General features: G+C 38.9%; 61 protein-coding genes, 1 tRNA gene and 1 rRNA gene. 49 read left to right on the forward strand and 14 right to left on the reverse strand.

What is annotated here, in order from left to right; genetic code table 11:
* Positions 1–120 precede the first annotated feature (120 nt).
* The 13 genes from rrf (at position 121) to QI30_RS03020 (ending at position 12164) form a co-directional block, all read left to right on the forward strand.
* Positions 121–236, forward strand: a 5S ribosomal RNA gene (gene rrf, locus QI30_RS02960).
* Positions 237–309, forward strand: a tRNA-Lys gene (locus QI30_RS02965).
* Between the two features lie 352 nt (positions 310–661).
* Entirely contained in the window at positions 662–1909 is a 1248-nt protein-coding gene (locus QI30_RS02970) for a dihydrolipoamide acetyltransferase family protein (RefSeq protein WP_126989465.1), read from the forward strand.
* Positions 1910–1921: 12 nt separating this feature from the next.
* Complete coding sequence (pdhA, locus tag QI30_RS02975; protein ID WP_126989466.1) at positions 1922–2950, forward strand: pyruvate dehydrogenase (acetyl-transferring) E1 component subunit alpha; 1029 nt, start codon at positions 1922–1924, stop codon at positions 2948–2950.
* Positions 2950–3927 carry an alpha-ketoacid dehydrogenase subunit beta gene (locus tag QI30_RS02980; protein ID WP_126989467.1) on the forward strand — a complete coding sequence of 326 codons (978 nt, stop codon included), beginning with the start codon at positions 2950–2952 and terminating at the stop codon, positions 3925–3927. Before pdhA ends, QI30_RS02980 begins: the two co-directional genes overlap by 1 nt.
* Before the next feature lie 572 nt (positions 3928–4499).
* The gene (gene speD, locus QI30_RS02985) at positions 4500–5255 is read left to right on the forward strand and encodes an adenosylmethionine decarboxylase (protein ID WP_126989468.1); all 756 of its coding nucleotides are present in this window, start codon (positions 4500–4502) and stop codon (positions 5253–5255) included.
* A 6-nt stretch (positions 5256–5261) separates the two neighbouring features.
* Entirely contained in the window at positions 5262–6725 is a 1464-nt protein-coding gene (locus QI30_RS02990; RefSeq protein ID WP_126989469.1) for an aminotransferase class I/II-fold pyridoxal phosphate-dependent enzyme, read from the forward strand.
* A complete protein-coding gene (speE, locus tag QI30_RS02995; RefSeq protein ID WP_126989470.1) occupies positions 6726–7580 on the forward strand; it encodes a polyamine aminopropyltransferase in 855 nt (284 codons plus the stop codon).
* A complete protein-coding gene (gene speB / locus QI30_RS03000) occupies positions 7567–8424 on the forward strand; it encodes an agmatinase (protein ID WP_126989471.1) in 858 nt (285 codons plus the stop codon). Before speE ends, speB begins: the two co-directional genes overlap by 14 nt.
* Positions 8425–8442: 18 nt before the next feature.
* On the forward strand, positions 8443–9642 hold the full coding sequence (locus QI30_RS03005) for a saccharopine dehydrogenase family protein (protein WP_126989472.1): 1200 nt from the start codon (positions 8443–8445) through the stop codon (positions 9640–9642).
* 1 nt (position 9643) lies between these two features.
* Entirely contained in the window at positions 9644–10771 is a 1128-nt protein-coding gene (gene nspC / locus QI30_RS03010; protein WP_126989473.1) for a carboxynorspermidine decarboxylase, read from the forward strand.
* Positions 10772–10917: 146 nt separating this feature from the next.
* Complete coding sequence (locus QI30_RS03015; RefSeq protein ID WP_126989474.1) at positions 10918–11613, forward strand: YjjG family noncanonical pyrimidine nucleotidase; 696 nt, start codon at positions 10918–10920, stop codon at positions 11611–11613.
* A gap of 119 nt (positions 11614–11732) precedes the next feature.
* Complete coding sequence (locus QI30_RS03020) at positions 11733–12164, forward strand: hypothetical protein (RefSeq protein WP_126989475.1); 432 nt, start codon at positions 11733–11735, stop codon at positions 12162–12164.
* 60 nt (positions 12165–12224) lie between these two features.
* Here QI30_RS03020 and QI30_RS03025 read toward each other — a convergent pair whose 3' ends face one another.
* Positions 12225–13385, reverse strand: coding sequence for a cation:proton antiporter (locus tag QI30_RS03025; RefSeq protein WP_126989476.1), 1161 nt, complete (start codon positions 13383–13385; stop codon positions 12225–12227).
* Positions 13386–13965: 580 nt separating this feature from the next.
* Here QI30_RS03025 and QI30_RS03030 point away from each other — a divergent pair.
* A complete protein-coding gene (locus QI30_RS03030) occupies positions 13966–14361 on the forward strand; it encodes a hypothetical protein (protein WP_126989477.1) in 396 nt (131 codons plus the stop codon).
* Between the two features lie 113 nt (positions 14362–14474).
* On the opposite strand, the gene QI30_RS03035 is transcribed toward QI30_RS03030, so the two are convergent.
* Positions 14475–14798, reverse strand: a complete 324-nt coding sequence (locus QI30_RS03035) for an AzlD domain-containing protein (protein WP_126989478.1) — start codon at positions 14796–14798, stop codon at positions 14475–14477.
* Positions 14795–15517: an AzlC family ABC transporter permease gene (locus QI30_RS03040; RefSeq protein ID WP_126989479.1), complete on the reverse strand. Its 723-nt coding sequence runs from the start codon at positions 15515–15517 to the stop codon at positions 14795–14797. The genes QI30_RS03035 and QI30_RS03040 overlap by 4 nt, the downstream gene beginning before the upstream one ends.
* A 158-nt stretch (positions 15518–15675) precedes the next feature.
* Between QI30_RS03040 and QI30_RS03045 the strand changes: the two genes are divergently transcribed.
* On the forward strand, positions 15676–16890 hold the full coding sequence (locus QI30_RS03045; protein ID WP_126989480.1) for a PPC domain-containing protein: 1215 nt from the start codon (positions 15676–15678) through the stop codon (positions 16888–16890).
* Positions 16891–16948: 58 nt separating this feature from the next.
* Entirely contained in the window at positions 16949–17224 is a 276-nt protein-coding gene (locus QI30_RS03050; RefSeq protein WP_126989481.1) for a hypothetical protein, read from the forward strand.
* A gap of 50 nt (positions 17225–17274) precedes the next feature.
* Here the strand turns inward: QI30_RS03050 and QI30_RS03055 are convergent, their stop codons facing one another.
* Together QI30_RS03055 and proC are read right to left on the reverse strand one after the other, a co-directional pair.
* The gene (locus QI30_RS03055) at positions 17275–17493 is read right to left on the reverse strand and encodes a KTSC domain-containing protein (RefSeq protein ID WP_126989482.1); all 219 of its coding nucleotides are present in this window, start codon (positions 17491–17493) and stop codon (positions 17275–17277) included.
* Between the two features lie 167 nt (positions 17494–17660).
* A complete protein-coding gene (gene proC / locus QI30_RS03060; RefSeq protein ID WP_126989483.1) occupies positions 17661–18449 on the reverse strand; it encodes a pyrroline-5-carboxylate reductase in 789 nt (262 codons plus the stop codon).
* Positions 18450–18671: 222 nt separating this feature from the next.
* Between proC and cyoE the strand changes: the two genes are divergently transcribed.
* Positions 18672–19622: a heme o synthase gene (gene cyoE / locus QI30_RS03065; protein WP_126989484.1), complete on the forward strand. Its 951-nt coding sequence runs from the start codon at positions 18672–18674 to the stop codon at positions 19620–19622.
* A gap of 40 nt (positions 19623–19662) precedes the next feature.
* Here cyoE and QI30_RS03070 read toward each other — a convergent pair whose 3' ends face one another.
* Positions 19663–20277, reverse strand: coding sequence for a DUF4352 domain-containing protein (locus QI30_RS03070; protein WP_233600505.1), 615 nt, complete (start codon positions 20275–20277; stop codon positions 19663–19665).
* Between the two features lie 12 nt (positions 20278–20289).
* Positions 20290–21672 carry an alkaline phosphatase gene (locus tag QI30_RS03075; RefSeq protein ID WP_126989485.1) on the reverse strand — a complete coding sequence of 461 codons (1383 nt, stop codon included), beginning with the start codon at positions 21670–21672 and terminating at the stop codon, positions 20290–20292.
* 187 nt (positions 21673–21859) lie between these two features.
* Between QI30_RS03075 and QI30_RS03080 the strand changes: the two genes are divergently transcribed.
* Entirely contained in the window at positions 21860–22204 is a 345-nt protein-coding gene (locus tag QI30_RS03080; protein ID WP_126989486.1) for a zinc ribbon domain-containing protein YjdM, read from the forward strand.
* Between the two features lie 147 nt (positions 22205–22351).
* Here QI30_RS03080 and QI30_RS03085 read toward each other — a convergent pair whose 3' ends face one another.
* Complete coding sequence (locus QI30_RS03085) at positions 22352–23233, reverse strand: cation transporter (RefSeq protein WP_126989487.1); 882 nt, start codon at positions 23231–23233, stop codon at positions 22352–22354.
* A gap of 82 nt (positions 23234–23315) precedes the next feature.
* On the opposite strand from QI30_RS03085, the gene QI30_RS03090 reads away from it, so the two are divergent.
* Positions 23316–24008 (forward strand): TIGR02206 family membrane protein, encoded by a 693-nt coding sequence (locus tag QI30_RS03090; protein WP_126989488.1) that lies wholly within the window; start codon positions 23316–23318, stop codon positions 24006–24008.
* Positions 24009–24117: 109 nt separating this feature from the next.
* On the opposite strand, the gene QI30_RS03095 is transcribed toward QI30_RS03090, so the two are convergent.
* Positions 24118–25281, reverse strand: coding sequence for an iron-containing alcohol dehydrogenase (locus tag QI30_RS03095; protein ID WP_126989489.1), 1164 nt, complete (start codon positions 25279–25281; stop codon positions 24118–24120).
* A gap of 90 nt (positions 25282–25371) precedes the next feature.
* Here QI30_RS03095 and QI30_RS03100 point away from each other — a divergent pair, with 90 nt between their 5' ends.
* Positions 25372–25842 (forward strand): GNAT family N-acetyltransferase, encoded by a 471-nt coding sequence (locus QI30_RS03100; RefSeq protein ID WP_126989490.1) that lies wholly within the window; start codon positions 25372–25374, stop codon positions 25840–25842.
* A 36-nt stretch (positions 25843–25878) separates the two neighbouring features.
* A complete protein-coding gene (locus tag QI30_RS20290) occupies positions 25879–26052 on the forward strand; it encodes a hypothetical protein (RefSeq protein WP_158620944.1) in 174 nt (57 codons plus the stop codon).
* 156 nt (positions 26053–26208) lie between these two features.
* Here QI30_RS20290 and QI30_RS03105 read toward each other — a convergent pair whose 3' ends face one another.
* Both QI30_RS03105 and QI30_RS20295 read right to left on the reverse strand, forming a co-directional pair.
* Positions 26209–27591 (reverse strand): FAD-binding oxidoreductase, encoded by a 1383-nt coding sequence (locus tag QI30_RS03105; protein WP_126989491.1) that lies wholly within the window; start codon positions 27589–27591, stop codon positions 26209–26211.
* A gap of 123 nt (positions 27592–27714) precedes the next feature.
* A complete protein-coding gene (locus QI30_RS20295; RefSeq protein ID WP_158620945.1) occupies positions 27715–27885 on the reverse strand; it encodes a hypothetical protein in 171 nt (56 codons plus the stop codon).
* A 201-nt stretch (positions 27886–28086) separates the two neighbouring features.
* On the opposite strand from QI30_RS20295, the gene QI30_RS03110 reads away from it, so the two are divergent.
* The gene (locus tag QI30_RS03110; protein ID WP_126989492.1) at positions 28087–29247 is read left to right on the forward strand and encodes a M20 peptidase aminoacylase family protein; all 1161 of its coding nucleotides are present in this window, start codon (positions 28087–28089) and stop codon (positions 29245–29247) included.
* 143 nt (positions 29248–29390) lie between these two features.
* Here QI30_RS03110 and QI30_RS03115 read toward each other — a convergent pair whose 3' ends face one another.
* Together QI30_RS03115 and QI30_RS03120 are read right to left on the reverse strand one after the other, a co-directional pair.
* Entirely contained in the window at positions 29391–30293 is a 903-nt protein-coding gene (locus tag QI30_RS03115; RefSeq protein ID WP_126989493.1) for an ADP-ribosylglycohydrolase family protein, read from the reverse strand.
* A 65-nt stretch (positions 30294–30358) separates the two neighbouring features.
* Positions 30359–31660, reverse strand: coding sequence for an aminotransferase class I/II-fold pyridoxal phosphate-dependent enzyme (locus QI30_RS03120; protein ID WP_126989494.1), 1302 nt, complete (start codon positions 31658–31660; stop codon positions 30359–30361).
* Positions 31661–31987: 327 nt separating this feature from the next.
* Here QI30_RS03120 and QI30_RS03125 point away from each other — a divergent pair, with 327 nt between their 5' ends.
* From QI30_RS03125 to QI30_RS03175, 11 genes are all read left to right on the forward strand, one after another.
* Complete coding sequence (locus QI30_RS03125) at positions 31988–32995, forward strand: tetratricopeptide repeat protein (RefSeq protein ID WP_126989495.1); 1008 nt, start codon at positions 31988–31990, stop codon at positions 32993–32995.
* Positions 32996–33148: 153 nt separating this feature from the next.
* Complete coding sequence (locus QI30_RS03130; RefSeq protein WP_126989496.1) at positions 33149–33469, forward strand: ArsR/SmtB family transcription factor; 321 nt, start codon at positions 33149–33151, stop codon at positions 33467–33469.
* Positions 33470–33479: 10 nt separating this feature from the next.
* On the forward strand, positions 33480–34451 hold the full coding sequence (locus QI30_RS03135) for a cation diffusion facilitator family transporter (RefSeq protein WP_126989497.1): 972 nt from the start codon (positions 33480–33482) through the stop codon (positions 34449–34451).
* Positions 34452–34608: 157 nt separating this feature from the next.
* Complete coding sequence (locus tag QI30_RS03140) at positions 34609–36087, forward strand: multicopper oxidase family protein (protein WP_126989498.1); 1479 nt, start codon at positions 34609–34611, stop codon at positions 36085–36087.
* Positions 36088–36220: 133 nt separating this feature from the next.
* The gene (locus tag QI30_RS03145) at positions 36221–37525 is read left to right on the forward strand and encodes a Na+/H+ antiporter NhaC family protein (RefSeq protein ID WP_126989499.1); all 1305 of its coding nucleotides are present in this window, start codon (positions 36221–36223) and stop codon (positions 37523–37525) included.
* A 77-nt stretch (positions 37526–37602) separates the two neighbouring features.
* Positions 37603–38724, forward strand: a complete 1122-nt coding sequence (locus QI30_RS03150; RefSeq protein ID WP_126989500.1) for a M20 family metallopeptidase — start codon at positions 37603–37605, stop codon at positions 38722–38724.
* A gap of 144 nt (positions 38725–38868) precedes the next feature.
* A complete protein-coding gene (locus QI30_RS03155; RefSeq protein ID WP_126989501.1) occupies positions 38869–39330 on the forward strand; it encodes a hypothetical protein in 462 nt (153 codons plus the stop codon).
* Between the two features lie 187 nt (positions 39331–39517).
* Complete coding sequence (locus QI30_RS03160; protein WP_126989502.1) at positions 39518–40558, forward strand: YeeE/YedE family protein; 1041 nt, start codon at positions 39518–39520, stop codon at positions 40556–40558.
* Positions 40559–40576: 18 nt separating this feature from the next.
* On the forward strand, positions 40577–40801 hold the full coding sequence (locus QI30_RS03165; RefSeq protein WP_126989503.1) for a sulfurtransferase TusA family protein: 225 nt from the start codon (positions 40577–40579) through the stop codon (positions 40799–40801).
* A gap of 140 nt (positions 40802–40941) precedes the next feature.
* On the forward strand, positions 40942–42411 hold the full coding sequence (locus QI30_RS03170) for a GGDEF domain-containing protein (RefSeq protein ID WP_126989504.1): 1470 nt from the start codon (positions 40942–40944) through the stop codon (positions 42409–42411).
* A 64-nt stretch (positions 42412–42475) separates the two neighbouring features.
* Positions 42476–42769, forward strand: coding sequence for a hypothetical protein (locus QI30_RS03175; protein WP_126989505.1), 294 nt, complete (start codon positions 42476–42478; stop codon positions 42767–42769).
* Between the two features lie 51 nt (positions 42770–42820).
* Here the strand turns inward: QI30_RS03175 and QI30_RS03180 are convergent, their stop codons facing one another.
* Positions 42821–43072, reverse strand: a complete 252-nt coding sequence (locus QI30_RS03180; RefSeq protein ID WP_126989506.1) for a hypothetical protein — start codon at positions 43070–43072, stop codon at positions 42821–42823.
* A gap of 148 nt (positions 43073–43220) precedes the next feature.
* Here QI30_RS03180 and QI30_RS03185 point away from each other — a divergent pair, with 148 nt between their 5' ends.
* The 16 genes from QI30_RS03185 (at position 43221) to QI30_RS03255 (ending at position 57428) form a co-directional block, all read left to right on the forward strand.
* The gene (locus tag QI30_RS03185; RefSeq protein WP_126989507.1) at positions 43221–44057 is read left to right on the forward strand and encodes a hypothetical protein; all 837 of its coding nucleotides are present in this window, start codon (positions 43221–43223) and stop codon (positions 44055–44057) included.
* A gap of 234 nt (positions 44058–44291) precedes the next feature.
* Entirely contained in the window at positions 44292–45077 is a 786-nt protein-coding gene (locus QI30_RS03190) for an amino acid ABC transporter substrate-binding protein (RefSeq protein ID WP_126989508.1), read from the forward strand.
* 91 nt (positions 45078–45168) lie between these two features.
* Positions 45169–45825 carry an amino acid ABC transporter permease gene (locus tag QI30_RS03195; protein WP_126989509.1) on the forward strand — a complete coding sequence of 219 codons (657 nt, stop codon included), beginning with the start codon at positions 45169–45171 and terminating at the stop codon, positions 45823–45825.
* A gap of 12 nt (positions 45826–45837) precedes the next feature.
* Positions 45838–46578, forward strand: coding sequence for an amino acid ABC transporter ATP-binding protein (locus tag QI30_RS03200; RefSeq protein ID WP_126989510.1), 741 nt, complete (start codon positions 45838–45840; stop codon positions 46576–46578).
* A 200-nt stretch (positions 46579–46778) separates the two neighbouring features.
* On the forward strand, positions 46779–47753 hold the full coding sequence (locus QI30_RS03205) for a DUF1835 domain-containing protein (protein ID WP_126989511.1): 975 nt from the start codon (positions 46779–46781) through the stop codon (positions 47751–47753).
* Positions 47731–48243, forward strand: a complete 513-nt coding sequence (locus QI30_RS03210) for an HPP family protein (RefSeq protein WP_126989537.1) — start codon at positions 47731–47733, stop codon at positions 48241–48243. The genes QI30_RS03205 and QI30_RS03210 overlap by 23 nt, the downstream gene beginning before the upstream one ends.
* A 99-nt stretch (positions 48244–48342) precedes the next feature.
* Positions 48343–49002, forward strand: a complete 660-nt coding sequence (locus QI30_RS03215) for a hypothetical protein (protein WP_126989512.1) — start codon at positions 48343–48345, stop codon at positions 49000–49002.
* Positions 49003–49217: 215 nt separating this feature from the next.
* Positions 49218–50006, forward strand: a complete 789-nt coding sequence (locus tag QI30_RS03220; protein ID WP_158620946.1) for a protein kinase domain-containing protein — start codon at positions 49218–49220, stop codon at positions 50004–50006.
* Positions 50007–50112: 106 nt separating this feature from the next.
* A complete protein-coding gene (locus QI30_RS03225; protein ID WP_126989514.1) occupies positions 50113–50733 on the forward strand; it encodes an RraA family protein in 621 nt (206 codons plus the stop codon).
* Positions 50734–50757: 24 nt separating this feature from the next.
* Positions 50758–50991 carry a hypothetical protein gene (locus tag QI30_RS03230; RefSeq protein WP_126989515.1) on the forward strand — a complete coding sequence of 78 codons (234 nt, stop codon included), beginning with the start codon at positions 50758–50760 and terminating at the stop codon, positions 50989–50991.
* Positions 50992–51119: 128 nt separating this feature from the next.
* Complete coding sequence (locus QI30_RS03235) at positions 51120–52409, forward strand: SPFH domain-containing protein (RefSeq protein WP_126989516.1); 1290 nt, start codon at positions 51120–51122, stop codon at positions 52407–52409.
* 12 nt (positions 52410–52421) lie between these two features.
* Positions 52422–53522 (forward strand): hypothetical protein, encoded by a 1101-nt coding sequence (locus tag QI30_RS03240; RefSeq protein ID WP_126989517.1) that lies wholly within the window; start codon positions 52422–52424, stop codon positions 53520–53522.
* Between the two features lie 52 nt (positions 53523–53574).
* Complete coding sequence (locus tag QI30_RS20300) at positions 53575–53751, forward strand: hypothetical protein (protein ID WP_158620947.1); 177 nt, start codon at positions 53575–53577, stop codon at positions 53749–53751.
* 160 nt (positions 53752–53911) lie between these two features.
* Positions 53912–55429 carry a class I adenylate-forming enzyme family protein gene (locus QI30_RS03245; protein ID WP_158620948.1) on the forward strand — a complete coding sequence of 506 codons (1518 nt, stop codon included), beginning with the start codon at positions 53912–53914 and terminating at the stop codon, positions 55427–55429.
* A 121-nt stretch (positions 55430–55550) separates the two neighbouring features.
* Complete coding sequence (locus QI30_RS03250; RefSeq protein ID WP_126989519.1) at positions 55551–56552, forward strand: CAP domain-containing protein; 1002 nt, start codon at positions 55551–55553, stop codon at positions 56550–56552.
* 198 nt (positions 56553–56750) lie between these two features.
* Positions 56751–57428: a hypothetical protein gene (locus QI30_RS03255; protein ID WP_126989520.1), complete on the forward strand. Its 678-nt coding sequence runs from the start codon at positions 56751–56753 to the stop codon at positions 57426–57428.
* Positions 57429–57671 lie beyond the last annotated feature (243 nt).

Here is a 57671-nt window from a genome sequence, read left to right on the forward strand (position 1 = left end):
CCAAATATACTTTCATGTCACAGTTTATCCAGTTTTGAAAGAACAATCTTTCAATGAACTTACGCTAAGTTCACAACATCCGTGTTGTAACGCGTAAGTACGTACATCCTTGTACGAAAGTCTAGTAATGATGGCAAAGAGGTCACACCTGTTCCCATGCCGAACACAGAAGTTAAGCTCTTTAGCGCCGATGGTAGTTGGGGGTTTCCCCCTGCGAGAGTAGGACGTTGCTAGGCGAGTCATTAGCTCAGTTGGTAGAGCATCTGACTTTTAATCAGAGGGTCGCTGGTTCGAATCCTGCATGACTCATATTAAAAAAACACGTCATATAGATGGAAAAATCTATCTATATGACGTGTTTTTTTCTGTCCTTTTTTATTGAAATTTATTTTTTATACTTAGTATTAGTACCAGGTGACAAATATCACTATTAATAACTTATACAAGCGTTTATACTCAAAAATGTCATCATTGCTAAATTATTATATTTAGAAAGAAATATATAATATATTACTATTTCTAATAGCTGTGAAATAAGTAATTATCAGAAAATTACGAATATACTTATATATTGTAAAATAATTCATAATCGAATATGATAATAGTATGAACGATAAAATGACTTTAAACAGCTAAAAATAACATAAACGAGGTGATTTCTGTGGAAAAAGTGTTGTTTACAGATGTTGGTGAAGGGCTACATGAAGCTGAAATTTTGCAGTGGTTTGTTGACGTTGGCGATACCGTAGAACGTGATGAAGCACTTGTAGAATTACAAACAGATAAGGTGGCAATCGAGGTAACAGCTCCAAAAAAAGGAATCATTATGCAACGCATTGGGGATATTGGCCAACGCATTATTGTTGGTGATACACTCGTAGAAGTAGATACTGGGGAGGCTTCTAGCACGGTAGTTGAGGAATCACAACAAGTAGCAGCACCTGAACAAGCTATCGAATCTGTTGCGACAACCGAAAAGAAAGCTACTCTAGATGAGAAAGGGCCAAAACGTATTAAGGCAGCGCCGAGCGTACGTAAATTGGCACGTGAACTAGGGATAGATATTCAAACGGTACAGGCCTCTGCAGCACATGGGCGTATAACGAAAGAGGACATTCGAAATGCTACTTCAGGAAGTTCAGCAGAAGTATCACAAGCTGATCCAACAAAAGAAGCTGCAAAAGTATCGGTACATCGTGTAGCACCTATTATGGGTGAAAAACGTCGTGAAAAAATTTCTGGTGTACGTAAGCAAATGTATCAAAACATTGCGTATTCACTAGCGAATATCCCACATACGACAGCGATGTACGACATGCAAGTTGATGAACTGAATCGTGTGCGTAAAGACTTGAAAGCGTTTACAGAACAGCCATTAACCTACTTACCATTCTTTATTAAAATTATTACGTATGTGCTACAAGAAAATCCGATTTTTAATGCGAGTATTGATGAAGAAAAAGAAGAAATTATTTATCATGAAAATGTAAATATTGGGATTGCGATGGCAACAAAGCAAGGTCTTGTCGTACCAGTTATTCATAATGTAGAAACATTATCGCTAGAAGAAATTGCCACACAGCTTCAAGATTTAACAGAGCGTGGGCGTAATAATAAATTATCACTACATGAATTAAAAGGTGCTACATTCACTATCTCAAGTACGGGTATGCGCGGAGGTGTTTATGCAACACCTGTTATGACAGCACCTCAAGTAGCAATTTTAGGGCTACATGCAATGGTGGAAAAACCAGTTATTTTACCAGACCGCACAATTGGTATCGGTACGGTAATGGGGTCAAGTCTATCATTTGATCATCGTATTATTGATGGGGAAGCAGTCGGCTACTTTATGGAAGCATTTAAGAACTATGTAGAAAATCCAAAACGCTTGTTATTAAAAGCATAGGAGGTGCCTTAAATGGAAATGACAAAATGGTTAGATGAGCAAGGGAACTTAATTGGCGATGTAGCGGTGCCATCAGATGATGTATTAAAGACGATGTACGCAGAAATGAAACGTGGCCGTATGATTGATACAAAAATGTTTAAAATGCAGCGTCAAGGGCGTATGGCACTTGTGGCGCCAGTGAGTGGTCAAGAAGCGATTCAGGTAGCGAGTGCGCTTGTATTAAATAAAGAGGACTGGATAGCGCCAAGTTACCGTGATTCGGTTGCGACGATGCTTCATGGTATGCCGCTTGAAAATATTATTCGTTATTTCAAAGGGTATAGTGACGGCGGTGGTGCTCCTGAAGGTGTCAATGTCTTGCCGGTACAAATCATTATTGCAGCACAAATGCTTCATGCGACAGGTGTGGCGTTTGCATCGAAAATTAAAGGCGAGCAGGCACGTACGGTGACGTTTTTCGGCGATGGTGCAACGAGTCAGGGAGATTTCCACGAGGCGCTAAACTTCGCAGCCGTTTATAAGCTACCTGTGATTTTTGTATGTCAAAACAACCAATATGCGATCAGTACGCCAGTTAGTAAACAAATGAACACAGAAACAATTGTGGAGCGTGCAAAGGCATATAATATGGCCTATGAATATGTAGATGGCAATGATATATTAGCTTGCTATGATGTAATGAAACGTGCCTATGACAAAGCACAGGATGGGCCTGTATTTGTCGAGGCTGTGACGTATCGTTTAGGACCACATACAACGTCAGATGACCCGAAAAAATACCGTGAACAGACGGAAGAACAGCAGTGGCAACAAAAGGACCCACTTGTACGTATGCGTGCTTTTTTAGAAGCGAGAGGTCTATGGGACGCGGCATTTGAACGTGCTATAGAAGACCGTGCATCGGAGGAAATCGAGGAAGCTGTGGCGAAAATTGAAGAAACCCCGCCACCGACATTAGCGGATATGCTAGAGAAAGTTTACGAAACACCTCCAACGCTTATTCAAGAGCAAATCGATGGTTTAAGGGGGAATGAATAATGAGCGAAAAAACGATTGTACAGGCGATTAATGAGGCATTATTTCATGCGATGGAGCATGAGGATGTTGTGTTATTAGGCGAAGATGTAGCAACAAACGGCGGTGTATTCCGTGTGACGGATGGGCTGAAGGAAAAGTTTGGCCCGATGCGTGTCATTGATACACCACTTGCAGAGTCTGGCATTATCGGTACAGCGGTCGGTATGAGTGTTAACGGTTTACGTCCAATCGCAGAAATTCAATTTTTCGGCTTTATTTATGAAGCAATGGATCAAATGGTTAGCCAGGCTACGCGTATGCGTTACCGCTCAAATGGCCGCTTCCATTCACCGATTGTCGTACGTAGTCCGTATGGTGCAGGCGTTAATACACCGGAGCTTCATGCAGACAGTATTGAAGCGATTTTTAGTCATTCTCCAGGTATGAAAATTGTGATGCCATCGAGTCCATATGACGCAAAAGGCTTACTTCTTGCAGCAATTGAGGACCCCGATCCGGTACTGTTTTTAGAGCCGATGAGCATTTATCGTTCGGTACGTGAAGAGGTACCAGATGAAGCGTATACGGTACCGATTGGTGAGGCAAAAATCGTCCAAGAAGGAACGGATGCAACGATTGTGACATGGGGACCGCCTGTTGTATGGCTACAGCAAGTTGTAGAAGACTATGCAAAACAAGGGGTATCGATCGAGCTAATTGACCTGCGTACAGTGGCGCCGCTAGATATTCATACAATTGTAGCCTCAGTTGAAAAAACCGAACGATTATGTATTGTACATGAAGCAGTTAAAACAAATGGTATCGGTGCAGAAATTGCTGCGCTTGTTTCAGAACGCGCTATTTTCTCGCTTGTTGGGCCGATTAAACGTGTGACAGGGTTTGATTCACCTTACCCGGCAGGCACCATTGAACGAGACTGGATGCCAAATCCAAGCCGTGTAAAAATCGCCATTGATGAATTACTAACATACGAATAAAAATTAAAAAGTCGCATAAAATGTTCGATAAATGCGACTTTTTTTCTGTTGTCTAATTTACAGTATTTATGCGTTTTCTTTAGTTGTAAAATAAAAAAATTCTTGAAAATTTTCTAAAAATTTATTGACATTAAAACACGGTGTTGTTACGATAAATGCGTTGTTCAACAGGGAAGTCGTTTTCGAGTGAGTCTTTCCGAGCAATGATTATTTGACCACTCCTTTAAGGAGTTAAGGCCATACGGACAGCCGGGTCGACTGCCGCTTGGTGGAGCCATTCCACCTATTGATTGAGTTAAAAGCTCAAGTTTTATAAGTTGGTTACTTTACAACCAGTGTTTAAATGCACATCAACTTGTGAAATTGGTCAATATGAGTAGTAAAAGTAATTATTTGCTATATAGACTCTAAAAAGCCATGATAGGATTAACTTCGAAACCGATACGGGAATTTAGGCGATTTTTTCTGTTTTTCTGAACTTGTCTATTTTTTTACGAATTCGTATGTATATATCCAAGAGCAAGTGATGCCAAAGTGCATTGCTTGCTCTTTTTTTGTTGGAGGTGTGGAAAATGAAACGATTAAAGCTGTATGGATTTAATAATTTAACAAAGGCACTGAGCTTCAATATTTATGATGTGTGTTATGCGGAGACGTCTGCAGAGCAACAAGCCTATATAGACTATATTGATGAGCAATACAATGCAGACCGCCTAACGGATATTTTATTGCATGTGACGGAAATGATTGGTGCGCACGTGTTAAATGTCTCAAAGCAAGATTATGATCCGCAAGGCGCGAGCGTGACGTGTTTAATTGCTGAGCAACAACTAGCGCGCTATGGTAGTGATACACTCGTTGCTCATTTAGATAAAAGTCATGTGACGGTGCATACATATCCGGAATTTCACCCAGAAAACCATTTAGCGACGTTCCGTGTAGACATTGATGTCGCAACTTGTGGTGAGATTACACCGCTATCGACACTCGACTATTTAATTTCATCATTCGATTCAGATGTCATCACAATGGATTACCGCGTACGAGGATTCACGCGTGATATTCATGGCAATAAAGTGTATCTTGACCATCCAGTTCACTCGATTCAAGACTATATTGCGTCTCCTACACTTGCTAAATACGACGTTGACGATATGAATGTCCCACATGCCAATCTGTTTCACACGCGAATGCGTTTAAAAGATTTACCACTCGAAAATTATGTATTTGATATGGATTTAACTGACGTGTCGTCGCTTAAAAAAGAGCAGATGCTTGCGGCGCTTCACGTCGAAATGGAAGAAATTTTTCACGGAACGGGAGTGTAACGATTCATGCAGCAACTTGCAACAACGCAGCAAAAGGCACCGCTTTATGAAGCACTGATGCACTTTAAAAAACAACGCATCGTACCGTTTGATGTACCAGGTCACAAGCGAGGTCGTGGTAATCCAGAACTTGCTGCTTTTCTAGGCGAAGATGCATTGGCCGTCGATGTTAACTCGATGAAACCACTCGATAATTTATGCCATCCTGTATCGGTCATTAAGGAAGCAGAAGAAGTCGCTGCACAAGCTTTTGGTGCAAACGAAGCCTTTTTTATGGTCGGTGGAACGACATCGGCTGTACAGGCAATGGTCTTTAGCACGACGAAGCAGGGCGATGAAATTATTCTACCGCGCAATGTCCATCGTAGCGTACTCAATGCGCTCGTGTTAAATGGCGCGATTCCGGTATATGTCAATCCAGAGGCGAATGATGAACTTGGGATTGCACTCGGCATGTCGATTACCCAAGTACAGCGTGCCATTGAAGAGCATCCAAATGCGAAGGCCGTATTTGTGAATAACCCAACGTATTACGGGATTTGCTCAGATTTAAAAGGTATCGTTGATGTGGCACATAAAGCAGGTATGAAAGTACTTGCGGATGAGGCACATGGTACGCATTTTTATTTTGGTAAAGATATGCCGATTTCGGCAATGGCAGCTGGAGCTGATATGGCTGCAGTGAGCATGCATAAATCAGGCGGCAGCCTAACACAAAGCTCCTTTTTATTAATGGGGCCTGGCATGAACGCCGATTATGTACGTCAAGTAGTGAATTTAACGCAGACGACAAGTGCATCGTATTTATTAATGGCGAGTCTGGATTTATCACGTCGCAATTTAGCGTTAAATGGTCATGACATTTTCCAACAAGTCGTCGATTATACGAATTATGTGCGCGACGAATTGCATGCCATTGGGGGTTATTATGTGTTCGGTAACGATTTGATTAACGGCGATAGTGTCTATGATTTAGACCCAACTAAACTTTCTATTCATACTTTAAACGTAGGTTTAGCGGGAATTGAAGTGTACGATATTTTACGGGATGATTACGATATTCAAATTGAATTTGGAGATCTTGGAAATATTTTGGCATACATTTCCGTTGGCGACCGCGAGCGTGATATTGAGCGCTTAGTCGGAGCATTAGCCGATATTAAACGTCGCTTTGAACGTTCGAAAAAAGGCATGCTGACGCAGGAATATCTTGAGCCAGTGGTTGCCATTTCACCGCAACAAGCCTTTTATGCACAAAAAGAGCTGTTGCCACTTCATGAGGCAATTGGCCGTATATGTGGTGAATTTGTTATGTGCTATCCACCGGGTATTCCGATTTTAGGACCAGGGGAAGTCGTGACTGAGGCCGTTGTGACGTATATTGCCTATGCGAAGGAAAAGGGCTGTCAGTTAACCGGCACAGAGGATTTACAAGTAGAAAAATTAAATGTCGTCAAGGAAGGTGTTTAGATGGAGCTATGGTATAGCGAGCCACATACGAAAGATGTCAAATTTTCGATTAAAGTGAATAAACAACTCTATAGCGCACAAAGTGAATTTCAGCGCATTGACGTATTTGAATCAGCGGAGTTTGGCCGTTTTTTAACGCTTGATGGCTATATGATGCTGACGGAAAAAGATGAATTTATTTACCATGAAATGCTTGTACATGTACCAATGTCTGTGCATCCAAAAGCAGAAAATATTTTAGTTATTGGTGCAGGAGATGGCGGTATTTTACGCGAGCTAGCACAGTATCCATCGGTTCAAACGATTGATCTTGTAGAAATTGATGAGCAGGTTATTGACGTGTGTAAAAAGTATTTACCACAAACAGCATGTGGCTTTGACGACCCACGTGTAACGGTGCATATTGCAGATGGCTTAAAATATGTACGCCATGCAGAAAATCAATATGATGTCATTATCGTCGATTCAACAGATCCCTTTGGACCAGGTGAAGGGCTCTTTACGAAAGAATTTTACGGCAACTGCTACAACGCGCTGAAATCAGATGGTATTATGGTCAACCAGCATGAAAGTCCATTTTACGAAGAGGACCGTTTAGCGATGCAGCGTGCACATAAGCGCATCGTGGAAAGCTTTCCGATTAGTCGCGTTTATCAGGCGCATATTCCGACGTACCCATCAGGTCATTGGCTTTTTGGTTTTGCGTCAAAACAGTATCACCCAATTGAGCACCAGCAGGCGGAGCGCTTTAAAAAATTGAATATTCCGACGAAATATTATAATCATCAGTTACATATCGGAGCGTTTTGCCTACCAAACTATGTAGAGGAGCTATTAGCAGATGTTGAAGACTAATATTCAAACATTTATCGGCTGTGAAGCGGATTACCGCGACGCAACGCATGTATTATACGGCGTGCCATTTGATGGGACGACGAGCTATCGTCCGGGGACACGTTTTGGTCCATCGGCCGTACGCGCAGAATCATTTGGTTTAGAAACGTATAGCCCGTACCAAGATAAGGATTTAACGGATTATGCAGTGTTTGATAGTGGCGATTTAGAGCTACCATTTGGTAACCCAGTGCGTGTGTTAGAGGCAATTGAAGCACGTGCAACAACCATTTTAGACGATGGGAAATTTCCATTTATGGTTGGCGGTGAGCATTTAGTGACCCTTGGAGCCGTACGTGCAGCGTTTAAAAAACATCCAGATTTACATATGATTCATTTCGATGCGCATACGGATTTACGGGATGATTATTTAGGCGAAAAATTATCACATGCGACCGTATTACGTCGCTGCCATGATTTACTAGGCGACCAAAAAATTTATCATTTTGGTATTCGCTCAGGCGACCGTCCAGAATTTAAATGGGCAGACGAGGGCCATACAACGCTTCAAAAATTTAATTTCGATGGTTTAGCACAAGCACTACAAGCCATTGGTAATAAGCCAGTCTATTTCACGATTGATTTAGATGTCCTCGACCCGTCAGAGTTTCCGGGAACGGGGACACCAGAAGCGGGTGGTGTAACATTTACAGCACTTATTGACGCATTGATTGCTGTTAGTAAACAGGCCAATGTTGTCGCTTGTGATGTCAATGAGCTCGCACCAATTTATGATCCATCCGGCCGTTCAACGGCACTTGCAGGAAAAGTTATTCGCGAGTTTTTAATCGCACTTCAAAAATAGAAAAGGGGTTATGTAAAAATGGGTAAAGCATTAATTATTGGCTGTGGCGGTGTCGCATCAGTCGCAATTCATAAATGTGTACAAAATAGCGAGGTATTTGAGGAGATTTGTATCGCAAGTCGTACAAAATCAAAATGTGATGCCTTAAAGGAAAAATTAGATGGCCAAGGAACGATTATTACAACGGCACAAGTAGACGCAGATAATGTAGAAGAATTAATCGCTTTAATTAATGAAGTGAAGCCAGATATCGTCATGAACCTAGCACTTCCATATCAAGATTTAACAATTATGGATGCATGTTTAGCGACGAAAACGCATTATATGGATACAGCCAATTATGAGCCTGAAGATACAGCGAAATTTGAATATAAATGGCAATGGGAATACCGCGAACGTTTTGAAGAAGCGGGCATTACGGCATTACTTGGTTCAGGTTTTGACCCAGGTGTGACCGGTGTATTCTCAGCACATGCATTAAAACATCATTTCGATGAAATTAATTACATCGATATTTTAGATTGTAATGCTGGCGACCACGGCTATCCATTCGCTACCAATTTTAACCCAGAGATTAATATTCGCGAAGTAACGGCAAATGGCTCGTATTGGGAAAATGGTGACTGGGTAGAAACAGCGCCAATGGAAATCAAACGTGTATACAACTTCCCGGAAGTCGGCGAAAAGGATATGTATTTACTACATCATGAAGAGTTAGAATCGCTTGCATTAAATATTCCGGGTATTAAACGTATTCGCTTCTTCATGACATTCGGTGAATCGTATTTACGCCACTTACAATGTTTAGAAAACGTTGGTATGACAGCGATTGAGCCTATTATGTATGAAGGAAAAGAAATCATTCCGCTCCAATTTTTAAAAGCCGTACTACCAGATCCAGCATCTCTTGGTCCACGTACAAAAGGGAAAACAAATATCGGCTGTATTTTCCGCGGTAAAAAAGATGGCCAAGATAAAACATATTATGTTTATAATGTGTGTGACCACGAGGCGTGTTACGCGGAGGTTGGCTCACAGGCAGTATCTTATACGACAGGTGTACCAGCCATGATTGGCGCAGCACTTGTGATGAATGGTACATGGCAAAAACCAGGTGTCTACAATATCGAGGAGTTTGACCCAGATCCATTCATGGAAGGCTTAAATAAATGGGGCCTACCATGGCAAGAAAGCTTAACGCCGGAGCTTGTTGATTAGCATGAAGATAACTGATATTGCGACGCCTGCCTATGTGGTAGACGAAACATTAATTGAGCGGAATCTGCGCATTTTAAAGGAAGTCATCGACGAAACAGGCTGTCATATTTTATTAGCGCAAAAGGCATTTAGCATGTATAGCTTGTATCCGTTAATCGGGGAATATTTACATGGGACAACGGCAAGCGGTTTATATGAAGCAAAGCTTGGCTATGAGGAAATGGGCAAGGAAAATCATATTTTTTCACCAGCCTATAAAGACAGTGATTTTGCGGAAATCGTATCGATTTGCGATCATATTGTCTTTAACTCATTTTCACAGTTAACACGCTTTGGCGAGCAAGTAGTAGCTGCAGGGAAAAGCATTGGGCTGCGTATTAATCCAGAGCACTCCACACAAGTAGGACATGAAATTTATGACCCTTGTGCGAAAGGTTGTCGTTTTGGCATTACCGCACAGCATTTTGACCGTGAGGCACTTGCGAATGTTTCGGGGCTGCATTTTCATACATTATGCGAGCAAGATAGTGATGATCTGTGGACAACGATTTTAGCAGTAGAGGAGCGCTTTGGTGATGTGCTGTATGACATGGAATGGCTGAATTTTGGCGGAGGTCATCATATTACAAAACCGGGCTATAATCTAGCGCTACTAAAAAAATGCATTACGTATATGAAGCAAAAGTATAATTTAAGCATTTACTTAGAGCCAGGCGAGGCTATCGCATACGAAGCGGGCTATCTTGTAACGACCGTTCTAGATACGACATATAATGACGGAGATATCGCTATTTTGGATACGTCTGCCTCTTGTCATATGCCAGATGTGCTTGAAATGCCGTACCGTCCACCACTTCAAAACAGTGGGGAAGCGGGTGAAAAAGCACATACGTATCGTCTCGGTGGCCCGACCTGTCTTGCGGGGGATGTCATCGGCAATTATTCATTTGATGCACCGCTTAAGCCGGGTGACCGACTTGTCTTTGAAGATATGGCGATTTATTCAATGGTGAAAAATAATACGTTTAATGGGATGGCATTACCGGATTTAGTTATTCAAGATCGCGATGGAAATTGTCGTTTACAAAAACGCTTTGGCTATGAAGATTTTAAAGGGCGCCTTTCCTAAAACTTGTCTGAAACACTTCCAAAGAGATTTTCTCTTTGGAAGTGTTTTTCGTTAGACTGCGTACAACACAGTCATACAAAATTCCTACATTATTTTACATTGTATGATAGGATAAGATTTAGTTTAAATGATTTTGGAGGAACAGCATGAAGAAATATACACATTTACTATTTGATGTAGATAATACGATTTTAAATTTTGACGCAGCGGAGGAAGTCGCGCTCGCTAAAATTTTATCCAAGTATGGTCCGACACTTGACCAAGAAAGTCTCCATGCGACGTATCAAAAAATCAATCGCAGTATGTGGCACGCGTTTGAACGTGGGGAGATGACACGCGAATATTTACTTGATACACGCTTTTTTGAAACCTTTTATATTTATGATATTATGGTGGATGGTGTTGCACTAGCGGCCGAATATCAAGCCTTGTTAGCGGAAGGTCATGAGCAAGTAGAAGGCGCAAAACAAGTGCTTGAAGCATTATGTGATATACCAAAATACGTTGTCACAAATGGTGTTGGCTCAACGCAACATCGCCGTCTAAAAGATTCGGATTTCACGCAGTATTTCGAGGCGATTTATGTTTCAGAGGAGCTTGGCTATCATAAGCCTCAGCGTGAATTTTTCGATATTGTCTTCGCTGAGTCCCCTGAAATTATCCCGGAAACGACATTAATGATTGGCGATTCGTTAACGAGTGATATTCAAGGTGGTATTGTCGCAGGGCTTGATACATGTTGGTTTAATTTCCATCATACAGCAAATGATACCGGCATTGAACCGACCTATACGATTGAGTCCATTGCTGAGGTATTGCATTTATTACCCGAGTTAGTCTAGGCAATAGCGTCTGCAGAAGTGCAGACGTTTTTTTTATAGAATAAAAGTTTTTAATAGAATAATGTTGATTTTATGAGAAAAAATAAGACATAATATAGGTGGAGGTGTTAAACGACACTATGGTGATGAAATGGCATTCTGTTGGGGAAGAAATGTTAAAATTGGGGAATTACGAGGATTATTTTTTTCAAAGTGTGACCTTAAAAGATGATGAACAAGCAATTGTCTATGCATCCATTCAAGGACGGTTTCTAGTTGACTTTATTGATGCGTTTGTTGATTTATATGAGCAACCAGGTACGAAGGAAATTTATACGTATCGCAATAATACAGTTAAATTGACACGACAAGCGCAACAATTAATTGTAGAATCTGAAAAATGTGGACGATTTGTTTATCCATTTGACGATGGCTTTGAGCAAATTTTTATTGCGTTGAAACGTTATTTAACGAAAATAAAACGAGATAATGCACGCGTTGCTTTAAATGATGAATATCCGCAACTTGCAAGTCGTGTTTATTGGTATGAGCAACTGAATTGTCGTACATAGAAACGAATGAAATATAAAAAACAGGCAGCGCTTTTTAAAAGCAATGCCTGTTTTTTTGTACTATGCTGCTTGTTGTTTTGAAATGAGTACTTTCAACATCGGCGGTGTCACAAGTGTTGAGACGACGATGGCAATCACCATTGGCGTGTAATATTCTTGTGAGAATAAGCCGGCAGCTAAACCAATAGAAGAGGTAATCAACGCCACCTCACCACGTGAAATCATCGCAGTCCCGATAATAAGCGAGGAGGACATATTAAATCCAGTAATACGTGCACCAAAGCCGGCGCCAATTACTTTTGTCGCTACAGCCACAATTGATAACACAATGATTAATAAGAGATGCTCTGCTAGGCCATCTAATGACACAGCTAAACCAATGCTTGCGAAGAAGATTGGAATAAAGATGATATTAACAGACGGTAATAATTTGCCTTCTAAATTTTCACGTAATAGGTCATTATTTGCGAGTGCTAAGCCCGCGAAGAATGCGCCGATAATATTACTAATGCCCATAAATTCAGCGAACCATGAATACAGGAAGCATAAAATAACGCCATAGAAAATGGCCATATCCGGAATCGGCATTCGAATGATGATTTTTGTCAGATGCGGTAATAGCTTGTGCATCGCAATAATGACAACGAAGAAAATTACTTGCTTTAAGACAATAAGTGATAACGGATCACCACTACCAACGGTCATACTAATCATAATTGCTAAAATAATTAAGCCGATAATATCATCAGCAATTGCTGCGCCGAGGACAGTTGCGCCTTCGCGCGTACTCATATAATGAAGCTCGCGGAAGGTTTGCACTGATATACTAACCGATGTGGCAGTCAGTACAATACCTAAAAAAATCGCGTGCAATGAATCCATACCAAAGCTTACACCGACGATATATCCGCCAATAAACGGTAAAATAACGCCGAATACCGCGACTGTTAATGCCGACTTCATACTACTTGTTAAATCCTTTAAATTCGTTTCAACACCTGCGAAGAACATGAGGAAAATAACACCAATTTCACTTAGTAAATGGAGCACATCATGTCCATTTGTATGTACAAGTCCAAATACAGCCGGTCCGATTAAAATACCGGCAATAATTTCGCCTAATACGCTCGGTTGACCAAAGCGTGAGGCGAGAGTGCCACATAATTTTGCGGCAACAATAATTATCATGAGTTGAGCTAATAATTCGCCTAACTCTACCATATAAAAAACCTCCAATTAAAATTACTGGAAAATTCAGAAAAATAAATAATGTAAAATCGTGTCGAGTCAATTGATGACCTAGCATGAGTTGTTAGCAATAAAAAGCTCATGCAATTACTATTATATCATAATATAAAGAAGATGACGGACAATTTATGTTGGAATTATTCGTTGAGGAATAATGTATAAAAATTAATTTTTAAAATTAAAAATACATTTTATTCACTATGGGAAATCGGAACCTTTCAACACTTAAATGAGTGAACGTTCGTTAATAAATGAAATATGTCGTATAAATATTTTTAATGTTCGACTATGATCCCGTAGAGAAATGCCTATATCTTTGTTTTTCAGACAGTAATGTGTATAAAAATAGAAAAAAAGATTCTTAATAGATGAAAAAACATAAAAGACATAAAATCTTTAAATTGTTCGAATTATTTTATTTTTTTATATACATTGACGTCGTTAAAATGAATTGATATTGTATATTTACAACAATATAATTTCCATATTGGGATTGGAAATATACTGCTATAAAAAAACGAGTGATTCATTTTCACAAAAGGGGAGTTTGCTTATGACAGTAACAATTGAATTAACACAAGCATTACAAATTGAAGCATTACGTAGCAATGGTTTAACGAATGATGAAATTTTATACAAAGTAAAACGTAATCAACTAGAAGCATTCACAAGTAAAGTAGCAAACATGGAGTTTGAGACATTAGTAGAAGCGTACAACGCCAATGCAACAATGTTTGAGCAAGTATTACGTGTAGGATACGAAGCGAAAACGATGACAACAGAAGCTGCCATCGCATTATTAGGTTATTTATTCTCTGCAAAAGAAGGCGATCATTTTGTAGTGGTGAATGATCGTATCCAAATTACACGTCTTTCAGACAAGCAACGCGCACGATTTAATGCAATCTTACCAGCGAGCTGGAAAGAATCATTGTTACAAGCAAACTAGGGGATATGAATTATTTTCACAAAGAATGATTCATAAACGAGTAACGGACAATGTCTAGCACTCACTAAAAAAGAGCTATTGCGTATGTACGCAGTAGCTCTTTTTTTATGTCGTCATGCAAAAAAATAGCGTAATAGGGCCATTGTCAGAACACCGACAATAACGGTTTTTGATAAACTTTTTGTCCAAATCGCAACGAATAATGTCGGAAGGAAGGCTGCAAAATTTAACCAATTAATCGATGTCATAAATACACCTTTTGTATAAAGGGAGTCAAATACGAGTGCGCTTAATATACATACCGGAATATACGTTAAAAAGCGCATCATAAATGCAGGAAGCGTTACAGCTTTTACGAGAATAAACGGGATGACGCGCGGTAGCCATGTAACGACTGCACATCCTAAAATAAGCCAAACCATCGTCCAGGTTGTCATTTTTCGGTTAACACCCCAATCAATGCAACAAGTACTGTACTAATGAGCACCGCTAAATGCCCAGGTAGAAAATTCATTAACACGAACATGGCAATACCCATATAAAGAATTAGTGATAGATAATGCATTAATTTATTTTTGGGTGTACTTTCTAAATTAAGAATGAGTAGTGCTACAAACATGGCTGTTAATGCAAAATCTAAACCCCAATTTTCAGGGTTAGGAATCCATTTTCCAACAAAGGCTCCGAAGACAGAGGCAATAATCCATGATAAATAGGCAGTTACATTTAAGCCGTCCATCCAGCGCCCCGATAATGTATGCCCCTGTGCAAGCTTTGTCATCGCTACGCCGTAAGTTTCATCAGTCAGTAAGGTACCGAAGCCTATATTTCGTGCCAACGATTCGTTTTTGAAGGACGGGGCAACAGAGAGTGCCATTAAAAAATGTCGCAAATTGACGATAAAGGTCGTCAAAATAATGGCAGACACTGGTGTACCTGCTACAAAAAGACCACAAAAAATAAATTGTGCTGCCCCTGCGTAAATAAGCAGTGATAATAAAAAGATTTCAAAGGTGGATAAATGTGATGCGATGCCGACGACACCAAATGCAAAGCCGATACTAATATAGCCTAGTAAGGTTGGAATGCAATCTTTGATGCCGTCTAGAAATGTTTTTTCAGTATGTATACTTTCTGCCAATGAAGACACCTCCATTTAAATAGTACCGAATATTCAGATTTAATGCTATCTATTATTCAATAGGCCTTTTATCAAAAAATAAGTAATAATAATTATTTTACAAAAATAACCTGCGAAACGACCCGATTTATTGATATTATTAGTAAATAAAAGAGAATTCAGGGGGATTACGAATGAAAAAAATGACAAAAACAGCGATGGCTACTTTATTTACAGGAGCGATGGCACTAAGTGCTGTGGCAACACCTGCAAGTGCACTTGAAAAACGTGTGATCGATGAAACAACAGCAAAAACAACTACGACATCAATTAACGGGCAATTAGATACTGATTCAATTGATGTCGTTAAAGTAACTGTACCAACTAATGGTGAGTTAAAAGTACATATCGCAGATGCGAAGAATAAAGGTTTATCCGTTATGTTAACAACAAAATTAAATCCATTTTACTCATATGAGTTTACAACACTTGGGGATATTTTTGATTACTTACGTCCTGTTAAACTAACAGATGTAGAATCTGTATTAGAAGAATTACTTGATTCTTCATCAGCAATCAACTACGGTGTGAACGAAAAATTCTTAACAGAAGGTGACGATTCATACGAAAGCTTAACAGGCGAGTATTTACCATTAGAAGAGCCTTCACCAACATTTAAAACCGGTTTAAAAGCAGGCACATACTATTTAGTTGTAACAGGTGGGTCATTAAAAGAGTATAAAGATTCAACGTACCGTCTAACAACAAAATTTGAAGCGAAAAATAAAATTGAGTTAGAAAGCAATAATGATCGTAAATCAGCAACAGCATTACCATTAAATAAAACATTTACGGGCGTTGCCAATGATTTAGACCCAATGGATTACTTTAAAGTAGACGTTGCAGAAGCAGGGAACCTTGTGTTAAAAGCGACATCATCAAATCCGAATGCAGATTTAGGCTACACATTATATGATGCCAACCGTAAAGGCGTTAAAAACTTTGAATATGTTGCGAATCGCCAAGCAACTAAATTAACAAGCTCAACTTATGTTAATAAAGGAACATACTATGTACGCGTAGCAGGTTCTGACGAAGAAGTATTTGGTCATTCAAATTATTCATTGAAAGCAAATGTTGTTACTAAATCTGTAAAACGTTCAAATGTTGTCGTGAAAAATGCTGCAAAATCAACAATTACTTTAAAAGCATTACCAGTTGGTGCAACAGTAAATGTCTATAGTGATGCGAAGAAAAAGAAAAAAGTAACAAGCTTCAAAGCGACAAGTGCCACAATGACAAAAGCCATTAAATTAAATAAAAAAGGTGGCAACCTATACGTAGCACTTAAAAAATCAACACTTGCAGAAGGTGCTGCCACAAAAGTACCATACAACAAAGCAAAATAGTTTAGTACACATGCTATCGGGTATAGAAAATTAAGACAAAACTAGAGGAGTTGGTAATGTGAGTTTGCTTGATTTGCTCGGACAGGTGCAGGCAATTACCGGAGGGAAATATGGCTTATCTGATTTATTATCAGAGGATTTTATTCGTGAAAAAACCGATTTTGCTTCGATTGAACAGCTGTTGAAAGAATTGCCAATTGATATTAACAATGTTGCCGATGTCCAACGCTTATCGGAAAGCGACTTAAATGTTTTTGTAAAAGAACATTCATCCTATGACACATGGAAAGGTCTTTTGGCAGAAGCAATGCATTTTCTAGATAACCGACAGTAATAAAAAAAGAGGAGTTGCGTCTTTCGCAATTCCTCTTTTTTTCATAAATGCTAACTCAATTTAACATAGCGATAGCGGTTTTTAATTGAACGCGTGAAATACGTGCCGTGCGAATCGGCAGCCATGAAATCATTATAGACAAGTTCAGGCACACCATAGTATTCGAAAACGCCATCTTTATGGAATTCAACACGTAAAATCATCGGGCTTGCTTCATATCCAATAGCGTTAATTTTAGACGACTCTACAGGAATCATATGTGTTTGCATTTAAAAAACTCCTCTCTTTTTTGAAAGCGTTTACATTTTTGTAAGTAAACTATATCGAAAAAGGAAATGAAAGTCAATACAAACTGTTTTTAAGCATCAATTTCCTGTTTTTTGGCATAAAAAAACAGAAATCAATGAAGTGATTCCTGTTTGTAAAAAGCGATTGATTATTCGAATGTACGGTCCTTTTCGATAACCGCATGAACGGCCTCGTGGACAGCATGCTCAAATGAATGCGCTTTTAATGTCATAACACCTTCAATCGTTGTACCACCAGGTGAGCACACTTGATCGACTAGCTCAATCGAATGCGTTTGACTCTCTAACACCATTTTGGCACTACCTAATACAGCGTCTGCGGCAATTTGAAGAGCAATCGGTTTTGCCATGCCTTCTTTTACTGCGGCGCGTGCAATAGCATCCATATAAAGGTAATGGAAGGCAGGTGCTGCACCAGCGATAGCAGAAAAAATCGCAAACTGCTCTTCTGGTAAGGCAATCATCGAACCCGTTGCTTCTAATAATGTAACGGCTTGCAGTTGTTGTGCAGTTGTTACGGCATCTGACACGGCATAGCTTGTTGTCGAGTGGCCAACAGCTGCATTAACATTTGGCATGATACGCATGAAGGCATCGTGTCCAAATAATGCTTGCAATGCGTTAAGATCTTTCCCAGCTGCCATTGAGACAACTAATTGTTCGTTTCTTAAATGCGGGCGAAGCTGTGCGGCAATCTCATGTAATTGCTGTGGTTTGACACCAAGGAATACAATGTCTGCCTGTGCGGCTTGCTCGATTGTTGTGGCAGCAGTAATGCCTGTTTCAGCGGCAAGTGCCTCTGTTTTTGTCGTTGTGCGGTTATAGCCAATAATAAAGCTTGCATCATCGTGAGCAGCAGCAATGCCACGAACAATGGCCGAAGCCATATTACCAAGGCCGATAAAACTAATCTTCATGAATAGAAAACTCCTTTCGAATGCCTTCAGTATAACGAAAGCACTGTCAGAAATATAGATAGTTGCCTACGATAGTAATTAATGAATCGTGTCTTTTATGTGAAATCGTCAAATACAATAGGTAATTGAATTATTTTTTGTTATGATAGACATATTGCAAGAAGGAAGCACGAATAGGATTAGTCGCATTTTAACGCACTAATTTGAAAAGGAATGAAGTACATGCGAAGTCAGCAAAAAACAAAAAATATGGCAAGTCAACATGCCGCACTCGATGTAGAAAATCCGACGATGATGAAAGTTTTAGCACAAACAATTAAAACGGGCATTATTAAATCGAATTTAATTACGATGATTGCGGGTCTTATGCTTGCGATGTACACATACCATGTCAATCCATTTGATGAAAAGCTCGCCATTTTACTCGCGATTGCAGGAACGGCAGCTGTTATTGGTGGAGCGGGCGCGTTTAATAACTGGTATGACCGTGATATTGATGCAAAAATGCGTCGTACGCAAAAACGTCCAACCGTAACAGGTGAAGTTTCACCTGTTATGACGTTAGTGATTAGCTTTACATTATTACTTGCCGGTTTGGGCATGCTTTATATTGCATCTCCAATGGCGGCACTACTTGGCTTTTTAGGCTGGTTTTTCTACGTTGTACCGTATACAATGTGGACAAAGCGTCATACGGTTTATAACACCGAAGTCGGGAGTTTATCAGGCGCGATGCCTCCGTTAATTGGTTGGGGTGTTGTCAGCAATGATATTTTCCATCCGGCGATTATTAGTTTATTTATTATCGAATTAATTTGGCAAATGCCACACTTTTATGCGATTGCTATTCGAAAAATGGAAGATTACCGTGCCGCTGGTGTACCGATGCTACCGGTAGCAAAAGGGATGAAGCGCACATATGTGACCACAAATGTGTATTTAGTTATCTTGATCCTTTGCTGTATTCCACTTGGTTCATTAAGTACAGGACTTATGCTCGTAGCGATTATTTTAAGCGCTGTATGGCTTGTATTAAATATTTATGGTTATCATAAAAAAGATCCGAAAAAATGGGCGAATTTATTATTTGTCTATTCATTGCTGCATATGGTGATTTTATTCTCAACAGTCATTCTTTACGCATTGATTGGCTTATATTTAGATTTTAATTAATATATATAAAAGCAGGTAGCTTATCGGCTACCTGCTTTTTTTATGGTTGTAACGTAAATGTTGTTTGTTTTGTGAGCTGTTGTTCATGTTCGTCAAAAACCGCACTCGTTGTAACAGTAAGCGTATCATCACCCGGCTCGGTAATGTAGCCGATATTGCCTTGCTTTTTTTCTGAAGGGGCAAAGGAGCCACTTATATTATCTAAATAAATATCTCGTTCAAATGATTGTGTGCCTGAAGCGGCTTTTAACGTTGCAACAGGGGAGAAGTGACGTGTTTCTTTGGCGGTATTTTCAATCGTCACATACGCTTTTACAAAATCGAATGTTTCCTTATGTGTGAGCTGATGGAAATAATCAACCATACTATAGTCTGGCTCTAAATGGATACGCTTCACATCATGAATCGTTAAATGAATATCGCCAACGACAATCGTTTGCGGCTCAAAGTTTGCCTCCTTTAAGGTCATAAAGCCCTTTTCTGCTTGAATCGTATCGTTTTCCTTTAACAGGGTACGGTCATCTGGAATTTGTGCATTACCGTTATAGCCTGTTACATAATCGGTTCGTGGTAGATGGTCATCTGCCGTCGCCTTCTGTTGACATCCCGCTAACAGGACGACGAGCAAGATACCAATGAAAAAGCGAATCGGCATCCTCTAGCTCCCTTAGTTCATTTTTTTATCGTTGATTTTTGTTTTCTTTTTTGTGTTTTGTTCGAGTAATTCAAATACGAGCTTGGCTTGGTCGGTATTATCGATTTGACCAGCAAATTTTTCTGCCTGTGGCCCATACGCATAAACATTAACATCTTCGCCTGTATGACCACCTGTCGTCCAGCCGGTGTTTGAACGGCTATCTGCAATTTTTTCGATGGCATTATCGATATCGGTTACTTTTTTCGTTGTCGCGGCTTCTTTCACTTGGTCGATTTCAGCTGTCGTTAAATCAAGCTTGATATATTGTTTAAGTGTTTGTTCCACGTCCGCACCACCTGCGATTTGTGCAGCTAGATAATCAGGCGTTTTTGAGAAAGCTTGCAGTGCTTCAGGATTCCAGTTGTAGTCCCCGTTAGCAGCAACTGAGAAGCCACCTGTTGAGTGGTCAGCCGTCGCAATAACAAGTGTGTTTTTATCTTTTTTTGCATAGTCGACAGCTTTTTGGAATGCAGCATCAAAGTCCTTCATTTCACTCATTGCGGCGACAATATCATTATCATGACCTGCCCAGTCGATTTGACTGCCTTCAATCATTAGGAAGAAGCCATCATCGTCTTTTTTCAATTGCTTTAATGCCGCCGTGGTCATATCGCGTAGAGAGGGGGTGGTGCTCTTACGATCGATCATTTTATCAAGACCGCCATCTGCGAAAAGACCGATAAGCTGGTCCTCTTTATTTTTTGCTAAAGCTTTTTTATCCGTTACATAATGGAAGCCGGCTTTTTCAAATTCCTTTGTTAAGTCGCGGTCTTGTCGCACGAAATTTGATTTACCACCACCAAGCAATACATCGATTTTATGCTTTTTACCAACTAATTCATCAAAATAATCATCTGCAATGGCATCCATATTTTTACGGGACTCATCATGTGAGCCAAATGCCGCCGGTGTCGCGTGGGTAATCTCTGATGTAGCAACAAGACCCGTTGCTTTTCCTAATTCCTTTGCGCGCTCTAACACCGTTTTTACAGGTTGTTTATCGTTGTCGACGGCGATGGCATTATTATAGGTTTTAATGCCCGCAGACATTGCCGTAGCGGCAGAAGCAGAGTCCGTTACATTTTGTGCGGGATCTTCAGGATAGGTCATTTGCTGACCGACTAAGTATTGATCTAGTTTGGTTTGTTTCACGAATTGCTGCTGTGGTGCGTTTTGCATATAACGATACGCAGAAGTATAGGAATTTCCCATGCCATCACCGATTAAAAAAATAATGTTTTTCGGTGAGTCCTTCTTTTTGGATGCTGCCTCGGCGTTTGTAGCACCAAAGGCACTTAACGCAAGCGCAGAGCTTGCTAAAACTGCAGCGAATTTCTTAGACCAAATTTTCATGTAACTTCCTCCTTAAATGGTATAACTTTACTGTAACGAAGAAATGTAAGGAGAGCTTTAACGCAGCGTAAAGAAATGTAAAATTCGTGAACAGGATGCGAGGAAATTTCATTGAAATGAAAGAAAAGGTTGTTCGACCATAGAGAGCTATGGCATGATGGAGAAATGTAGGAAGGGAGAGATAAAAATGGAGAACATTCCAAACTGTCCGAAGTGCAATTCGGCCTATACGTATCATGATGGCTCAGCGTTCATTTGCCCAGAGTGTGGCAATGAATGGACGGCATTTGAGCAACAACAAGCAGAGGAAGCGGCGCTTATTCGCGATAGCGTCGGCAATATTTTAAATCCAGGTGATAGTGTCACAATTATTAAAGATTTAAAAGTGAAAGGTGCCACATCTGACTTGAAAGCTGGTACAAAAGTGAAAAATATCAAATTTTGTGGCGATGTTGACGGGCATGATTTAGAAGCGAAAGTAGAAGGTTTTGGCTCTTTATATATTCGTTCACAATATGTGAAAAAAGTTTAATGACAAAATAGGCTTTAACATACGTGTAAAAACAACCGCTCCTATGAGCATAAAAAAACCGGAATTGCGCTGTGGCGCGGTTCCGGTTTTTCGTTGCGAATGCTAAAAAAGGAAAATAAAATGTTTTGTACTAACCTTTTTTTATAATCAGGTGACTGGGGTAAGTTGTTTTGACGATGTGTCTACAATAAAACGAATGGCGGTTCTTGTAATCGCGTATTGCTGCTTTAAGAGCGTCAGCACTTCTTGTTCAACGGTTTGAATTGGTGCATCAGCTGTAATATATAGCTGACAACTAAACGTCATTTCTTCGCCAACAACCGTCCATAATTGTAAATTTGCAATGTCTGTAACAGCATCTAAACGATACAAACTTCCTTGAATAGCGGCAAGTTGACGTTGTTCGGAGGTGCCTTCTGTCATTAAAATGAGCGAGCGTTTTAAAATGTGATATGCTTGGTTAAATAGGGTAAGTGCAAGCATAAACGCCAATACTTCATCAATAGTAGATACTTGCCATCTAATTAACAGGAAAGATACTAAAATGACAAGCAATGCATTTAAGCCGTCTGCACGCAGTAAATAACGTGTAAATGCTTTTGAACTCGTTTCGTATGATGACAGTAGCAAATAACAACAGAGGTTACTAATTAAAATAAGCACGGCGATTTGTAAAATCGGCTCAATAGCAACTACTATAGGCTCAGGCTCCATAAGGCGTAGCATACTCATAACTAATAAGAAGCAAGCCATAAGCGAAAAAACAAGCCCGCAGCATAAAATTAAAAAGCGTTCAATCAACCACATATGGTACATCTGACGAGATTTTGCTTTTTTTGCGATATAGTTCTGGTTTACAATATAGAAAAGGAGCAATGAAATCGTCATCAGCAGATGACTTAATGCGCAAAAAAGCGCTAAACTTTTTGTCTCAAAGGCGATTGTCATAGTAATTACATATGAAATAATTAATAAAAAACAAGCCATTGCTGTTTTTGTCGTCTGCCATTTTGATGTGTTGGACAACATTGTAATGATAATAACCCCCTAGCATTACTCTAGTTATACCCGTATTGTCTTTATTTGTAACGCAACGAAAGGAGGGAAACGTATGCCAACAACCGGCTTTTCATTGTACGATTCTTTTCATATAGGTTGGCTAGCATTTGGAATACTTGCGATTTGGTTTGTCGCGCATCAATATCGTTTAGCAACAGACGAGGCGCGAAAGAAAATTCGCATTGCTTTAGCCTGGGCACTTATTTGTGCGGAAATGATCCGCGATAGTTATATTTTCTTTCTTGAGACTTGGTCAATCCGTTCATTGCCACTAGATTTGTGTGGTATGGCATTAGTCGTTATTTTAATTTATGCTTACACGCAAAATAAAACGGTTGGCGAGTTATTATATAGCATCTTTTTACCGGGTGCATTCGCCGCACTCTTATTTCCGAACTGGACGCATCGTGAAATGTTTAGTTTTATGAATAATTATAGCTTTACGTATCATATTTTAATTGTGGCATTTATCATCATGCTAATTGCTTCAAAAGAACTACGCCCACAACCGAAAAACTTATGGAAACCGGCCTTATTTTTACTAATTTTAACGCCGATTATGTATATGTTTAACAAGCATTATGAGACCAATTTCTGGTTTTTAAGCACACCATCAGCGGGCTCACCAATCGTGCCGCTTGAACATATTTTTGGAAACCCAGGCTATATTTTTGGCCTTGTTTTATTATTATTTATCGTGTGGCTTGTGCTTTATTTGCCATTTGCATTACGTAAGAAATCATAAAAGAGAATGTCATTTGATAGTGATGTGCAAAAAAAAGAAGGAGTCGCGTGTTGGCGCGATTCCTTCTTTTTTTATGCTTATATATGGTTGTTTCAGGTTCATGTAATACTTAAAGAGCAGCTTTGAAAATCGCTTCTGCGTCAGAGGCTGTAACGGTCGCGAAATTCCCGAAATCCCCTTGACGCATCGCGCGATCGACAATGATATTAAGCGTCGAGTCGTCGATTTGATACGTAGCTAAATGTGTCGGAGCACCAATTGACTCCCAGAAGGCTTCAAGTTTTTCGATGCCTTTCATTGCTACTTCTAAATCACTTAATCCCGTCGTATTGACATTGAATACACGTGTTGCGAGCTTACGGAAGCGCTGTACATCCTCGTGAACATAATGGCGCATCCAGCGAGGGAATAAAATCGCCAGGCCGCCACCATGTGGAATATCGTGTACAGCAGAGACGGCATGTTCTAAATTATGCGTTGCCCAGTCGCCGCGATAACCCATATTTAACATGCCATTTAACGCCATTGTACTGCCATACATTAAGGTAGCACGTGCATCATAGTTTTCAGGGTTTTTCAGCACATCGGGTGCGGCTTCCATAATCGTTAATAATAATCCCTCACACATACGGTCTTGGAACTCTGTATGGTCGGCCTCGTGGAAATAATGTTCGAGTACATGGCTCATACTATCGACAATACCATAAATTGTTTGGTCTTTTGGTACAGAAAATGTATAGGCTGGATCTAATATTGCAAATTGTGGGAATGTTTTTGAAGAACCCCAGCCGTATTTTTCTTTTGTCTCCCAGTTTGTAATAACAGAGCCTGAATTCATTTCTGAGCCCGTTGCCGCCAGTGTTAAGACAACACCAAATGGTAGTGCATCACGCACTTTTGCTTTACGTGTCACAATATCCCAAGCTGATGCATCGGTTTTCGCGCCTGCAGCAATTAATTTAACGCAATCAATTACAGAGCCACCACCAACGGCTAAAATAAAGTCAATGCTCGTATCACGACAAATGCGGATACCTTTTTCAGCTGTATCGACACGTGGATTTGGCTCAACGCCACCTAACTCGACAATATTAGCACCTGCGTCTGATAACACTTTATAGACATCGTCATAGACACCATTTTTAAAAATACTACCGCTTCCATAAACGAGTAAAACGTTTTTACCGTAATGTGTTAGCTCCTGCTCTAATTTTAAGATTTGTCCCTTCCCAAAATGAAGGCGCGTTGGATTATAATACGTGAAATTTTCCATAAAATCCCTCCCTCTCTTCATAGTAAGAAATTGTGCGCATTTGTACAACTAATTCGCACGCTTTATAATAAATAAAAAGGGGGAATCGACATGATTCGGCGAGCTACATATGAAGATATACCGATGATTCAAAAAATCGCCGTTGAAAGTTGGCGTCAAACGTATCAACAAATTATTCCACCGAAGCTACAGCAGCAATTTTTAGCATTTGATTATAATTATCGTCAATTGCGCCACCGCATTGATACGACGCTATTTTTCGTTGCGTTGCAGCAAGATGTCATTGTTGGCTTTGCTAATTTTTCAATAGGTACACGAAATGAGCTGGAGACAATTTATTTAAGCCCAGCCGTTTTTAGTGAGGGGATTGGGCATCAATTATTGATAACAGGAGAATCCTTCTATCCAGCAGGCACTGAGCTATACGTACGTGTCAATGCATTGAATGAGCGAGCGATTGCTTTTTATACAGCGCATCAGTTTACGTTCGTAGAGCAGCGCTTGGAGCAAATTGAAACGATTCAGTTTAGAACGAATACGATGCACAAAATCCTGCTATAACGTGATACAATCAACAAAGAAGAAGGGACGAACCACATGATGAAAAAAATGGCCATTCAGCTCGTATTTATTATCGTGATTATTGCGTATTTGATATATCATAATTTCAATTTACAAAATATAAACGGTGTTATTATTACAATTATGATAGGGCTTTGGGTACTAGCTACTGTGATGATGGTGACATTAGATCGTTCAAAACGAAGTTGATTGTTACTGTAAAAAAGAGGCTTTGACATACGTGTAAAAATAACCGCTCCTAGGAGCATAAGAAAAACCGGAATCGCGCTGTAGCGCGGTTCCGGTTTTTGTTGCGAACGCTAGAAAAGGAACATGATGTTGTCGCAATCTCTTTTTATGGTTGAGTTATACTTCCGCAATTAATTTGCCTGGGTTTAAAATGTTTTTAGGATCTAATGTGTGCTTAATGGCACGCATAACATTTAGCGATTCGCCGTGCTCGCGTGATTGATAAATCATTTTACCAACACCAACGCCGTGCTCACCTGTACAAGTACCACCATTTTCAAGACCAAACTCGACAAGACGTGCATTATAGGCTTTCGCACGTGCTACATCCTCTGGGTTATTTAAATCCATCATCACAAGTGAGTGGAAGTTGCCGTCACCGACATGTCCAAGAACGCCACCAATCATGCCCGTTTCATCAATTAATTGACGTGCAAATTCAATCGCATCTGCTAACACACCAATTGGCACCACGACATCGGTTGTCATCATTTTTTTGCCAGGATACCCATGAATATAAGCATAAGCCAAATTATGACGCGCTTCCCATAGCTCATGACGCGCTTTATTGTCTGTTTCAAAGAAAATTTCTAAGCAGCCATTATCATTCATGATTTCTGTTGTAAATTCGACGTCTTGCTTCAAACCTGCCTCATTACCATGGAATTCTAAAAATAATGTTGGTTTTACTAAGTAAGACGTTCCGCTATAGGCATTGGCTTGCTCCATTGATTGCTCATCAACTAATTCAATACGTGCAATCGGCACACCTGCTTGTAAGACCATTGTAGCCGCTTCAATTGCTTGACGAACCGTAGGGAATACAGCACGTGCGGCCATTTCAAATTCAGGAATACCATATACTTTTAATGTCAGTTCCGTAAAACAACCAAGTGTGCCTTCTGAGCCTACGAATAAGCCATTTAAGTGATAACCAGATGATGATTTCGCGGCAAGATTCCCCGTATGCATAACACGTCCATCTGCAAGCACGACTTCTAAGTCCCGTACTTGGTCACGCATGACACCATAGCGAACTGCTGTTGTACCACTGGCATTCGTTGCGGCCATCCCACCAAGCGTAGCGTCAGCTCCTGGATCTACTGAGAAGAATAGGCCATGTTTTTTCAGTTCTTTATTTAATTGCATACGTGTGACACCAGGTTGTACACGCACTAATAAATCTTCAGGGCGCACTTCTAAGATTTGATTCATTTGGCTAAAATCAATTGTTAGCGTATGTGTTACTGGGATAATATGGCCCTCTAAACTAGAGCCTACACCAAAGGGGATAACCGCAATTTCATATGTATTTGCGACTTGCATAATTTTTGATACTTCCTCAGTCGTACGAGGGAAGACGACGATGTCAGGTAGAGCCATTTCATGATAGGATTCATCACGACCATGATTCTCACGGACTGTCTCATTTGTCGAAAGCTGATCCTTCCCTAAAAAGGTCTGTAATTCTTCGAGGATTTTTTCTAGTTGAGCGTGCATCTATATCACCATTCCTTTTGAAAATTCGTTATTTTCTGATAATTATATCGTGAAATGGAAGATTTGAACAGTAAAAAACCATCATTCTTTAAAAGAATGATGGTTGACTGAACTATGGATAATTTACGATGCTTGTGGGCCTGGATTAACGACAGCGCTATGCGTTGACTGAATCAAAAGTAATAATTCTTTTAAAGCTGCTTCGATGTCTTCGAAAGAGACAGATGCATCAAGGAAAGCAGGGATTTCAACGTTTGTGTCATACGGGTCAATAGCAATATTTTTAACATTCATAGCCATTCCTCCTAGTGCCTTTTCTCTATTATACCTAAAAAGACAGAAAATTTCAAACAAATTTTATTATAATATGTAAAGCTTTTGTAAAAATAAAAGACTTAAAAAATTAAATTTTCTGAAATTAATTTGCTTTTTCATCGAAAGCATGATAAAGTAGTGTACATTTATAGCGAAATAGAAATTTAAGAGGTGACGCATGTGCAACAAGTGCTGGAACAACATAAACCATTTTTACGACAAGTATATGAACAACTACATGCTATTCCAGAAGTTGGCTGGCAAGAATATAAAACGACTGCGTATTTGGCAAAAATCTTACGTGATCAAAATTTCCATGTCACAACTTTTGAAGGTTCGACTGGCTTATATGTTGAAATCGGTGAAGGTGCGCCAGTTATCGGACTTCGCACAGACATCGACGCTCTATGGCAACAAGTAGATGGCGAGTTTCGTGGCAATCATTCATGTGGTCATGATGCACATATGACGATGGCAGTAGGAGTACTTTTACTATTAAAAGAGTTACACAACCCTGCATCAGGAAAAATTCGCGTCTTGTTTCAACCTGCTGAGGAAAAGGGTAACGGCGCATTATCTTTTGTAGAACGTGGTTTAGTTGATGGTATGCAGTTTTTGTTTGGTATGCATATTCGTCCTGTACAAGAAATGCAAGATAATAGCTATAGCCCGGCACTTTATCACGGAGCAGCACGTTTAATTGAAGGCACCATTGTTGGCCAAGAATGCCACGGTGCACGCCCGCATTTAGGGAAAAATGCCATTGAAATCGGCTCAAGTCTTGTAACGGCCTTATCTCATATTCATATTGACCCGATGATCCCATCGTCTGTTAAATTAACAAGCTTCCAAGCAGGAGATATTCAAAATGCGAATACAATTCCTGGCATTGCGCGTTTTACAATTGACGCACGCTCCCAAACAAATGAAGGTATGGAACAGCTAATGGCTCAGCTACAGTTAGCGATTATGGGTGTTGAACAATCCCATCGTGCTAAAATTGAATTTGAAACGAAAGCAACGATTGTCGCAGCGGAGGTAGACGATACGGCTAAACAATTAATGAAGCAAGCCATTATTGATACATGTGGCTTAGATCATTTAGCGGCAGACGTTGTAACGCCGGGGGGAGAGGATTTTCATTATTATACATTGAAGCGTCCATACATTAAGGCGACGATGCTAGGTGTAGGTTGTGGCGTTACACCGGGGCTACATGATCCACATATGACGTATAATCGCGACCGTTTATTTACAGGTATTGAAATTATGACAAAAACCATTTTACATGCGGTAGCCTTTAGTCAGCGTAGCGTGATACAACGCGGTGCAACCTCTTAATAAAAAAAGAGGCTGGGACAAAACACGTCATTTTCCTTTTTTAGCGTTCGCAACGAAAAGCCGGAACCGCGCTACAGCGCAATTCCGGCTTTTCTTATGCTCATATGAACGGTTGTTTTTATACGTATGTCCCAGCCTCTTTTTTACGATATTACTTGCTGCTCAAATTCGTGAATTAATTGCTCAATATCATCAATTCGCGAAAGCTCACGAATCCAGTGTGCGGGGATATGATGTAGACCGTAAAGCATACCAGCGAGTGAACCCGTTAGTGCGCCAACGGTATCTGTATCACTACCTAACTCAATTGCTGTGAAAATTGCCTGCTCATAGCTAAAAGACTGTGCCATGCTCCAGCAAACCGCTTCGAGTGTATCGATGACATAGCCGGAGCTTTTTATTGTTTCTCTAGGTGCAGTTAGAATTGTTGTGTCCATTAATCTTGCAAAATGCGGTCGCTCACCTTGGAATGTCATAAAATGTGGCTGTGTGTAGCGTTGTGCCAACTGAAAGCTATCAGCAAATGAATGACCATCTTTTAATGCTAAAACGATATGACCGAAGAATGTGCAACTTAAAATGCTTCGAATATGCAAATGAGTCAGTGCATAGCGGCGACTTAATTGGAATACGTCATCATGCGAGTTTGCTGCCAACATAACGGGTAAAATACGCATAAGGGCTCCATTGCCGTTTTGATGCTCATCACAAGGCAATTCCGTATCAAAGCCATATTGTAGCCACCGATCAATAGCATGTTTTGTTGTATTGCCGACATCAAAGCTTGCTTTTCGGTTATATGTCCAGTAGCCATTATAAAGCCAATCACAAAATTTCTGCTTTAAGTCATCGATGTCACTGTGCTCAATTTGATGGCGCATTGTACAAAATAGCATCGATGAATCATCTGAAAAACTACCTGCTGGTACGTCCCACGAGCCAAAGCCTTCATAATCTGTCACTGTAAAGGTATCGCGCGCACGAAATTCAAATGGTACACCCATGGCATCGGCAATTGCATGTCCAAGTATTGCTTGTCGAATCATCAAAAATCCCTCCTTTCTTTAAGCATACAAAAAAGCGCTGGCAAATGCCAACGCTTAAAAAAATGCTAGTTTGCTGCTTCGATTTCTTTCACAGCTGCATATAATAAATCGAATAATTCTTCGATGCCATCTTCTTCAATACAAGAGAAGGCAACGCGTAAATCCGTGTCACCAAGTGCAATCGCACCAACACCAAATTGTTCTAATGCTACTTTACGTAGTGCATCTGAAGAGACAGTTTTAAGTTTTAAGCACATGAAGTAACCTGAGTTGAATGGGTAGTAGCTCCATGCATCATCATATTTACCACTATCAAGGACGGCTTTTGTTTTTAAAGCACGGCCTTTCATAATATCGAATTTTTGTTGTTTTTGTGCGTCGAATTCATTGCTTTCAAGCGCTTTTAAGACGAATGTTTGGGAAGGGTGTGGACCTGAAGAAATCGTTGCACGAATAATACCACGCGCTTTTTCTTCTAGTGCATGAATTACATCCTGTGATTGTGCAGCAAATGTAATGAACCCTACACGGAAGCCCCAAACGTATTCTTCTTTTGTAGCACCGTCGACTTTGATAGCTAATACATTTTCATGTACATCAGCTAATTTACCGAATAATGATTCTGTAATTGAATCCTCAAAAAATAATGAGAAGTACGCATCATCCGTTACCGCCACAACTTTTACGCCTGTTTCTGCCGCTTCTTTAATCGCTTGTACGATTGATTCACCTTCAGCAGCATTAGGTGTGTAACCAGTTGGGTTGTTCGGGAAGTTTAATAGAACGATTGCTTTACCAGTCGCATCTTTTTGTGCAATGATTGTTTCTTTTAATGCCTCGGCATTGAAAAGATCTTGTTCATTATAAAGTGGGTATGTAACGACGTTTGCGCCGCGGCGAATGCCGAATACCATATCGTAGTTTTCCCAGTTTTTATCGGGAATGATGAGGGCATCATTTGTATCAGCAAATAAATCTGCGACAATTGATAAACCATGTGTTAACGCATTTGTTACGATTGGTGTACCGAAAGTTTTGCCTTCTAATGAAGGATTTTCTTTCAGCATTTTTTTACGCCATGCTTGGCGAAGCTCTGCTTTTCCTTCTGGAGGAGCATATGGGTATAAATCTTTTGGCTCGTATGCAGAAAGTGTATCTTGAATGACTTTAAGGTGCATCGGTTTGCCATTTTCAAGTGCAGTACCAATTGTTGCATTGTACTTTTTAGCTGATTTGGCTTCAGCAGATTGCGATAAAATACCTTCTGTTGGGTAGTACATTTCTTTACCAAGGTTTGAAAGCATGTCCAAAACAGTTGGTGCTTGTTGTTGTAATGTGTCGTTTAATTGAGCTGCTAATTTATGCATAAACGTCGCCTCTTTTTCATAATAGTATGCAGGTTTGTAATGGGACGCATGAAAATAGAATTATAGAAATTATCGAATAATTTTATAAGCAGGTCTACTTTCATTCGTGTTTTGCGTGAGCCTCGCCATTACTCTCCTCCATAATAAGGTCTAAATGCCGTAAAATCAATGATTTATCGTGAATATAGAAAATTTTTCTATTCCCGTTAGCCATTCATTAATGATATAATTTTGAAAATTTTGAATTAAGGAATTTGTATTTTTCATAGAAGTGGCATGAAAATCATGCTAGAGAAAAACAATCATCCCGTATAAGGAGGGATTTATATGCAATTTGAAGAAGCGTTTCATCTAAGTGTGGAAAAGATTTTACAAGGGAATCGTGAGCAGGCGCACTCTTTTGAACAATGTGCACAAGCATTGTATGATCCCAAAAAGCATGCCGACTTTTTTTCAGTAGATGGCTATAAAAAATACATCGTGCACAAAACGGCGAACTATACACTTGAATTTTATAAATGGCAGGGCATCGCTCGGGGGATTGTGGCAGCATTTGATACGGTGGAATTAACCGTAGATGATCCGATTTTTTCAACATATTATATTAATAATCAACAATTAGACATCGTTGCATTGCGACGTAATCGCATCGACTATTATTATGAAGATATTTCACAGGCGCACTACAAGGCATTAACAGCCGCTATTTTTAAAAATTATAATAAGACCTTTGCTTATGGCACGAGCCTTGCTGGTTATTGTGCGCTGTATTTAGGTGCCGTTATTCCGAATGTGAAAATTCTTGCATTTTCGCCTCGAAATTTAGGAAAGCAAACGTATAAACAATTTCCGATTGTTAGCGCACCCGTTACCTTATTACTCGATGTAAAAAACGCGACAGATGGGCGCTTTTATGAAGAAAATTTAAAGAATACACTACTTCAGTGCACCTTTTTAGCGCTACCATATGCAGGGCACCGTGTCCCGCTTTATTTAAAGGAAGTAGGACAGCTTCGTCATGTGTTTGAACAATTTTTTGCAGAGCAACCCGTTACTTTAGCATTTCCTCGTAGTCGGCGCTACGAATCTGCTGAATATATGACGAATTTGGCGAGGCGTCTGCGTAGGCATCAGCATTATAAATGGGCGCTACAAGCAAGTGAGCACGCGCTACGCTTAGCTCCTAGCCTTGACCGAGCGCTTTATGAGCAGGCATTAATTTTACATGAAATGGGCAATATAACAGCTGCCATTACGTGCTTAGAAGAAGCCATCGAAAAAGGAACCACATTACTAGAAATCCCCAAAACCTTGGCGTTATTTCGTGCCGAATAGATGCAGTGAAACAGCGCGTACCATCGTATTGGTAAACGGCGCTGTTTTTAGTTTTCAATTAGTAAATCAATGCATGAAATACATTGACAGGAACGTTAAGTGGAAATATACTATATATGAACATATAATCATATAAGCATAAGAGGTGATGGTATGGATGTACAACCAACGATAGATTTCACGCAGGAATTAGATGAAGAAACGCTATTTATCGTGTCGCAAACATTTAAAGCGATTAGTGACCCGACGCGTATTCGTATTTTATATTTGTTATTTGATCGAGAATATGCAGTGAATGAAATTAGTGACGAGTTAGCATTAAAACAATCGACTGTGTCACATCAATTACGATTTTTAAAAAATATGCGTCTTGTAAAATCTCGTCGAGAGGGAACAAGCATTTATTATTCACAAGCTGACAAGCATGTCATGCAAATATTAAAACAAATGATTGAGCACGCCGCTCACTGCTAGGAGGAGTTTTATGGGACACTCACATGATCATGGTCACGGTGGCCATGGACACGACCATACACATGGCGCAAACAAAAAAACATTATTAATTGCCTTTATTATTATTACGGCCTACATGGTCGTAGAAGTAATCGGTGGCTTTATGACCAATAGCTTGGCATTATTATCTGATGCAGGGCATATGCTAAGCGATTCGATTGCACTTGGTGTCGGGGTTGCCGCTTTTGCGATGGCCGAAAAAGTAGCGAATACGACGAAAACATTTGGCTACAAACGATTTGAAATTTTAGCAGCTGTTTTTAACGGTGTTACGCTAATTGCAATCGCCATTTTTATTTTTTTTGAGGCAATTCAGCGCTTTATGCAACCAGCAGAAATTGCGACTACTGGAATGCTGATTGTGGCTATTATTGGCTTGCTTGTGAATATTTTAGTAGCGTTCATTTTACTACGCGGTGGCGATACACATGATAATTTGAATATGCGTGCAGCATTGGCGCATGTCATCAGCGATATGCTAGGCTCATTTGGTGCTATCATTGCGGCACTGCTTATTATGGCATTTGGCTGGAGTTGGGCGGATCCGTTAGCAAGTATTATTGTTGCGGTACTTGTTTTACGAAGCGGTCTTGCCGTAACAAAAGATTCGGTTCATGTTTTAATGGAAGGAACACCAACAAATGTAGTGTTTGATGACATCGTTAAAACGATTGAGGAGACACCTGCTATAAAACGTCTGCATGATTTGCATATTTGGACGATTACAAGCGGTACGAATGCACTGAGCTGTCATATCGTTGTAGATGATAATTTAACGATTCGTGAAACACAAAAAGTATTAGACGATTTAGAGCATAAATTACAGCATAAAAATATTACGCATATAACGGTGCAGTTTGAATCAAGTGAATCAACGCATCATAATGAATTGATTTGTGACTTAAATGAAGAGCATCATCACGATCATGACCACGTACATTAAGTAGGTTGAGGTAAGAATAAAAACAAATTCAGTCAAAAAGAGAAGGCATTGCGCATGAGCGCGATTCCTTCTTTTTTTGTGAAATTGTCGATAGTTGTTCATATACAATTCATATTTCTTCGGTATACTATAGTCACAATGAAAGGGTGGAGAAGACGTGAAAAAAACACTCATCGCATCATTACTTGTCGGCACAGCATTATTAGCAGCATGCGGCAATGAAAATGCATCAACAGAAGACACAACAGAAGCCTCAAAACATCAGCATTCGATGGCGAATACGCATCAAAATGGCTCGATGGACCATGAGCAGCTCGTATTAAAGGACAATAAAGGAACAAATACATTAACATTCCCAGCAGTAATAAAGCCGGATAGTGTAAAAGGGAAGAAGGTCGAATATTCGTTAACAGCACAAGCCGGTACAACGGAACTATTTAACGGCTATGAAACAAAAACATACGGCTATAACGGTAATTTACTTGGTCCAACATTACGCTTAAAAGAAGGCCAGCATGTGACGATTCACTTAAAAAATGATTTACCTGAAGCAACAACATTCCACTGGCATGGGTTAGAAGTTTCAGGTAAGGCAGATGGTGGACCGCATGCTTTAATTGAACCAGGTGAGGAAAAAATAATTCAATTTACGGTGACACAACAGGCAGCGACACTTTGGTATCATCCGCATCCAATGGGCAATACAGCACAGCAAGTGTATAAGGGGCTAGCAGGGCTCTTGTATATTGAGGATGCCAATGCAGAAGCACTTGATTTGCCAGAAGATTACGGTGAAAATGATTTCCCAATCATCTTACAAGACCGTGCATTCGTTAAAGGAAAACAGCTTGATTATAGTAAAGTGGCCAATATTGACGGCACTTATGGGGATACAATGATGATCAATGGCGTTATTAATCCCGTATTAAAAACAGAGAAAAAATTAGTTCGCTTACGTGTGTTAAATGGCTCCAATGCGCGCAATTACAACGTCCATTTTGATAATGATATGGCTTTTACGCAAATTGCGACAGATGGTGGCTTTTTAAATAAACCACAAAAAATGAAGGAATTATTATTAGGTGCGGGTGAACGTGCAGAGATTTTAGTTGATTTATCGAAAGTGAAAGGAAAGCGTGTATCACTAGTAAATGACCAAAATGTTGTGTTATTACCGATTGATGTAAACGATACTAAATCGGCAGTGAACGCATCGACAAAGCTAAATACGATTAAAGTAGACAAAGCGCTTCTAGAGCAACAACCAACAAAAGTTGTCAAAATGGAAGGCATGCGTGAGAACGTGACGATTAATGGCAAAAAATTTGATGAAAAGCGTGTTGATTTCACACAGAAAAAAGGTGAAACAGAAGTCTGGGAAATTGACAATGCTATTACCGATGAAGGCGGTATGATTCATCCTTTCCATATTCATGGTACACAGTTTTTAGTACTAAGTGTGAATGGTGAAAAGCCAGAGCCAAGCTTACAAGGCTATAAAGATACAATCACGTTACAGCCTGGTCAAAAAGCGCGTATTGCGGTTAAATTCCCATACGAAGGGATGTATATGTTCCACTGTCATATTTTAGAGCATGAGGATAATGGTATGATGGGCCAAATTGAAGTGAAGTAGTACAAAAAAAGACGCGTTTTTATGCGTCTTTTTGCATTTATATATAAAAAAATTGAAAAAACAAAAAATTTACACTGTTCTTGAATTGGCGTATGATATAAACTGTCTTATTTTTAATTAATGGAGGAATGACATGCAGCGAGCAAATAAATGGGCGCTATTGCCCTTCGTTGCGTTTATCGTGTTATTTATTGGCATAGGGATTATTAGTGGTGACTTTACGGCAATGCCGTTAAATGTTGCGGTATTAATTGCCTGTATGATTGCCTTTTTGATGAATCGACAAGAAAAACTAGCAACGAAAGTAGAAATTTTTACGAAAGGTGCCGGCAATTCAAATGTGATGTTGATGGTCGTCATCTTCGTGTTAGCAGGAGCCTTTTCAAGTGTTGCGAAGGGGATGGGAGCCGTTGATTCAACGGTAAACTTAGGTTTAGACTTTGTACCACCAAGTTTATTATTAGTAGGTCTGTTTATTATAGGATGCTTTATTTCCGTATCAATGGGAACATCGATGGGGACAGTAGTCGCGCTTGCGCCAATAGGTGTTGGGATTGCAGAAAGCACAGATATTCCAATGGCACTTGCTATGGCGACGGTTGTTGGTGGTGCAATGTTCGGGGATAATTTATCGATTATTTCAGATACAACGATTGCTGCCGTACGTACGCAAGGTACGAATATGCGTGATAAATTTAAAGTGAACTTCTTTATCGTGTTACCAGCTGCGATTTTAACTTGTGTTATTTTATATTGGTTAACAGCAGGTAGTAGTGCGGATGCCGTAGAAGTAGCAAAGTATTCATTCGTAGAAGTGTTACCGTATTTAATTGTCTTAATTGTGGCGTTAGCAGGTCTGAATGTTATGCTTGTTTTAGTCATCGGTATCGTATTGTCTGGTATTATCGGTTTTATGAATGGCTCGTATACATTTTTAACATTTATCAAGGCTGTAAGTGACGGTGTGATTGGGATGGAAGACATTGCGCTTATTGCGATTTTAATTAGTGGTCTCGTAGCACTGATTGAACATCATGGTGGTTTAGCATATTTACTAGAAGTCGTGTCAAAACGTGTCAAAAAGAAAAAAGGTGCTGAATTGGGGATTGCTTCATTAGTATCAGTTGTTGATATTGCGACGGTAAATAATACCATTGCGATTTTAATGGCTGGTCCATTAGCAAAAACAATTGCTGATAAATATGAGGTGGATCCACGTAAATCAGCGAGTTTACTCGATATTTTCGCCAGTTTTTGGCAAGGGTTATTACCGTATTCACCGCAATTACTAGCTGCTGCTAGTATTGCCGGTATTTCGACAGTTGGTATGTGGCAAGTGTATTCAATTTATCCACTCTTGATGGGTGTGATGGCGATTATTGCGATTTTAATGGGCTATCCCGCATTAAAGAACAAAAAGAAAACATCTCATAAATAAAAAAGAAGGGATTAGGCTACTGATAGCTTGATTCCTTCTTTTTTTCGGGTATAAAGGGCAATAAAGGAGTGGTAAAGATGACTGGAATTTATGATTATATGACAATGCATATGAAAGAGATTCAACAAGACATTTTAACGCTCGTTCAAAAAGAATCCCCATCGATAGATCGTGATGCTGCCAATCAATGCAAAGAGGCAATCCAACAATTGCTAATGCGTGAATTCAAACAACGTGCAGAAGAATTTCCACAACAAGAGCATGGTAGCCATCTACGTTTTGAGTACGGAGATGGCGCAGAACAATTATTACTAGTTGGACATTATGATACGGTGTGGAAAAAAGGGGTATTTCCAATAAAACAAGACGGCGATAAATTGTATGGACCCGGTATTTTAGATATGAAATCGAGTATTGTGATGGCGGTTTGGGCAGTGAAAGCTTGTAGAGAATTAGAGATAGGTATCCCTTATAAAATCGTCTGTATTTTTAATAGTGATGAAGAAGTTGGTAGTAAAACATCGCGTGAATTAATTAAGGAAGAGGCGAAAAAAAGTAAAGTAGCACTCGTGCTAGAGCCACCAGAGGCAAGTGGTGCGCTAAAGACAAGTCGAAAAGGCATTTTATCGTATGATATTGAGATTATTGGAAAGGCGGCGCATGCAGGGAATGCATTTACCCTAGGCGTTAGTGCTATTATCGAAGCGGCGAAGCAAATTGAACATTTAAGTCATTTGACGGATTTAGAACTTGGCACAACCGTTAATATTGGGACTATTCAAGGTGGTAGTGCCAAAAATGTCGTTCCTGAGCGTGTTCACTTAGGTGTTGATGTGCGCGTGCTCACGAAGCATCAACAAAGTCATATCGAGCGCCTTTTTAAACAGTTAAAACCAACGCGTAAAGACATTACATTAACCGTTACAGGCGGTGTCGATCGTCCACCAATGCCACGTTTGGATAGCACCGAGCATATTTTTGATGAAACATATGCTATTGCTGGAGAACTTGATTATATTGTAAAACAAATTGCGGCAGGTGGAGGCAGTGATGCGAATTTTACGAGTGAGTTTACGCCAACATTGGACGGTTTAGGGGTTATTGGTGAAGGTATGCATGCGAGTAATGAACATATTGTGTTATCAGAAATTCCAAAGCGCTTTGCGTTATTGGCCAAATTAATAACGGAATTAAAATAATGCTGTTACTTTTTGTAGAAATTGTGTGGATTGTCGCACAATTGAAGAAACGTGTCATTTTCCACTGTAATGCGACTGTTAGAGTTGAAATAGAAAAGCTATAATAGAGAAGAACTGAACGATAGATAAGGAGAGATTTAGATAATGAAAGGTTTAAAATGGGCATTTGCAACATTTGCAACAACAGGGCTATTACTAGCTGGTTGCGGTGAAGATGTCACACAACCACCCAAAAGTGAGTTGATGACAACGAATAATAAAGATAAAGGTGTTTTAGGCGATTATTGCTGGGAAGTAGAAGGAAAAGAAAACTGCGAAAAAGGCGAGGACATCGTTGAAACATTAGAAAAAGCAGAAGCTATTCCAGCAACAATGGGGACAGCGTTAACATTCGCAATTGATAGTAAAGATCGTCCGACTTCAGGTGAACTAGAATGGGTTACAGAAGAAGGAAAAAAAGGGAAAGAAAAATTAAAAGGTTCTTTATTATTCGTACCGCAAGATAAAGGTATTTATTATTACACGTATACAGCGAAATGGGACGGCTCTGGTAAAAAAGGATATAAAGGTGAAGCGGAATATTATTATAAATTACGCGTTCAATAATTTGCAAAAAAGGAAAAACTTGAAAAAGTTTTTCCTTTTTTCTTTTTGCTTCAACTACTCGATTTTACATAAAATCGCTTAATTATAAGTAAACTTGTAGGAAATGTATAAAATCACGTTACAATATTCAAATGATTTACTATAATAAATCATATAAATTTACTGGGTTTTGAAGGAGTTTAGACGAATGACATTTATGATTTTAACAGGTCTATTTGTAGGTGCCCTATTAGGCTTCGTGTTGCAACGTGGTCGCTGGTGCCTAACGGGTGGTTTCCGTGATATGTATATCGCAAAAGATAATCGTATGTTTTATGCATTATTACTGGCAATTACTGTACAAAGCGTTATGGTTTACGCGTTAATTGCTGCTGGAAAAGTTCAATTTACAGCAGGCACATTTTCATTAGTTGCGATTATAAGTGGTGCTTTTGTATTTGGTATAGGTATTATTTTAGCGGGTGGCTGTGCGACCGGTACTTGGTATCGTGCGGGTGAAGGCCTTATTGGTAGTTGGGCTGCACTTGGGTTTTATATGCTGACAGCAGCGATGATGAAAACAGGTGTACTTGCAGGGATTACAACATCTGTATCTTCTGCAGGTGTCGTTAATAATTCGATGGCTGAGACACTTCATGTGAACACATGGATACTGATTGCTGTGCTTGTGCTTGTTGTGTCAGTAGTGCTAATAAATTATGCACGTCGCCCAAAAGTGAAAATTCCACAATTAAAGCCAAAAAAATCAGGACTTGCGCATATTTTATTTGAAAAGCGCTGGAGTCCCTTTGTAACAGCTGTACTGGTCGGTTTGATTGCTGCAATTGCATGGCCTGTATCAGAAGCCACAGGTCGTATGTTTGGCCTTGGCGTTACAGTACCGACGGCTAATATTTTACAATATGCAGTAACAGGAGATAATCAATTTTTAAACTGGGGTATGTTTTTAGTATTAGGTTTATTTATCGGTTCATTCATTGCGGCGAAAGCAAGTGGTGAATTCCGCTGGCGTGTACCAAATGCTAAAACGATGGTGACAAGTTCAGCAGGTGGCGTTTTAATGGGTATTGGTGCAAGTCTTGCAGGTGGATGTTCAATCGGTAACGGTTTAGTAATGACAGCAATGATGACTTGGCAAGGCTGGATTGCGCTAGTATTTATGATTTTAGGCGTTTGGGTAGCGTCATACTTTGTGTTTGTACGCCCAACAAAACAACGCGCCGCTTAATTTAAGGAGGAAATAATAATGAAAAAAGTATTAGAAACAGCAGGGAAAGTTTGTCCATTCCCGTTAATCGAAGCAAAAGATGCGATGAAAGACTTACAATCAGGGGACGATTTAGTTATCAATTTTGACTGTACACAAGCGACAGAATCAATTCCACGCTGGGCTGCAGAAGAAGGTCATACCGTATCAAACTATGAAGCATTAAGCGATGCTGCATGGACAATTACTGTGACAAAAAAATAATTTTAAAAAAAGGAAGTGCGATGAATCGTGCTTCCTTTTTTTGTCTAACGATATTTTATTTTCAAAAAAATAACATTATAACAATTAATGATATAAAATAGAGTGTAAAGTAATTGATTTTTGGAAGTTGGTGTCGTAGAATGAAAAACTTATATATGAATGTGTTTGCAAGTTTAATTATTTTTGCGGCCATTTTAATTGCAGTATTTAGTTGGTTAAATTATATGATGTTACGAGAAATGCAAGGAAATCAACAGCAAGAGCTTTGGAATTTAGTTGAGAACAATGTCATGACAGATATGCAAACGGTTGATAAAGCCTATTTATATTTTGATGAATCATATACAGAGAAGATGGAGAAAGAATTAAAATCACTGCGCAATTACTATAAAAAGAATCCCGAAGTTGAAACGTGGGACATTGCAGCGATTAAAGAACGTACAGAAATGGAGTTTTACATAATTGATACAACCAATACAATTATTAAAACAACCTATCAACCGGCACAAGGTTTAGATTTTAATGAGTGTTGTGAAAAATTTGCCAAGTTATTAAATGAGCGACGTGCACAAGAGACATTTGTATCGGATGGCTTGGATAATTCAGCAGCGACGAAAGATTTATGGAAATATGGTTATATTGCTACGGCAGATCATCAATATATATTAGAATTAGGCGTGCCATTAAGTGATACACAACTATTTAAATCCTTTAACTTTTTTGATTCATCTGCATCGTTAAAAGAAAAATATAATGATTTAAAAGATATTCGTATTATTAGTAGTGAAGGATTTTTTTTGGAGTCATCCGATGATAAAGAATCTATTCATGATATGCCAAAAACATGGCAATCAACATACAACAAAGCTGTAGAAAGTGGTAAAGCACAACGCTATGAGAGTGAACTTAAAAATGGTAAAAAAATGATTTATCGTTTTAAACCATATACAGCAGAAAATCGACGTGGAAATTCAACAGATCGAGTGATATACACTGCTTATACGAATGATACGGAAATGGCCATGTTAAAAGAAAGTCGTAGACAGCTAGAAGTAATGCTTGCTGTAGCTTTTGTCACATCAATTATGGCGTTATTAATTATCTTTAAAATTTTCACACGCCCACTACGATTAGCAACATATGATGTTTTAACAAATGTTTATAATCGTGCATTTTATTTACAACAAATGCATAAAATGATGCAAAACAAACAAAAATATCCAATTGGTTTATTATTAATGGATTTAGATAACTTTAAACAAGTAAATGATCAGTTTGGACATCCAGTAGGAGATGAAGTATTAAAGCAATTTGCACAGATTTTGCATCAAAATATAGAAAAAGGACACTATGTAGTTCGTTTTGGTGGAGATGAATTCGGTATTATTTTAGAGAAGGCTACAGAGCAAAAAATGATACAACTTTCGCAAAAAATTATGAATAGCGTCCATGATAAAACAGGTGAATGCTGGAACTTATTGACGACGTCGATTGGTGGAGCAATTCAACAATGTGAGGATGAAACGGAAAATAGTTTATTTGCAAGGGCAGATGATGCGCTGTATAAAACAAAGAAAAAAGGAAAAGATGGCTATACTTACGCAGCGTAGCATTTACAAATGCCAGTATACTATGGCATCATAAAACAGATAATGAAATAAAGGAAGAGATAGAGTGACAAACAAATTTACAGTAAATAATATGTTAACAGAACGTGAAACCGGTCGCGTGACAAAAATTTATGCGATGACACCTGACCGTCAGCCATTTGATTTATTAGACGTAAGCATTTTAAAACATTATGGTGCAATTACAATGGAAGGCTTACACGAAAAAATGGCCGTTTATGCGATTGAAGGCGACTTAAAGCAACAAGGTCATAGTGTAACGCTAACGCTTGCTACACGTGAGGACGCAGAAAAATTCATCACGCATATTGCCCCACTTTACAATGACGTTTTACAATAAACATCTATAAAAAGAGCCCCTTCCTTATTACGAGGAGGGGACTCTTTTTAATTAGTAGAAAACTGCTTCTAAAAAATCGAGTTCAATACAGTCTTCAGGCGCTAGTGGTAAGTTTTCTAGCTCTCCATAGCTTACTGACAAATGTTGAACTGAAGCGTCATGCTCACGTGCTAATTGTGCAGCCGCTTCTTCATTAGTGAAGGCATAGGCAGCTTCTTGGTTCATTGTGAACATGCTGCCATGAGAATAAAAAAGGCCGTCTTTTTCGACGACATAATAATGAATACAATCGCTCGCTTTCATACGCTTAAGTCCTTTCCGTTCTAAATTAAGACACAAAGAGTAATTTAACATAGTTTAGCTAAAAAAGAAAGAGACATTTCCACTGTGAATCTTAAATGACGCGCTATTTATCACGATAAAAATAGAAACGGCATATGAGGTGACGGAAATGGAATTTTTTAAAAAGCGACGAGAACATCAAAGTATTCAGCGCACGTATGATAAACGAGGTTTTAATAAAGCAGGGTTGCATTTAAACGGCACAAGCTACGATTATGATGGCTATGATCATGCGGGCTATAATGCGGCTGGCTTTAAGCAAGACGGCTATAACAATGCAGGTTTCGATGTAGCTGGCTTTAAACGAGATGGTTTTGATCGTCAAGGTTACAATCGCCAAGGCTATGATGCGCGTGGCTTTAATCAAAAAGGCTTTGATCGACGCGGCTTTACAAGAGAAGGGAAACGCTATAATGCACGTGGTTTTGACGTGCAGGGCTATAATGTGCGTGGCTTTAATCAAAAAGGTCGGCATCGTAATGGGACGATGTTTAATGATGACGGCTATAATGCGGTTGGGTATGATGCGCTTGGTTTTAATAGACAAGGCTATAATGCATCGGGCTATGACCATAATGGTTATAATCAGGAAGGCTTCGATAAATACGGAAAAAAGCGCTTTGAACAACAAGTAGCCGAGCTAAATCAACGGCAGCAGCCATTGACAAAATTAGAACAACAATTAATTTCAGTAGCACAACAACCGCTACAAAAGCGAACTTTTTCACCGAGACGGGATTATACGAATCAAAAGGCATACAATCCAAAAGGCAAAGCAGCAGGCCCGTATGATGTGTTTGGGTTTAATGAGTACGGCATGCACAAAAATGGGACTCCGTTAGATGAGCAAGGGTATTCAAGAGAAGGTTTAGATAAATACAGCTTTGATCAACAAGGTTTTAATAAAGATGGCATCAATGAAAAAGGCGAAAAAAGAGATGTTTAATCAAATAAGGCAATGTGTAACGAAGTATGCGTTGCTTTTTCTTCTATTATAATCCAAAAAATTCGCCATTTGGAAATTATAATGGATATATTAAAAACAGAAAATTCCGATTTTTTGAAAACCGTTGACACTTTTTCAGGCTCGTGATAATATTTCAGTACATTAGTGATTTAGCAGACGAAAGTAAAATGGTAAAGAGCTAGAGAATAGGATATGAAATAGGAGGCATTTTGCATGAAACGTATTTTTTCATTGCTGTTCATGTTAGTAGGGATTGTTTCGGTTCTTGCAGCATGTGGCTCATCTGATGAGAAATCAGGAGCAGAAGGCAAAGACAAATTAGTAATTGGGATTGACGACAAATTCGCACCAATGGGTTTCCGCGATGATAAAAACAACATTGTCGGTTTTGATATTGACTTAGCGACAGAAGCAGCAAAACATATGGATATGGCTGTTGAGTTCCAACCAATTGACTGGTCAACAAAAGAATCAGAGCTTGCAAGTGGACGTATTGATTTAATTTGGAACGGCTATACAATTACAGACGAGCGTAAAGAAAAAGTATTATTCTCAAAACCATACTTAGAAAACGCACAAGTACTTGTTACATTAAAAGATTCTAGTTTAGCGAAATTAACAGATTTAACAAATAAAAAAATCGGTGTACAAGCACAATCTTCTGCACTTGACGCATTCAATGATAATGCGATTAGCAAAAAAGTAAAAAACGTTTCAGAGTTTAAAGATAATGTATTAGCATTAAATGATTTAAAAGCGAAACGTGTAGATGCAGTTGTTATTGACCAAGTAGTAATTGATTACTATATGACGCAACAACCAGATACATTCAAAATCATGAATGAATCCTTAGCACCTGAGCAATATGGTGTTGGGATTAAAAAAGGGAATGAAGCCCTTCAAACAAAATTACAAGAAGCTTTAGATAAAATGAACGAAGATGGTACAGCTGAAGAGATCTCAGACAAATGGTTTGGTGAAAACAAAGTTCTAAAATAGCGTATCTTTCTGAAGGGGATGTCCAACAACGGGCATCTCCTTCCCTCGTTTCAAAACCCTATTCTCGCTCACTATAAAGGAGGAACTATCGATGGCAGATTATTGGTCATCCGTCATTATGCCGATGCTTGAAGGCGCGCAAATGACATTGCTATTATTTTTTATCGCAATTATTGTATCTGTGCCAATTGGCTTTTTATTAACGCTTGCGATTAACAGTAAAGTGAAGCCACTTTCTTGGCTTGCAACAATTTACGTAACAATTATGCGTGGGACACCACTCTTACTACAATTATTAATTATTTGTTTTGGTCTACCGATGATTCCAGGAATCGGTGAATATTTAACGATTGACCGTTTTGCAGCGGCTTGCTTAGGTTTCATTTTAAATTATGCAGCCTATTTTGCTGAAATTTTCCGTGGCGGTTTATTGTCAATTGATAAAGGTCAATACGAGGCAGCGAAGGTACTTGGTTTATCAAAATCTCAAACAACGCGTAAAATTATTTTGCCACAAATGTTCCGCGTAGCACTACCATCGGTTGCCAATGAATCGATTACATTAATTAAAGATACTGCATTATTATATGCGGTTGCTGTACCAGAGCTTTTACACTTTGCTGAAACAGCCGTTAACCGAGATTTCTCGATTGTACCGTACTTTATTGCAGGTGCGATTTACTTAATCATGACGATTATTTTGACGGTTTTCTTCAAATGGTTAGAACGTCGCTTTCAATACGAATAGGAGGACATTGACATGTCATTAATTGAAGTTCAAAATTTAAAAAAATCATTTGGCGATAATGAAGTATTAAAAAATATTACATTTAACGTCGAAAAAAACGATGTCATTGCGATTATCGGTCCTTCAGGTTCTGGTAAAAGTACGATGCTTCGTAGCTTAATTCATTTAGAAGAAATTAACGGTGGTACAATTAAAATTGCCGATGAAGCCTTTGTCGAGGATGGCGTGTATAAACGTCCAGAAATTATTAAAAAGGCGACATCTAAAATGGGCATGGTGTTCCAGCAATTTAATTTATTCCCGCATTTAACGGTCAAAGATAATTTAGAGCTGGCTCCAAAAATGGCTGGTAAAAAGACTACAATCTCAGCAATGACAGCCGATTTACTACAAAAAGTTGGGTTGTTAAATAAAGAAAAAGCGTATCCAAAAAGCTTATCTGGTGGTCAACAGCAGCGTGTAGCCATTGCGCGTGCGCTAATGATGAATCCCGAAATTTTATTATTTGATGAACCAACTTCTGCACTTGATCCAGAATTAACAGGCGAAGTATTAAAAGTTATGAAAGATTTAGCAGAAGAGCATATGACGATGATTGTGGTGACACACGAGATGGGCTTTGCACGGGGTGTGGCCAATAAAGTTGTCTTTATGGATGGCGGCGAAATCGTTGAAGCGGGTACACCAGACGAATTATTTGGCAATCCACAGCATGAACGGACAAAAGCATTTTTAGCGAAAAATTTAAAATAAATGAGTGGTATATGATGAGAAAGAACGTCCAAATTCATGACGAATCGGCGTTCTTTTTTTGTGTTTTTGCCTATGAAAAAGCATCTGCCGTTAAAATTTTTTCTTCTTTCCATGAAAAAGGTGTTGTACAATAAAAACAGTTATCATTGAAATTGGCGATATTTGGATGATGCATAATGCATGAAGGAGGCTCTTTTAGTATGGAAAAGTCGGATTTAATGAAACAAAAAATTGATGAGCTTTCAGAGAGTCAAGCAAAAAATTTATTGCTGGATTTATATATGGAATTAGATGAAAACGATGAAATATGGTTTAATGAGCATTTAAAACATCAATTAGAATGGGATACGTCTACGGTACATATTGTCTTTGGACGTACAGCTTGTCTTAGTCTTAAGCAAGCATTAGATGAACGGGTTATTGCTTTTCCAGATGTCTTATCAATGGGGCCTATTAAGGCACTTGATACGTGGAAGGGAATGGAGGCGCGTTACGCATGGTTTAAAGAAAACTTACATGATACATATAATGAATTTAAAAAAATGAAGCGTAAAATGATGCAGTCTTTCCGTGATCTAAAACGGTTAACAGCAGAGCAAGATGTCGTGATTTGGACATGTGCAAATTCTGCGGAGCGTTTAGGCACAAGAATCATTATGGCGGCATTGCCACAAGTGCATACGATTCAATTAGTGGATACATACCAAGGATACCGAGATATTGAACAACATGACACACCAGGTTTTCCACGGACGACAGGCGAGGTAGCACCTGAGTTATTATCAAAAATGGCGCAGCTACCGCCAACACATTTAACGGCACAACAAGTTACAGAGCTTAAAGAAGAAGGTAAGCTGTGGTTAATGAGCGAAGCGAAGCTCCATTTATTTGAGGCAGGGGAACTAAAAGCGTTTGATGAAACGATTTTAGATGATTTTATTTTAGAACATGTCGCAGATTTACAACAAGGCAGCTATGTAAAAGCAGCTGAATTACTAGGTGACGTGTATAGCACAATGCGCGATTATACCGGTGATACTTTTTTAGAATATCGTGTGCGTTCACTAATTGATCAGCAGAAGCTGAGCTACAAGGGGGACCTCAGTGATATGATGTTATATGAAATTAAATTAGCAGAACCGAGTGATGAAGATGTGGATGAACTACTTCAGTAAAATGAAAGGGAATGGACAAAATCCATTTACCGTTTATATGAAAGATATTATTGTAACATTTATTGGCACGTTTATAACAATCGCTGGGTTAATCTATTTAACGCAATATTTGCATTCCCAGTGGATCATGGCATCATTTGGTGGTAGCTGTGCGCTGACCTTTGGGTTATGGCAAGCACCGGTATCCCAGCCACGAAGTATTATTGTAGGGCATGTTTTATCGACAACGATTGGACTTGGTATGTATCATTTGGCCGGGAATCATGCTGTTGTTGTCGGGCTTACAATTGCTTTAGCGGTGGCAGCAATGATGCTAACACGTACGATGCATCCACCGGCAGCAGCCAATCCATTAGTAATTATGCTGGAAGGCAGTCACAATTGGGGCTTTTTATTATTTCCTGTATTAACGGGCGCAGTGTTTGTTGTTATTATGGCACTACTGATTAATAATTTGCGACAAACGCGTAAATACCCAACGTATTGGTAACAATTTGTCACCGGATATCCATTGCTCTTCATGTAGGATATTGCTACTATTAAGGAGATACTGGGCATTTGCCTATTAGACAGAGGAGTATAAAAGAGCATGAATATTGTCGTTCTCGTCGTTTTCTACTTAGTGTCTGTATCACTAGGGATGCTAGCTATTTATTTAGGTGTGCCAACGAAATATGCAGTCGGATTTTTCGCTGTATTAGCGTTTGCACTTGTAGCTGGTTATTCATATGTGATTACATCAAGTAAGAATACGAAACTTATTTTACGCTTAATGCGTATGCAAAAAACAGATCCATTATTCCAATATCCTATTACGTTATTGGAAGGTACTAAAGAGCAAGAATTAGATGAAATTGAACGCATCTTACATAAGCATCGTAAAAATGTAGATACGTTATCTGATTTCCAATTCCGCAAAGCGATTTTGGAAAAGGATTTAACAACAGCAAAAGCAGTTGTTGGTTCAATGAAAAAGAGCCCATTAAAAAGATTTAACCAAGCGCAGTGTGAAGTATATATGGGTAAATTCGGGATGGCGCGTGAAATTCCACAAGTTCAATTATGGATGGACCATGCAATTGAAGCATTAATTGCTTATGAACAAGGTCATAAAGATAAATATATTGAAGAAATGGATAAATCAATTGAAAGTGCGAAAGGTACTTACCGCGTACAACAATATGCGATTAAAGAGAAAACATTACGTGAATGGCCAGAAAAGAAACCATCTCGTAAACGTTTCCACTAATATGTAACGCAAAAGACGCCTATTATGTCTAAGCATAATAGGCGTCTTTTGGAATTCCACATAAAAAGGCAGAGAAGCTATATTGAAAAAGGATTAAAAGTCAGATAGAATTAAAATACATATTGAGTAAAATTGTAGATAAAATAGAAAAAAAGATTGTTTTCGTAGAAAAATAACTTTAGCCATCGAATTCGGTATATATGAGGGGTCAGAAAATGAAGAAGACACTGGAAAACTTCCAAGAATTGTCGACGAATCAAAAATTTTTAGAGTATATCGCAACAGATACACCCTTTACGTATTGTGGAATATTGCGAAAAAACTCCACCAGTATTTTATATTTAGTAGAAAATCGCCGAACACATGAAAAAATTATTTTAAAAAGAATGCGCAAGCGCACGTTAAATCGTACAAAATATAAAAAAAGCTTCGAGCAGGAGCAACAAGTATTGCAAGCGCTTGAGTTAGCGTATGTACCTACTTGGTTAGGCAATGGGATGGTCGGAAAAGTTCCTTTTTTTATGATGACGTATATGGAAGGAGAAAATATTCTTGAACATGGACCATATGCTGCTTTAGATGCGTTACGTATTATTAAACAAGTTAGTAGCCTACTTCAAAAAATTCATGAGCAAGGCTATGTGCATCGGCATTTAAAACCTGAAAATATTATTTTTAAGCATCAACAATTGGCTATCGTTGGATTTGATCAAGCAACAAAAATAACAATGCCTAATAAAATGACGAGCGAAGAACTTTATAAACAAACGACGATTTGTAGTGATATTGATCAACTAGCACGCTTGTTTTTAACATTAACCGATGAAACAGGTCATTTAAAATGGAAAAAGGTCGAGATTGCGCTTGAACAACGTCGTTATACAAAGTCAATTAATCGGTTATTGTCACGTGCGATGGGCATACGCAAACTGTTTTCATCCTTAGAAGAATTTGATGATGCGTTAGAACACTGTTTGAATGAATTATGTACACCGTCGATGTAAGCTTCGATAAGAAAGTAGCAAAATAGTTCTAGTTGCTTTCTTATTTCTATTTGACAAAATATTCAATTAATTTTACTGTTAAACCATATAGATGGGAGGAATTTACATGTCAAACGAAGTATTTCAAACATTACCAACAACTGCGGTAAGTGATGCGTTAAAGGGGAAGAATCATTTGCCATCAACTATTAAAGTGCTTGATGCACGCCATCATATTGCCGGAAAGGCAGTGACGGTAAAGTTGCCGATTTATGAAAATGGTGCAGTAATGGAAGCAATGTTACGTGCAGAACCTGGTGATATTTTAGTTGTTGATATCGAAAATAATACGTCGCGTGCAGTTGCTGGAGACTTCGTTATTGGAATGATGAAGAAGTTGGGTATCGGTGGCCTTGTCGTTAATGGTGCTATTCGTGATGTTGAAGCAGTGCTGGCATTAGATTTCCCAGTATTCGTGACAGGCATCACACCAGCCGCAGGTGTTAAAAATGGCGGAGGCAAAGTGAATATTCCAGTAACAATCGGCAAAACAACGGTACAGCCAGGTGATATTATTGTTGGGGATGTTAATGGTGTAGTCGTTGTACCACAAGAGGCTGCACTAGAAGTAGCTGCGCGTGCAAAAGAAAAAATCGTCCAAGATGAAGAGCGAGAACGCACAGTAACAGCTTCTCGTGAGTCAATTATCGCACATTTAACAAAGGTGACAGATAGTTTAAAAGCATAGTATAATGAGTCATGAGGTGTTTTAATGAATCGTTTTGGAATGTATTCCATATTATGTGGTGTAATCGCGGTGCTTGCATTATTTATTTTAAGTGGTGTACATATGCCGATTTTACTGTTTGCTATTGTATTCCTTGCTTTAACAATTGTAGGTCTTGTATTTGCAGTAAAAGCAAAGAATGCGATTTACTTATTAACGGGTGGTCTATTAAATGGTCTGTTATTAATTTATACTGTCATTTTAACGTTTGCATCTTAAATAATCTTAAAAGAACGCTATGAAGCTTCATAGCGTTCTTTTTTTGTGAAAAAAACGTATAGCTGTGCATGGCAACAACGATTAGATAATGCTAAAATTTGGTTAACGATGATTTAGGAGGGGTTACGATGGGATTAATTAAAGCAGGATTAGATGCAGCAAAAGGTGTTTTAGAAGATCAATATCGCGATTATTTTTACTGTGAGGCGATGTCATCAGATGTATTAGTACAAAAAGGAATGCGACGTCAAACAAAACGCGGTTCAAATAAAGGCAATGAAAATATCATTTCAAATGGTTCAATCATTGCTGTCAATGATGGGCAATGTATGCTCATTATTGAGCAAGGAAAAGTAGTTGAAGTTTGTCAGGAACCTGGTGAATTTGTGTACGACACTTCCACGGAGCCAAGTATTTTTTATGATGGCAACTTCATGGACAACTTAAAAGAAACATTTAAAGAAATCGGCAAACGTTTTACATTTGGTGGAGAACCAGCGAAGGACCAACGAATTTATTTCTTTAATACAAAAGAAATTATGGGCAATAAATATGGTACACCTGCACCGATTCCATTCCGTGTAGTTGACCGCAATATTGGACTTGATATTGATATTTCGATTCGTAGTCACGGGGAATATTCGTATCGTATTACGAATCCACTCTTATTTTATACAAATGTGACAGGGAATGTGGCAGAGCAATTTACGCGTGATGCCATTGATGGACAATTAAAATCTGAAATGATGACGGCATTACAGCCTGCTTTTGCACAAATTTCTGCGCAAGGCGTACGTTATAGCGAAGTACCTGCTCATACGATTGAATTAGCGAATGCCTTAAATAAAGTTTTGTCTGAAAAATGGGAGCAAACGCGTGGTATTAAAGTTGGTACAATTGGTGTCAGCACGATGAAAGCTTCAGATGAAGATGAAGCAATGATTAAGCAATTACAACGAAATGCAGCATTACGTGACCCAACGATGGGTGCCGCGCAAATTACTGGTGCACAGGCAGATGCGATGATGAAAGCCGCGCAAAATGAAAATGGTGCTATTGGTGGCTTTATGGGAATGGGTATGGCGCAAAATGCTGGTGGTATGAATGCAGGAGATTTATATAAAATGGGTGCACAAACTCAGCAACAGCAACAAACTCAACAAAATAAGGCGAATCAATGGACCTGCGAATGTGGTACTGAAAATACGGGGAAATTTTGTTCAAATTGTGGTAAATCGAAGCCTGAAAAAGACACATGGACATGTAGCTGTGGTACTGAAAATACAGGGAAATTCTGCTCGGATTGTGGCAAACCAAAACCACAAGCAAAAGCATGTAGAAACTGTGGTTATGAAGTGCCTGCTGGTCAAACATCACCGAAGTTTTGTCCAGAATGTGGCCAAGCCTTCAATCAATAGGAGGGTTTTGATATGACACAACAACATGAAGATGGTGTGAAAGAAGTAAAGGTTGATTTTAATACGGAATGTCCGATGTGTAGTGCTTCCATTGCATTTGATCCAAGCTCAGGGAAGTTAACATGTCCGTACTGTGATTATGAGGCGGAAATTGCAACGCCAGAAAAAGAAGCACAGCGTACAGCACAAGAAATGGATTTTAAGGCGACAGATCGCCGAGAGAGCTATGATTGGGGCGTTGACAAAAAAACACTCGTTTGTGAAGAGTGCGGTGCAGAATCCATTTATGATGCACTTCAGGTGGCAGACACTTGCCCGTATTGTGGCTCTCACCAAGTAATGGAAGCCTCTACTATTGATACACTAGCGCCAAATGGTGTCTGTACATTTAATGTTACAGAAAAAGAAGCGGGTTCTAATTTTCAAAAATGGATTAAAGGACGTCTTTTCACACCGAGTGCCGCAAAAAAATCAGCGAAGCCAGAAGCTTTTAGTGGCGTGTATATTCCGTATTGGACATTTGATTCCAATACGATGTCACATTATACGGCAGCATACGGTATTACACGCATTGTAGAGGACCGTGAAGGCAATACGCGTACAGAAATCGATTGGTACCGTACATCAGGCGTATATCAACGTTTTGTTGATGACGAGCTTGTACTTGCGTCAAAACGCTATGACGGTGAATTACTGCGAAAAGTAGAGCCGTATAACACGACTGATAATAAAGTGTACAAGCCAGATTATTTATCTGGTTTTTTAGCGGAGCGCTATAGTATTGGCTTAGATGAAGGTTGGGGAATTGCGCAACGACAAATTCACACAACACTTGAGTCAGAAATTACACAACGTATTTTGCGCCAATATGGTGCATCTCAAGTAGCTAATTTACAATTTTCAACGACGCATGACCAAATCACGTACAAGTATTTAATGCTACCCATGTGGCTGTCATCATTCCGTTATAAAGAAAAAGTATATCAATTCATGGTTAATGGTCAGACAGGTAAGGTAGGTGGCCGCGCACCAATTTCACCAATTCGTGTGACGATTGCGGTAATTCTTGCACTAATTGCGATTTATGTCATTTATGTCTTTACTCAATCTTAGAAAGAGTATGCTACAATAAAAGAAAAATGTCTGTATGAAGGAGCCACTCGGTTTGCTATGGTTTAAACGAATCTTCTTTTCATTATGGGTTGTTGCAGGGCTATTTTTCACGATTATATCGTATGATAGTTTATCGCCTGAAGCCAATATGGTAATGCATTTAACGGCAGCAGCAGTACTGGCGATTGGTGCAGCACAAGTATATTTTACATTTGAAAGGAAAAAATAACATGAAAAAAGAGGCTACGCATGTTGCGTAGCCTTTTTTTTCATGTGCAAAATCTTTTCTCAAAGGAAGTTTTTATTTTAAATTTTTGGATAATTGTGTAAAATAAGAGCAAGAACATTGTGAAATGGAGAGAATATACGCTTTAATTAGGGGGATGGACATGAATACAACAACAGCTTTAGAAATGAACGCTTTACGTATACCAGACGAGGTGTGTTTAGAATTTGGAGAAAAGAATTATACGTGGAAAGAGTTAGATGAGTTAGCTAATCGCTATGCAAAGGGGTTTGCAGACCGTGGTATTCGCCGGGGGGATCATATCGCTGTCCTAATGAAAAATTCTGATGACTTTGTTGTCATTAGCTATGCGATTTGGAAGGTAGGCGCTGTATTAGTACCCATTCATTATTTATCAGCAACACCTGAAGTAACTTACATATTACAGCATGCTAATATCGTAGCATTTATTTTTGATGATGTCTTTATGCACATAGCTGAGCAAGCATTATCACAACTAGAACAGGCCTTAAACTTAGTCGTTCACCGAGGAGACCAACAACATCCACAATTTTCACCATTAGCTTCTTTATGTGCTACTTCAATCAAACCAGTCGGTACGCATATAGAAGACTCACATTTTGCAGAAATTCTATATACACAGGGAACGACAGGGAAACCAAAAGGTGCATTATTTACACATAGTCAAGTGATGGATACTGCATTTATTTATGAACGATTAAGTCAAATGACGCGTCAAGATAGCTATTTAGTTAGTGTCCCATTATGTCATGGACTATCATTAAATGCGATTATGCTAATGGCTGCTTTAGTAGGTGGAAAATTAGTTATTCAAGAACATTTTGATGCATCAGAAATTTTAACATGGATGCAGACGAGAAAAATAACACATTTCTTTGGTGTCCCGTCGATGTATCATGCGTTAGTAGAGCAAGCGCCAGTAGATTTTTCAGCACCTGATTTACGAGTAGTAAGCTACGGGGCTGCACCAATGCCTGTGCCACTAATTGACCGTGCCATGGCGTTGTTTTCAGGCGCACAATTTTTTAATATTTATGGTACGACGGAAAGTGGCCCTACAGGCTTAATGCTATTGCCTTCTGAACATCATCAGCATAAAGGGAAAACAGGTAAAGCCATGCCTCTAACGGCTGTTCGTTTAGTTAATGAGTATATGGAAGATGTACCACAAGGCACGCAAGGAGAAATCATTATTAAAAGTCCGACAGTTATGACGGAGTATTATAAGGACCCTGCAGCGACATTTACAATGAAGAAAAATGGCTGGTTATTCACAGGAGATTTAGCAACGGAGGATAAGGATGGGTATATGACCATTGTTGGGCGAAAGGATAATACGATTTTATCTGGTGGAGAAACGGTATATGCAGTAGATATTGAACATGTTTTGCTCACACACCCAGCCGTACAAGAAGCGGTGATTATGGGCATTCCTGATCAAGTATGGGGAGAAATTGTTGCGGTAACAATTGTGCCTAATCCCGGGAAAACGATTACGGAACAAGAATTAGTAGCGTATTGTAAAACACATTTAGCAAGCTATAAAATACCGAAGAAGTTTTTATTTATGGATGAATTGCCACGTAGTACATCCGGGAAAATATTAAAAGATCATTTGAAAGAAACATTAAAAAAATAAATAAATTATGCGAAAAGCACCGTCATGCTCGTCAGTGGCGGTGTTTTTATATGGGAACCTGTGCGAACTATTGGAGTCTAGTAGGCGTCGTTATGTATAATACAAATGAAAGAGGTGTTGTATGAGAGCATTATTTAAATTAGTAATGATTGCACTCGTGTTAGCCCTTTGTTTTCAATATGTAAAAAAAGAGCAACCACAATTATTACACGATGCAAAAGAGAGTTTTCAAATGCTGTCAGAAGGTAGCCAGCGAGTTGTAGAAATGGCGCAAGTCGGCGTTGATTCCATAAGTGATACGGCGAATGAACCTAAAAATAAAATAAAGGTTGATACATTAGAAGTAACACGTCTAAAAAGTGAATATGGTGTCGATTGGATTGTGTCACATAATCACTATAAAGATTTCACATTGAAATTAGCCGATGATTCAGGTGGATATATAGCCGGAAAAGGACGCAGTATTTTAAATGTGACGATTGGAAAAACCACAAAAGATGCTGTAAAGAAACAATACGGTGAGCCGCTAGATGGCATTCGTCATGGGCTAACAATGTATCAGTTTTCTAAGGATGATCAACAAGAACAGCTCGTTTATGAAAAAGATGGCTATTATTTATGGTTCTTTATTGATAAACATAATAATAATCGCGTGCGAGCCGTTCAATATGTGACGGTTAAAACCGAACAACGTATGAAAAATTACTATGCGACAGCGAATAAGGAGTTGCGTTTGAGCTACGAACAATTAATGGTTCTATTAATGAATCAAAGTCGTGTAGAAGCTGGATTAAAGCCACTTTTGTATGACAAAGGTTTAAAAGGTGCAACACGTGCACACAGTCAGGATATGATTGATGAAGGCTATTTCTCTCATACAGGAAGTGATGGGAGCCAACCGAAAGATCGAATGGTTGCTGCCGGTCATACAATGGAAAAGCTTTATGCAGAAAATCTAGCATATGGTCAAATTAGTTCGATTTTTGCACATGAGGGATTGATGAATAGTTTAGGGCACCGTGAAAATATCTTACGTGAGGAAGCAACGAATGTTGGTGTAGGCGTTGCGTTTGATAATAAAAATGTACCATATTATACGATTAATTTTTATACACCAATGTAAAAAAATAGGTTTTAGGCTAAAAAAGAGCGGAAAGGATTTATGAAACCGTTCTTTTTTATTTAGACAATAAATTGATAGTTAGAACTATAAAAAATACAATATTTTATGATACAATGTAATCATTATATAGTATAAAAAAACTATAATACGCTTTATTTTAAGAAGTAAAAAAGTATCAGATTATTGAGGGGAATATGAATGGATATTATTCAGGCACAACGTGAAACGCGCGAGCTTATTGTAAATACACAATATATAGCAAAAATGGTGGATGGCGAAGCATATGAGGGCTTTAATAGCGCATGGGCAAAAATGAGAACAATTAGTGCACGCAAAGAACAAATATGCTCGAGTTGTTTCGTGACGATTCATTATATGGAGCCAATGAATGTTTATTTAGCATTATCCCATGATGATGGTCATTTTCATCGTCAAAATATGTGTATGAATTGTATGATGAAGGAACGTCGCCAAACAGCCTCATACATTGCGACAAAATTCGAAAAAGAAATAAAGAGTGTTAGCGTTCTTAATACCACACATTTAAGAAATATGACGTTGGAAAAAGGTGAGGAAGTTGCACAAAAAATGTGTGAAGATGCGATCTATTTACATGGACATATCCCGGTGAATGTTATTGTAAGAGATGGAATGTATTTGTATGAAAATATTCGAGCTGTCACCGCAAAATCCAAGCATTATTGTTATCGCTGTAGTGCGATAATTCCTGTTGATGAAACGACATTTGTTATTCCTGCAAAAGTAAAAAGTGTCAATCGTCAAGAAATGAACTTTATTTGCCAAACGTGTGCAACAAAATCATTACGCGCTTCTAGTAAACGAATTGAACAGTATGAACGTGAAAAACAACTATAAAAACACGCAAAAAAGTAGGATGCGTCTGAAAAGACGCATCCTACTTTTTTGTGTGTTATTCATCTCAATTTGGCATGTATCTAATAATTAAAAAACAAATAAATGCTTTATTTATCGAAAAATGATATGAAGAATGTAGTATTTATAGATGATAACGCTTACTTTTGAGAATAAAAAGCATAAAAAAATAGAATAATTAACTGAAAATATTGAAAACTATCTCATTTTGAGCAAAAATAAAGA

The sequence above is a fragment of the Candidatus Kurthia intestinigallinarum genome (assembly GCF_003991225.1).
Lineage (GTDB): Bacteria > Bacillota > Bacilli > Bacillales_A > Planococcaceae > Kurthia > Kurthia populi.

Bases quoted from the DNA above. Each gene is read 5' to 3' on its own strand.
- pdhA (WP_126989466.1), top strand. From the start codon at position 1,922: ATGGAAATGACAAAATGGTTAGATGAGCAAGGGAACTTAATTGGCGAT.
- QI30_RS02980 (WP_126989467.1), top strand. From the start codon at position 2,950: ATGAGCGAAAAAACGATTGTACAGGCGATTAATGAGGCATTATTTCAT.
- speD (WP_126989468.1), top strand. From the start codon at position 4,500: ATGAAACGATTAAAGCTGTATGGATTTAATAATTTAACAAAGGCACTG.
- QI30_RS02990 (WP_126989469.1), top strand. From the start codon at position 5,262: ATGCAGCAACTTGCAACAACGCAGCAAAAGGCACCGCTTTATGAAGCA.
- speE (WP_126989470.1), top strand. From the start codon at position 6,726: ATGGAGCTATGGTATAGCGAGCCACATACGAAAGATGTCAAATTTTCG.
- speB (WP_126989471.1), top strand. From the start codon at position 7,567: ATGTTGAAGACTAATATTCAAACATTTATCGGCTGTGAAGCGGATTAC.
- QI30_RS03005 (WP_126989472.1), top strand. From the start codon at position 8,443: ATGGGTAAAGCATTAATTATTGGCTGTGGCGGTGTCGCATCAGTCGCA.
- nspC (WP_126989473.1), top strand. From the start codon at position 9,644: ATGAAGATAACTGATATTGCGACGCCTGCCTATGTGGTAGACGAAACA.
- QI30_RS03015 (WP_126989474.1), top strand. From the start codon at position 10,918: ATGAAGAAATATACACATTTACTATTTGATGTAGATAATACGATTTTA.
- QI30_RS03020 (WP_126989475.1), top strand. From the start codon at position 11,733: ATGGTGATGAAATGGCATTCTGTTGGGGAAGAAATGTTAAAATTGGGG.
- QI30_RS03025 (WP_126989476.1), bottom strand. From the start codon at position 13,385: ATGGTAGAGTTAGGCGAATTATTAGCTCAACTCATGATAATTATTGTT.
- QI30_RS03030 (WP_126989477.1), top strand. From the start codon at position 13,966: ATGACAGTAACAATTGAATTAACACAAGCATTACAAATTGAAGCATTA.
- QI30_RS03035 (WP_126989478.1), bottom strand. From the start codon at position 14,798: ATGACAACCTGGACGATGGTTTGGCTTATTTTAGGATGTGCAGTCGTT.
- QI30_RS03040 (WP_126989479.1), bottom strand. From the start codon at position 15,517: ATGGAGGTGTCTTCATTGGCAGAAAGTATACATACTGAAAAAACATTT.
- QI30_RS03045 (WP_126989480.1), top strand. From the start codon at position 15,676: ATGAAAAAAATGACAAAAACAGCGATGGCTACTTTATTTACAGGAGCG.
- QI30_RS03055 (WP_126989482.1), bottom strand. From the start codon at position 17,493: ATGCAAACACATATGATTCCTGTAGAGTCGTCTAAAATTAACGCTATT.
- proC (WP_126989483.1), bottom strand. From the start codon at position 18,449: ATGAAGATTAGTTTTATCGGCCTTGGTAATATGGCTTCGGCCATTGTT.
- cyoE (WP_126989484.1), top strand. From the start codon at position 18,672: ATGCGAAGTCAGCAAAAAACAAAAAATATGGCAAGTCAACATGCCGCA.
- QI30_RS03070 (WP_233600505.1), bottom strand. From the start codon at position 20,277: ATGCCGATTCGCTTTTTCATTGGTATCTTGCTCGTCGTCCTGTTAGCG.
- QI30_RS03075 (WP_126989485.1), bottom strand. From the start codon at position 21,672: ATGAAAATTTGGTCTAAGAAATTCGCTGCAGTTTTAGCAAGCTCTGCG.
- QI30_RS03080 (WP_126989486.1), top strand. From the start codon at position 21,860: ATGGAGAACATTCCAAACTGTCCGAAGTGCAATTCGGCCTATACGTAT.
- QI30_RS03085 (WP_126989487.1), bottom strand. From the start codon at position 23,233: ATGTTGTCCAACACATCAAAATGGCAGACGACAAAAACAGCAATGGCT.
- QI30_RS03090 (WP_126989488.1), top strand. From the start codon at position 23,316: ATGCCAACAACCGGCTTTTCATTGTACGATTCTTTTCATATAGGTTGG.
- QI30_RS03095 (WP_126989489.1), bottom strand. From the start codon at position 25,281: ATGGAAAATTTCACGTATTATAATCCAACGCGCCTTCATTTTGGGAAG.
- QI30_RS03100 (WP_126989490.1), top strand. From the start codon at position 25,372: ATGATTCGGCGAGCTACATATGAAGATATACCGATGATTCAAAAAATC.
- QI30_RS20290 (WP_158620944.1), top strand. From the start codon at position 25,879: ATGATGAAAAAAATGGCCATTCAGCTCGTATTTATTATCGTGATTATT.
- QI30_RS03105 (WP_126989491.1), bottom strand. From the start codon at position 27,591: ATGCACGCTCAACTAGAAAAAATCCTCGAAGAATTACAGACCTTTTTA.
- QI30_RS20295 (WP_158620945.1), bottom strand. From the start codon at position 27,885: ATGAATGTTAAAAATATTGCTATTGACCCGTATGACACAAACGTTGAA.
- QI30_RS03115 (WP_126989493.1), bottom strand. From the start codon at position 30,293: ATGATTCGACAAGCAATACTTGGACATGCAATTGCCGATGCCATGGGT.
- QI30_RS03120 (WP_126989494.1), bottom strand. From the start codon at position 31,660: ATGCATAAATTAGCAGCTCAATTAAACGACACATTACAACAACAAGCA.
- QI30_RS03125 (WP_126989495.1), top strand. From the start codon at position 31,988: ATGCAATTTGAAGAAGCGTTTCATCTAAGTGTGGAAAAGATTTTACAA.
- QI30_RS03130 (WP_126989496.1), top strand. From the start codon at position 33,149: ATGGATGTACAACCAACGATAGATTTCACGCAGGAATTAGATGAAGAA.
- QI30_RS03135 (WP_126989497.1), top strand. From the start codon at position 33,480: ATGGGACACTCACATGATCATGGTCACGGTGGCCATGGACACGACCAT.
- QI30_RS03145 (WP_126989499.1), top strand. From the start codon at position 36,221: ATGCAGCGAGCAAATAAATGGGCGCTATTGCCCTTCGTTGCGTTTATC.
- QI30_RS03150 (WP_126989500.1), top strand. From the start codon at position 37,603: ATGACTGGAATTTATGATTATATGACAATGCATATGAAAGAGATTCAA.
- QI30_RS03155 (WP_126989501.1), top strand. From the start codon at position 38,869: ATGAAAGGTTTAAAATGGGCATTTGCAACATTTGCAACAACAGGGCTA.
- QI30_RS03160 (WP_126989502.1), top strand. From the start codon at position 39,518: ATGACATTTATGATTTTAACAGGTCTATTTGTAGGTGCCCTATTAGGC.
- QI30_RS03165 (WP_126989503.1), top strand. From the start codon at position 40,577: ATGAAAAAAGTATTAGAAACAGCAGGGAAAGTTTGTCCATTCCCGTTA.
- QI30_RS03170 (WP_126989504.1), top strand. From the start codon at position 40,942: ATGAAAAACTTATATATGAATGTGTTTGCAAGTTTAATTATTTTTGCG.
- QI30_RS03180 (WP_126989506.1), bottom strand. From the start codon at position 43,072: ATGAAAGCGAGCGATTGTATTCATTATTATGTCGTCGAAAAAGACGGC.
- QI30_RS03185 (WP_126989507.1), top strand. From the start codon at position 43,221: ATGGAATTTTTTAAAAAGCGACGAGAACATCAAAGTATTCAGCGCACG.
- QI30_RS03190 (WP_126989508.1), top strand. From the start codon at position 44,292: ATGAAACGTATTTTTTCATTGCTGTTCATGTTAGTAGGGATTGTTTCG.
- QI30_RS03195 (WP_126989509.1), top strand. From the start codon at position 45,169: ATGGCAGATTATTGGTCATCCGTCATTATGCCGATGCTTGAAGGCGCG.
- QI30_RS03200 (WP_126989510.1), top strand. From the start codon at position 45,838: ATGTCATTAATTGAAGTTCAAAATTTAAAAAAATCATTTGGCGATAAT.
- QI30_RS03205 (WP_126989511.1), top strand. From the start codon at position 46,779: ATGGAAAAGTCGGATTTAATGAAACAAAAAATTGATGAGCTTTCAGAG.
- QI30_RS03210 (WP_126989537.1), top strand. From the start codon at position 47,731: ATGTGGATGAACTACTTCAGTAAAATGAAAGGGAATGGACAAAATCCA.
- QI30_RS03215 (WP_126989512.1), top strand. From the start codon at position 48,343: ATGAATATTGTCGTTCTCGTCGTTTTCTACTTAGTGTCTGTATCACTA.
- QI30_RS03220 (WP_158620946.1), top strand. From the start codon at position 49,218: ATGAAGAAGACACTGGAAAACTTCCAAGAATTGTCGACGAATCAAAAA.
- QI30_RS03225 (WP_126989514.1), top strand. From the start codon at position 50,113: ATGTCAAACGAAGTATTTCAAACATTACCAACAACTGCGGTAAGTGAT.
- QI30_RS03230 (WP_126989515.1), top strand. From the start codon at position 50,758: ATGAATCGTTTTGGAATGTATTCCATATTATGTGGTGTAATCGCGGTG.
- QI30_RS03235 (WP_126989516.1), top strand. From the start codon at position 51,120: ATGGGATTAATTAAAGCAGGATTAGATGCAGCAAAAGGTGTTTTAGAA.
- QI30_RS03240 (WP_126989517.1), top strand. From the start codon at position 52,422: ATGACACAACAACATGAAGATGGTGTGAAAGAAGTAAAGGTTGATTTT.
- QI30_RS03245 (WP_158620948.1), top strand. From the start codon at position 53,912: ATGAATACAACAACAGCTTTAGAAATGAACGCTTTACGTATACCAGAC.
- QI30_RS03250 (WP_126989519.1), top strand. From the start codon at position 55,551: ATGAGAGCATTATTTAAATTAGTAATGATTGCACTCGTGTTAGCCCTT.
- QI30_RS03255 (WP_126989520.1), top strand. From the start codon at position 56,751: ATGGATATTATTCAGGCACAACGTGAAACGCGCGAGCTTATTGTAAAT.